Annotated in this window: 60 protein-coding genes, 1 tRNA gene, 3 pseudogenes and 1 other annotated feature (1 of these 65 running past the window's edge); of the genes and pseudogenes, 57 read left to right on the forward strand and 7 right to left on the reverse strand. The window is 37.3% G+C overall.

Features of this window, described 5'->3' with window-relative positions:
• From JCM14932_RS05455 to JCM14932_RS05470, 4 genes are all read left to right on the forward strand, one after another.
• Positions 1–414 (forward strand): DUF177 domain-containing protein (locus tag JCM14932_RS05455; protein WP_025023997.1); only part of this gene is annotated, 414 nt, incomplete at its 5' end.
• 70 nt (positions 415–484) lie between these two features.
• Positions 485–1906 carry an NADP-dependent phosphogluconate dehydrogenase gene (gene gnd, locus JCM14932_RS05460; protein ID WP_025023998.1) on the forward strand — a complete coding sequence of 474 codons (1422 nt, stop codon included), beginning with the start codon at positions 485–487 and terminating at the stop codon, positions 1904–1906.
• 472 nt (positions 1907–2378) lie between these two features.
• Positions 2379–3065 (forward strand): response regulator transcription factor, encoded by a 687-nt coding sequence (locus JCM14932_RS05465; protein WP_025023999.1) that lies wholly within the window; start codon positions 2379–2381, stop codon positions 3063–3065.
• A gap of 29 nt (positions 3066–3094) precedes the next feature.
• Positions 3095–4177 carry a sensor histidine kinase gene (locus tag JCM14932_RS05470; protein WP_235700528.1) on the forward strand — a complete coding sequence of 361 codons (1083 nt, stop codon included), beginning with the start codon at positions 3095–3097 and terminating at the stop codon, positions 4175–4177.
• Between the two features lie 34 nt (positions 4178–4211).
• Here JCM14932_RS05470 and yidC read toward each other — a convergent pair whose 3' ends face one another.
• Both yidC and JCM14932_RS05480 read right to left on the reverse strand, forming a co-directional pair.
• Entirely contained in the window at positions 4212–5222 is a 1011-nt protein-coding gene (yidC, locus tag JCM14932_RS05475) for a membrane protein insertase YidC (RefSeq protein WP_025024001.1), read from the reverse strand.
• Positions 5223–5278: 56 nt separating this feature from the next.
• Entirely contained in the window at positions 5279–5554 is a 276-nt protein-coding gene (locus tag JCM14932_RS05480; protein WP_025024002.1) for an acylphosphatase, read from the reverse strand.
• A 64-nt stretch (positions 5555–5618) separates the two neighbouring features.
• Between JCM14932_RS05480 and JCM14932_RS05485 the strand changes: the two genes are divergently transcribed.
• The 14 genes from JCM14932_RS05485 (at position 5619) to JCM14932_RS05540 (ending at position 17553) form a co-directional block, all read left to right on the forward strand.
• Positions 5619–6380, forward strand: coding sequence for a TrmH family RNA methyltransferase (locus JCM14932_RS05485; RefSeq protein WP_025024003.1), 762 nt, complete (start codon positions 5619–5621; stop codon positions 6378–6380).
• A gap of 288 nt (positions 6381–6668) precedes the next feature.
• On the forward strand, positions 6669–7715 hold the full coding sequence (gene pheS / locus JCM14932_RS05490; RefSeq protein WP_025024004.1) for a phenylalanine--tRNA ligase subunit alpha: 1047 nt from the start codon (positions 6669–6671) through the stop codon (positions 7713–7715).
• Between the two features lie 4 nt (positions 7716–7719).
• Positions 7720–10149: a phenylalanine--tRNA ligase subunit beta gene (gene pheT, locus JCM14932_RS05495; protein ID WP_025024005.1), complete on the forward strand. Its 2430-nt coding sequence runs from the start codon at positions 7720–7722 to the stop codon at positions 10147–10149.
• A gap of 54 nt (positions 10150–10203) precedes the next feature.
• A complete protein-coding gene (gene mltG / locus JCM14932_RS05500; protein ID WP_025024006.1) occupies positions 10204–11352 on the forward strand; it encodes an endolytic transglycosylase MltG in 1149 nt (382 codons plus the stop codon).
• Positions 11353–11452: 100 nt separating this feature from the next.
• A complete protein-coding gene (gene greA / locus JCM14932_RS05505; protein WP_025024007.1) occupies positions 11453–11929 on the forward strand; it encodes a transcription elongation factor GreA in 477 nt (158 codons plus the stop codon).
• A 53-nt stretch (positions 11930–11982) separates the two neighbouring features.
• Entirely contained in the window at positions 11983–12279 is a 297-nt protein-coding gene (locus JCM14932_RS05510) for a HesB/YadR/YfhF family protein (protein ID WP_025024008.1), read from the forward strand.
• Between the two features lie 40 nt (positions 12280–12319).
• Complete coding sequence (locus JCM14932_RS05515) at positions 12320–14419, forward strand: peptidoglycan D,D-transpeptidase FtsI family protein (RefSeq protein ID WP_025024009.1); 2100 nt, start codon at positions 12320–12322, stop codon at positions 14417–14419.
• A gap of 91 nt (positions 14420–14510) precedes the next feature.
• Positions 14511–14660 (forward strand): 50S ribosomal protein L33, encoded by a 150-nt coding sequence (rpmG, locus tag JCM14932_RS16275; protein ID WP_081776111.1) that lies wholly within the window; start codon positions 14511–14513, stop codon positions 14658–14660.
• A gap of 48 nt (positions 14661–14708) precedes the next feature.
• Positions 14709–15266 carry a 5-formyltetrahydrofolate cyclo-ligase gene (locus JCM14932_RS05520; protein ID WP_025024010.1) on the forward strand — a complete coding sequence of 186 codons (558 nt, stop codon included), beginning with the start codon at positions 14709–14711 and terminating at the stop codon, positions 15264–15266.
• The gene (locus tag JCM14932_RS17005; RefSeq protein WP_235700529.1) at positions 15266–15697 is read left to right on the forward strand and encodes a rhomboid family intramembrane serine protease; all 432 of its coding nucleotides are present in this window, start codon (positions 15266–15268) and stop codon (positions 15695–15697) included. The genes JCM14932_RS05520 and JCM14932_RS17005 overlap by 1 nt, the downstream gene beginning before the upstream one ends.
• Positions 15664–15936, forward strand: coding sequence for a rhomboid family intramembrane serine protease (locus tag JCM14932_RS17010; protein WP_235700530.1), 273 nt, complete (start codon positions 15664–15666; stop codon positions 15934–15936). Before JCM14932_RS17005 ends, JCM14932_RS17010 begins: the two co-directional genes overlap by 34 nt.
• Positions 15929–16159, forward strand: coding sequence for a YqgQ family protein (locus JCM14932_RS05530; RefSeq protein ID WP_081776112.1), 231 nt, complete (start codon positions 15929–15931; stop codon positions 16157–16159). Before JCM14932_RS17010 ends, JCM14932_RS05530 begins: the two co-directional genes overlap by 8 nt.
• On the forward strand, positions 16156–17112 hold the full coding sequence (locus JCM14932_RS05535; RefSeq protein WP_025024012.1) for an ROK family glucokinase: 957 nt from the start codon (positions 16156–16158) through the stop codon (positions 17110–17112). Before JCM14932_RS05530 ends, JCM14932_RS05535 begins: the two co-directional genes overlap by 4 nt.
• A 33-nt stretch (positions 17113–17145) precedes the next feature.
• Positions 17146–17553 carry a rhodanese-like domain-containing protein gene (locus tag JCM14932_RS05540; RefSeq protein WP_034542683.1) on the forward strand — a complete coding sequence of 136 codons (408 nt, stop codon included), beginning with the start codon at positions 17146–17148 and terminating at the stop codon, positions 17551–17553.
• A gap of 91 nt (positions 17554–17644) precedes the next feature.
• Here the strand turns inward: JCM14932_RS05540 and JCM14932_RS05545 are convergent, their stop codons facing one another.
• A complete protein-coding gene (locus JCM14932_RS05545) occupies positions 17645–17839 on the reverse strand; it encodes a DUF3042 family protein (RefSeq protein ID WP_025024014.1) in 195 nt (64 codons plus the stop codon).
• An 84-nt stretch (positions 17840–17923) separates the two neighbouring features.
• Between JCM14932_RS05545 and miaA the strand changes: the two genes are divergently transcribed.
• The 4 genes from miaA (at position 17924) to JCM14932_RS05565 (ending at position 20640) form a co-directional block, all read left to right on the forward strand.
• On the forward strand, positions 17924–18850 hold the full coding sequence (gene miaA / locus JCM14932_RS05550; protein ID WP_025024015.1) for a tRNA (adenosine(37)-N6)-dimethylallyltransferase MiaA: 927 nt from the start codon (positions 17924–17926) through the stop codon (positions 18848–18850).
• The gene (locus tag JCM14932_RS05555; RefSeq protein WP_025024016.1) at positions 18843–20096 is read left to right on the forward strand and encodes a methionine gamma-lyase family protein; all 1254 of its coding nucleotides are present in this window, start codon (positions 18843–18845) and stop codon (positions 20094–20096) included. Before miaA ends, JCM14932_RS05555 begins: the two co-directional genes overlap by 8 nt.
• A 54-nt stretch (positions 20097–20150) precedes the next feature.
• On the forward strand, positions 20151–20420 hold the full coding sequence (locus tag JCM14932_RS05560; protein ID WP_025024017.1) for a hypothetical protein: 270 nt from the start codon (positions 20151–20153) through the stop codon (positions 20418–20420).
• A 146-nt stretch (positions 20421–20566) separates the two neighbouring features.
• Positions 20567–20640 (forward strand) — tRNA-Arg (locus JCM14932_RS05565).
• A gap of 46 nt (positions 20641–20686) precedes the next feature.
• Here the strand turns inward: JCM14932_RS05565 and JCM14932_RS17400 are convergent.
• Both JCM14932_RS17400 and JCM14932_RS05575 read right to left on the reverse strand, forming a co-directional pair.
• Positions 20687–20815: a hypothetical protein gene (locus JCM14932_RS17400; RefSeq protein ID WP_268870360.1), complete on the reverse strand. Its 129-nt coding sequence runs from the start codon at positions 20813–20815 to the stop codon at positions 20687–20689.
• A 163-nt stretch (positions 20816–20978) separates the two neighbouring features.
• On the reverse strand, positions 20979–21170 hold the full coding sequence (locus JCM14932_RS05575) for a hypothetical protein (protein ID WP_025024018.1): 192 nt from the start codon (positions 21168–21170) through the stop codon (positions 20979–20981).
• Positions 21171–21368: 198 nt separating this feature from the next.
• Here JCM14932_RS05575 and JCM14932_RS05580 point away from each other — a divergent pair, with 198 nt between their 5' ends.
• From JCM14932_RS05580 to recN, 15 genes and pseudogenes are all read left to right on the forward strand, one after another.
• Positions 21369–22748, forward strand: a complete 1380-nt coding sequence (locus JCM14932_RS05580; protein WP_025024019.1) for a carboxylesterase family protein — start codon at positions 21369–21371, stop codon at positions 22746–22748.
• A gap of 167 nt (positions 22749–22915) precedes the next feature.
• Entirely contained in the window at positions 22916–23179 is a 264-nt protein-coding gene (locus tag JCM14932_RS05585) for a hypothetical protein (protein WP_025024020.1), read from the forward strand.
• Between the two features lie 95 nt (positions 23180–23274).
• A complete protein-coding gene (locus JCM14932_RS05590) occupies positions 23275–24843 on the forward strand; it encodes a glycosyltransferase family protein (RefSeq protein ID WP_025024021.1) in 1569 nt (522 codons plus the stop codon).
• 44 nt (positions 24844–24887) lie between these two features.
• Positions 24888–24954, forward strand: a sequence feature (ribosomal protein L21 leader region).
• Positions 24955–24963: 9 nt separating this feature from the next.
• A complete protein-coding gene (gene rplU, locus JCM14932_RS05595) occupies positions 24964–25275 on the forward strand; it encodes a 50S ribosomal protein L21 (RefSeq protein WP_025024022.1) in 312 nt (103 codons plus the stop codon).
• Between the two features lie 2 nt (positions 25276–25277).
• Complete coding sequence (locus JCM14932_RS05600; protein WP_025024023.1) at positions 25278–25622, forward strand: ribosomal-processing cysteine protease Prp; 345 nt, start codon at positions 25278–25280, stop codon at positions 25620–25622.
• A 13-nt stretch (positions 25623–25635) separates the two neighbouring features.
• On the forward strand, positions 25636–25908 hold the full coding sequence (rpmA, locus tag JCM14932_RS05605) for a 50S ribosomal protein L27 (RefSeq protein ID WP_025024024.1): 273 nt from the start codon (positions 25636–25638) through the stop codon (positions 25906–25908).
• Positions 25909–26049: 141 nt separating this feature from the next.
• On the forward strand, positions 26050–26613 hold the full coding sequence (efp, locus tag JCM14932_RS05610; RefSeq protein ID WP_025024025.1) for an elongation factor P: 564 nt from the start codon (positions 26050–26052) through the stop codon (positions 26611–26613).
• 23 nt (positions 26614–26636) lie between these two features.
• Positions 26637–27056 (forward strand): Asp23/Gls24 family envelope stress response protein, encoded by a 420-nt coding sequence (locus JCM14932_RS05615; RefSeq protein WP_025024026.1) that lies wholly within the window; start codon positions 26637–26639, stop codon positions 27054–27056.
• A gap of 5 nt (positions 27057–27061) precedes the next feature.
• Complete coding sequence (gene nusB / locus JCM14932_RS05620; RefSeq protein WP_025024027.1) at positions 27062–27469, forward strand: transcription antitermination factor NusB; 408 nt, start codon at positions 27062–27064, stop codon at positions 27467–27469.
• A gap of 43 nt (positions 27470–27512) precedes the next feature.
• The gene (locus tag JCM14932_RS05625) at positions 27513–28379 is read left to right on the forward strand and encodes a bifunctional 5,10-methylenetetrahydrofolate dehydrogenase/5,10-methenyltetrahydrofolate cyclohydrolase (RefSeq protein ID WP_025024028.1); all 867 of its coding nucleotides are present in this window, start codon (positions 27513–27515) and stop codon (positions 28377–28379) included.
• Entirely contained in the window at positions 28363–29721 is a 1359-nt protein-coding gene (gene xseA, locus JCM14932_RS05630; protein ID WP_025024029.1) for an exodeoxyribonuclease VII large subunit, read from the forward strand. The genes JCM14932_RS05625 and xseA overlap by 17 nt, the downstream gene beginning before the upstream one ends.
• Complete coding sequence (locus tag JCM14932_RS05635; protein ID WP_025024030.1) at positions 29714–29953, forward strand: exodeoxyribonuclease VII small subunit; 240 nt, start codon at positions 29714–29716, stop codon at positions 29951–29953. The genes xseA and JCM14932_RS05635 overlap by 8 nt, the downstream gene beginning before the upstream one ends.
• A 155-nt stretch (positions 29954–30108) precedes the next feature.
• Positions 30109–30802, forward strand: a pseudogene (locus tag JCM14932_RS14645) (polyprenyl synthetase family protein).
• The gene (locus JCM14932_RS05645) at positions 30803–31636 is read left to right on the forward strand and encodes a TlyA family RNA methyltransferase (RefSeq protein ID WP_025024031.1); all 834 of its coding nucleotides are present in this window, start codon (positions 30803–30805) and stop codon (positions 31634–31636) included.
• A 12-nt stretch (positions 31637–31648) separates the two neighbouring features.
• Positions 31649–33346 carry a DNA repair protein RecN gene (gene recN, locus JCM14932_RS05650; protein WP_025024032.1) on the forward strand — a complete coding sequence of 566 codons (1698 nt, stop codon included), beginning with the start codon at positions 31649–31651 and terminating at the stop codon, positions 33344–33346.
• Here recN and JCM14932_RS05655 read toward each other — a convergent pair.
• Entirely contained in the window at positions 33338–33661 is a 324-nt protein-coding gene (locus tag JCM14932_RS05655) for a hypothetical protein (protein WP_025024033.1), read from the reverse strand. The two genes, recN and JCM14932_RS05655, sit on opposite strands and share 9 nt — an antisense overlap.
• A gap of 177 nt (positions 33662–33838) precedes the next feature.
• Between JCM14932_RS05655 and gmk the strand changes: the two are divergent.
• From gmk to JCM14932_RS05705, 10 genes and pseudogenes are all read left to right on the forward strand, one after another.
• Positions 33839–34449: pseudogene (gene gmk, locus JCM14932_RS14650) on the forward strand (guanylate kinase).
• A gap of 4 nt (positions 34450–34453) precedes the next feature.
• A complete protein-coding gene (gene rpoZ, locus JCM14932_RS05665; RefSeq protein WP_025024034.1) occupies positions 34454–34708 on the forward strand; it encodes a DNA-directed RNA polymerase subunit omega in 255 nt (84 codons plus the stop codon).
• Positions 34709–34796: 88 nt separating this feature from the next.
• Positions 34797–37210, forward strand: a pseudogene (priA, locus tag JCM14932_RS14655) (primosomal protein N').
• Between the two features lie 24 nt (positions 37211–37234).
• Entirely contained in the window at positions 37235–38191 is a 957-nt protein-coding gene (fmt, locus tag JCM14932_RS05675) for a methionyl-tRNA formyltransferase (protein ID WP_025024035.1), read from the forward strand.
• Positions 38181–39506, forward strand: coding sequence for a 16S rRNA (cytosine(967)-C(5))-methyltransferase RsmB (rsmB, locus tag JCM14932_RS05680; protein ID WP_025024036.1), 1326 nt, complete (start codon positions 38181–38183; stop codon positions 39504–39506). Before fmt ends, rsmB begins: the two co-directional genes overlap by 11 nt.
• Positions 39507–39525: 19 nt before the next feature.
• Positions 39526–40269 carry a Stp1/IreP family PP2C-type Ser/Thr phosphatase gene (locus JCM14932_RS05685; RefSeq protein WP_025024037.1) on the forward strand — a complete coding sequence of 248 codons (744 nt, stop codon included), beginning with the start codon at positions 39526–39528 and terminating at the stop codon, positions 40267–40269.
• 62 nt (positions 40270–40331) lie between these two features.
• On the forward strand, positions 40332–42215 hold the full coding sequence (gene pknB, locus JCM14932_RS05690) for a Stk1 family PASTA domain-containing Ser/Thr kinase (RefSeq protein ID WP_025024038.1): 1884 nt from the start codon (positions 40332–40334) through the stop codon (positions 42213–42215).
• A gap of 9 nt (positions 42216–42224) precedes the next feature.
• A complete protein-coding gene (rsgA, locus tag JCM14932_RS05695) occupies positions 42225–43115 on the forward strand; it encodes a ribosome small subunit-dependent GTPase A (protein WP_025024039.1) in 891 nt (296 codons plus the stop codon).
• Between the two features lie 23 nt (positions 43116–43138).
• Positions 43139–43807, forward strand: coding sequence for a ribulose-phosphate 3-epimerase (gene rpe / locus JCM14932_RS05700; protein WP_025024040.1), 669 nt, complete (start codon positions 43139–43141; stop codon positions 43805–43807).
• Position 43808: 1 nt separating this feature from the next.
• Positions 43809–44468 carry a thiamine diphosphokinase gene (locus JCM14932_RS05705; protein WP_025024041.1) on the forward strand — a complete coding sequence of 220 codons (660 nt, stop codon included), beginning with the start codon at positions 43809–43811 and terminating at the stop codon, positions 44466–44468.
• 92 nt (positions 44469–44560) lie between these two features.
• On the opposite strand, the gene rpmB is transcribed toward JCM14932_RS05705, so the two are convergent.
• Positions 44561–44746 (reverse strand): 50S ribosomal protein L28, encoded by a 186-nt coding sequence (gene rpmB / locus JCM14932_RS05710; RefSeq protein ID WP_010019437.1) that lies wholly within the window; start codon positions 44744–44746, stop codon positions 44561–44563.
• A 177-nt stretch (positions 44747–44923) separates the two neighbouring features.
• On the opposite strand from rpmB, the gene JCM14932_RS05715 reads away from it, so the two are divergent.
• The 10 genes from JCM14932_RS05715 to ffh all read left to right on the forward strand — a co-directional run.
• Positions 44924–45292 carry an Asp23/Gls24 family envelope stress response protein gene (locus JCM14932_RS05715; protein ID WP_025024042.1) on the forward strand — a complete coding sequence of 123 codons (369 nt, stop codon included), beginning with the start codon at positions 44924–44926 and terminating at the stop codon, positions 45290–45292.
• Positions 45293–45358: 66 nt separating this feature from the next.
• Positions 45359–46996 (forward strand): DAK2 domain-containing protein, encoded by a 1638-nt coding sequence (locus tag JCM14932_RS05720; protein ID WP_051528069.1) that lies wholly within the window; start codon positions 45359–45361, stop codon positions 46994–46996.
• 69 nt (positions 46997–47065) lie between these two features.
• Entirely contained in the window at positions 47066–49102 is a 2037-nt protein-coding gene (recG, locus tag JCM14932_RS05725) for an ATP-dependent DNA helicase RecG (protein WP_025024044.1), read from the forward strand.
• A gap of 30 nt (positions 49103–49132) precedes the next feature.
• The gene (gene plsX / locus JCM14932_RS05730; protein WP_025024045.1) at positions 49133–50146 is read left to right on the forward strand and encodes a phosphate acyltransferase PlsX; all 1014 of its coding nucleotides are present in this window, start codon (positions 49133–49135) and stop codon (positions 50144–50146) included.
• A gap of 13 nt (positions 50147–50159) precedes the next feature.
• Positions 50160–50402 (forward strand): acyl carrier protein, encoded by a 243-nt coding sequence (gene acpP / locus JCM14932_RS05735; protein ID WP_025024046.1) that lies wholly within the window; start codon positions 50160–50162, stop codon positions 50400–50402.
• A gap of 85 nt (positions 50403–50487) precedes the next feature.
• Positions 50488–51177, forward strand: a complete 690-nt coding sequence (gene rnc, locus JCM14932_RS05740; protein WP_025024047.1) for a ribonuclease III — start codon at positions 50488–50490, stop codon at positions 51175–51177.
• Between the two features lie 13 nt (positions 51178–51190).
• Positions 51191–54751, forward strand: a complete 3561-nt coding sequence (smc, locus tag JCM14932_RS14660; RefSeq protein WP_034542691.1) for a chromosome segregation protein SMC — start codon at positions 51191–51193, stop codon at positions 54749–54751.
• A 14-nt stretch (positions 54752–54765) separates the two neighbouring features.
• Positions 54766–56148, forward strand: coding sequence for a signal recognition particle-docking protein FtsY (gene ftsY, locus JCM14932_RS05750; protein ID WP_025024048.1), 1383 nt, complete (start codon positions 54766–54768; stop codon positions 56146–56148).
• A 2-nt stretch (positions 56149–56150) separates the two neighbouring features.
• Complete coding sequence (ylxM, locus tag JCM14932_RS05755; protein ID WP_025024049.1) at positions 56151–56492, forward strand: YlxM family DNA-binding protein; 342 nt, start codon at positions 56151–56153, stop codon at positions 56490–56492.
• Positions 56493–56504: 12 nt separating this feature from the next.
• Positions 56505–57671, forward strand: the 5' portion of a protein-coding gene (gene ffh, locus JCM14932_RS05760; protein WP_025024050.1) for a signal recognition particle protein. It continues 270 nt past the right edge of the window; only the first 1167 of its 1437 coding nucleotides appear in the window; it begins with the start codon at positions 56505–56507; its stop codon lies off the right edge, out of view.

Raw genomic sequence — 57671 nt, forward strand, 5'->3', positions numbered from 1 at the left:
TTCAACGATAATGGCTTGGTGATTTCTGATATCAAGGTTGAAACAAAAGTTACATTACCTTCAACCAGAAGTTTGACACCAGTAGATCTACCATTAAAAATCAGAATTAACGAAGCTTACAATATTGATGATATTGATACTGAGGAATTAGATGAGAATACTATTATTATTCCTATCGATGATGAGCATCCAACAATTGATGTTTATGAATCAGTTTTGGATAATATTTTGTTAAGTATTCCTAGCCAAGTTTTAACTGAAGACGAAGAAAAAGGTAAAAATATGCCATCAGGTAAGAATTGGGAAGTTATTTCTGAAGAGGACTACCAGAAGCAAAAAGAAGAGGATAAACAAGTTAATCCTGAATTTGCTAAATTAAAAAATTTATTTAAAGATAACGAGGAAAAGGAGTGATATTATATACTCCTTTTTTATTTTTTTGTTATGATTAATATGTTATGTAATAAAAGTTGGAGGTAAAAGTATGGCAAAACCACAAATTGGTGTTATTGGTATGGCTGTTATGGGTAAGAATTTAGCCTTAAATATTGAGAGTCGCGGTTATGATGTTGCAATTTTTAATAGAACAGGTTCAAAGACTGAAGCTGTTGTTAAGGAACATCCTGACAAGAAATTATATCCAAGTTATACAATCGAGGATTTCGTAGATTCATTGGAAAAACCTCGTCGTATTCTTATGATGGTAAAGGCCGGGGCTGGTACTGATGCAGTTATCAACCAACTTATTCCTTTGCTTGATAAGGGTGATGTTTTGATCGATGGTGGTAACACATTCTTTGAGGACACTATTGCAAGAAATAAACGTCTAGACGAATCAGGTATTAACTTCATCGGAATGGGTGTATCTGGTGGTGAACTTGGCGCATTGCAAGGACCTTCATTGATGCCAGGTGGTCAAAAAGAAGCTTATGACTTGGTTGCTCCAATTTTGGAACAAATTTCAGCCAAAGCTGATGAAGATGGCGCACCATGTGTATCATATATCGGACCTAATGGTGCCGGTCACTATGTAAAGATGGTTCACAATGGTATCGAATATGGTGATATGGAATTGATCTCTGAAAGTTTCAACTTGTTGAAGCACTTGTACAACAACGACTTGAATAAAGTTGCTGATGTATTCAAGGACTGGAACAAGGGTGAACTATCAAGTTACTTGATTGAAATTACTGCTGAGATCCTAACTAGAAAAGATGACGAAGGCAGTGATGACTTCATCGTTAATAAGATCATGGATAAAGCTGGTAATAAAGGTACTGGTAAGTGGAGTTCACAAAGTGCTCTAGAACTTGGTGTTCCACAATCACTAATTACTGAAGCTGTTTACTCACGTTATATCTCTGCATACAAAGACGAACGTGTTAAGGCAAGCAAGGTATTAGCTGGTCCAACAAGTAAGCCTGATGTTAATGTTGACGAATTAGTTGAGAAGATTCGTAAGGCATTGTACTTCAGTAAGATCATGAGTTATGCTCAAGGATTTGCTCAAATGAAGGCTGCTTCAGATCACTATGATTGGGACCTACAATACGGTGAAATCGCCCAAATCTGGCGTGCCGGTTGTATCATTCGTGCACAATTCCTACAAAAGATCACTGATGCATATGACAAAGATGCTAAACTTGATAATCTCTTGTTAAATGATTACTTCAAGGATATCGTTGACAAGTATCAAGCCGCTGTTCGTGACGTGGTAAGTTACGCCGTTCAAGCAGGAATCCCAGTTTCAGGATTCATGTCAGCCGTAACATACTACGATCAATATCGTTCAGAAGTATTACCAGCTAACTTAGTACAAGCACAAAGAGACTACTTCGGTGCTCATACATACGAGAGAACTGATAAACCTGGTATTTTCCATTATACTTGGTATAAAGAACAATAGAGAGTGGAAAAAGCCGGTTAGATTTTGAGCACTGCCTAGAATAAATGTTGTGGCACATAGTGACACGTTATTTATTCGTAGCAGGCGCAGAAATCTGGCTTTTGCAACTCGTTTCAAAAGCACAAACAACAAAAGTCAAACTAAGAAAGAAATTTCGATAGTCTGGCTTTTTTATTTTCTAAATTTTTCAATCAAAAAGTTTTTAACAAATGAATCAAGGCAATAAAATAATTAATCTTGCCGTCAACTCGCTGTTATCACCACAATTAAAGAAAGCTTTACTTCGTAAATTATTCTCTAATCTAATCCATTTTTTGGACCAAAATGTATAATTTTTCATCTCAAAATAAAAAACTTGTCTTCTTTTAATTTTTGCTATATGTTAAAATCATTAGTGCATTGCCTTGAGAGGGCACAATCCACTTAATGTATTAAGTGATAATTAAAAAAATTTAATATACGGGAGAATAGTATGGCTAAGATACTTGTTATTGAAGACGAAGAAAATATGGCCAAATTTGTTCAACTAGAACTTCAACATGAAAACTATGATGTTTCTGTTGAACGAGATGGTCGAACAGGTCTTGATGCTGCATTGAGTGAAGAATGGGATCTTATTTTACTTGATCTTATGCTTCCAGAATTAAACGGAATTGAAGTTTGTCGTCGTGTTCGTCAAGAGAAGAACACACCTATTATTATGATGACTGCACGTGATTCAATTATTGATCGTGTATCCGGTTTGGATCACGGTGCTGACGATTATATCGTTAAGCCATTCGCAATTGAAGAATTGCTTGCTCGTATTCGTGCTTTGTTAAGACGTATCGACTTAGATATCGATGTTACTCGTAACAATGACCAAGTTTTGAAATACAAGAATTTGGTGATCGATAAGACTACACAAACTTTGAAGCGTAACGGTGAAGTGATCGACTTGACTAGACGTGAATATGATTTATTGAGTGCCTTGATGGAGAACGTTGGCACTGTCTTGAGTCGTGATGACTTATTGGAACGTGTTTGGGGAAGCGGCAGCAGTACAGAAACAAATGTCGTTGACGTTTATATTAAGTACTTGAGAAATAAGATCGATCGTGGTGGCGCTCCAAGTTATATCTCTACCGTTCGTGGTAAAGGGTACGTGATGCGTCGATGAGGATCTCTATACGATTTAAATGGACCGCAATGATATCGGCAGTTATTTTAGCAGCGTACATTGTTGTAGCAACCATTGCCATGCACACGGTTGACAAGGTCGCTACGCCAGCCGTGATCCGTACGTTTAATACTAGATTGATAATTGCTGGAATCGTTGTATTTGTTGTAGGGGTTGCGGTTAGCTTTTTTGCGGTCAATCAAGTTTTGAATAATATCAAGGTTGTCAATAATACAATTGATGATTTGAATAAGAAACCTGATTCTGATTCGCGTATCAAAATTCGTAAACGCAATGATGAGATTTACGATTTAACAGTTAATATCAACAAGATGCTTGATAGGATGCAAGCCTATACTAACCAACAGAAGGAGTTCGTCGAGGACGTTTCTCACGAGTTGAGAACTCCAGTTGCTGTCCTTGAAGGACATTTAAGTATGTTGCAACGTTGGGGCAAAGATGATCCTGAGGTTTTGAATGATTCGATCAATTCTTCATTGCAAGAATTGAAACGTATGCAATCCTTGATTCAAGAAATGCTTGACCTAACTAGAGTTGAGCAAATTGATAGTGATTATCTTGATCAGACTACTGAGGTTAAGCCACTATTTATTCAAGTCTATAATGATTTTAAGATGCTGCATGATGATTTTGTTATCAATTTTGATGATGATATTAGGGATGGCAGTATTGTTAAGATTTATCGAAATCATCTTGAACAAGTATTGGTTATCCTTCTCGATAATGCCTTCAAGTATTCCGCTGATCGTAAGGAAATAAGTCTGTCAGCATCAACTAATTCTGAAGTACTAGAAATTGCAGTTCAAGACTACGGTCTTGGAATCGCCAAAAATGACGTTAAACGAATTTTTAATCGTTTCTACAGAGTTGACAAGGCACGCTCTAGAAAGCGTGGAGGAAACGGTCTAGGGCTTTCTATCGCCAAAAGATTGATAGAGATCTATCATGGTACATTGGAAGTAGAAAGTGTTGTCGGTTCCGGTACGGTCTTTAGAATTGAATTGCCATTGTTGCAAGATACTGAAGAAGCTAATGATTCAGAAGAAAAAGCTAAGTCACGTTCTAAGAAAAAGAAAACTGAAGCAAAATAAAAAGTACTCCGAAATTTCGGAGTACTTTTTTTCGTTAATCTTTAGGTCTATTTTGTTTACCCTTATTTAATTCACGAATGTTCTTGTGCAATTCATGTGAGTCTTCATCGCCTTCATCAACGATATCCGACGTGTTAGATGAATTGGAACTTGAGGTACTTGATGAACTTGAACCTAGGATCTTGTTCAATGATTCTTCAGTAACAACAACTGTAACAGGATTGTGTTTCAATCTCTCGTCAGCCTCACGTTTGATCTTAGGCATGATGATGTAGTTAGTGATCAATTGTTGGATGACGATGATGATACCACCGACTAAGAAGTACAATGCCAAGGCAGCAGATGAGATCATTGAGATGAAGAATGTCATCATAGGACTCATTAGAAGCATTGTTTGCATTTGCTTTCTTTGTTCTTGTGGAACGATTTGTAGTGACATGAATCCTTGAACAACATAGAACAATGTAGCAATGATCGTGATGACCATACTTGATTTACCAAGTGGAATTGATAAGAAGGTTGCGGCACCAATTTCTTTAGAATATTGCACGGCTTGATAAATACCGATCAAAACGGGCATTTGAAGTAGCAATGGCAAGCATCCTAGTCCACCGGTCAAACTCAAATTGTTCTTCTTGTAAACTTCCATCATTAAGCTACTGATTTTTTGTTGTGTTGCAGGATCTTTAGCTTCTTTTTGCTTTTCTTGAATTAATTTCAATTGAGGTTGAACAGCGCGCATTTTTTCTTGTTGAGCTGTCGACTTGTATTGTTGGTTCAAGGAAAGTGGCAATAGAACTAAACGAACTACGAATGAGATGATGATGATTCCCCATGCGTAAGCATTTTTACCACCAATTGCTTTGGCAGTGGCGAGGATCAAGTTTTGGAACGGTGTACCGATCCATTTATAGATCCATCCGTAAGGTCCGCTCTGTGGAGCGTGTAAGGCAGCACCGGTTCGTTGAGCACAACCAGTGATAACTAACGACAGAACTATCACGAGTGATAGAACTGATATATATTTGACAAATTTTTTATTCACTTATAAACCACCCTTTTAGTCATATAAAAGTAATATACGTTAAGTTAATTGACGTTTCAACCGATGACGGTGAATTTTCTATAAGATTTCACATCATCAGAAAAAGTATAGTCCAATTTATCAACCCTGCCAAAGGGTGAAGGGGAAGCCTTAACTTTACTTAAGAAAATATATAAAATTCTTTCGTCAGCCTCGGCCTCAATTGACACCGATCCATCCATTTCATTTCTAACTGTTCCGACAACGCCCATTTTATCAGCCAGTTGGACGACTGAATAACGGAAGCCAACTCCTTGGACTAATCCCGAAACATTAATGGAAAGATGCTTCATACTTATCACCTCAATCTTTTAATATGGTAACATTATATAATAGAAAGCAAGAGGGATGAATTTAATGAAATATATTGAGTCTAAAAAAAATGATGAAATTAAACAATTAGCAAAGTTGTCTGCAACTAAGAATATCAAAAAAACTGGTACTTACTTGATCGAAGGTTTTCATTTGGTACGTGAAGCTGATGCCAATGATCAAAGAATCGTTAAGTTATATGTGACTGAAAACAACGAAAATGATCGTTTAGCAAAGAAGTATCATGACATCGTTACCGGTGTTTCAGATGATGTTGCACAAGCATTATCTGAAACAAAAACACCACAAGGAATCTTTGCGGTCGTTAAGGTACAAGAGAATGATGACTTAACTGAAATGAAAGGCCAATGGGTGATCTTGGATGACGTTCAAGATCCTGGTAATGTTGGTACGATCGTTCGTACTGCTGACGCTGCCGGCTATACTGGTGTTATCACTAGTTTGAATTCAGCTGACTTCTACCAACCAAAGGTTCAAAGATCAATGCAAGGTAGTCAATTCCATATGCCAATTTATCGCATGGATCTCCAAAAAGCAATTTCAATTGCTAAGAAGTCAGGCTTGAAAGTTTATGGTTCAGAAGTTAATAAAGAGGCCATGCCATACAACAAACTAGAAAAGACCGATGATTTTGCATTAGTTATGGGTAACGAAGCTCACGGATTAGGAGCAGACGTATTGTCAGAAACTGACCAAAATATCTTCATTCCAATCCTTGGTAAAGCCGAATCACTCAATGTAGCAGTCGCTGCCGGTGTCTTGATGTATGGTTTGAAATCAATTTAAAACTTGCGAAACTTTTAAATTTTTGTATAATCGATATATATAATATTTGTAAAAACGATGACGAAAAGTAGTAATCACAGCGTTTATTTCAGAAAAGGCCAGTTGCTGAGAAGGTCGAATGAACAAAATGACGAATTCACTTTCTGAGTTTTGAAGCTTGGTTTACTATATAAAACCCTTGAGTGCATATCTTTTTTGATATGAACTAGGGTGGTACCGCGAGTCCTCGTCCCTTTTTTGGAACGAGGACTTTTTTTGTTTTAGGAATTAATTTAGGAGGAACAACGAATGTCATTAAATGATAAATTAAAAGACTTGCGTGCTAGTGGTATTGATGATGCCAAACGTGCTGAGAGAATCCAAGAATTAAATGACTTAAGAGTTAATTTGTTAGGTAAGAAGGGACCAATTACTAAGGCACTTCGTGGAATGAAAGATGTTCCAGTTGAAGAACGTCCTGAAATCGGTACGCTTGCCAATAATGTTAAGAAGGATATTCAGGCTGCCATTGAAGAAAAAATGGAAGAATTGAACCGCAAGTTGGTTGCTAAGAAGCTTGAAGAAGAAACAATCGATGTCACTCTTCCTGCTCAACCAAGGAAATATGGTACTAGACATATCTTGAATCAAACTATCGAAGACATTGAAGAGTTCTTCATTGGATTAGGTTATCGTGTCGATGCTGGTCACGAGGTTGAAGAAGATCATTACAACTTCGAACGTTTGAACATCCCTCAGAATCACCCTGCACGTGATATGCAAGATACTTTTTATTTGACTGATCAATTACTTATGCGTACACAAACTTCTGCTCAAGAAGGCCGTGACATGGAGTCTCATGACTTCTCCAAGGGTCCTTTGAAGGTTATCTCACCAGGTGTTGTTTACCGTCGTGATGATGATGACGCAACTCACTCACATCAGTTCCATCAAATCGAAGGTTTGGTAGTTGATAAGAATGTTTCGATGGCAGATTTAAAGGGAACACTTGAAGCATTATGCCGTCACGTCTTCGGTGCAGACCGTGAAATTCGTTTCCGTCCTAGTTACTTCCCATTCACTGAGCCCAGTGTTGAAGTTGATGTTTCGTGTTTCAACTGTGGTGGTGAAGGTTGCCGTATTTGTAAGTATACTGGCTGGATCGAAGTTCTAGGGGCTGGCTTAAGTCACCCTAACGTTCTTGAAATGTCAGGTATTGACTCAACTGTTTATAGTGGAATTGCCTTCGGTCTTGGACCTGAGAGATTCGCTATGTTGAAGTACGGGGTCAACGACATTCGTGACTTCTACTTGAACGATGTAAGATTCCTAGAACAATTCAAAGGAGTAAATTAAGATAATGAAAATTTCCGTTAATTGGTTAAAAGAATATATCCCAGTTACTCATACTGTTGAGGAAATGGCTAACAAGATTTCATTGACAGGTATCGAATCAAGTCCTGTTCACAACGCTGAAGGATTAGATAAATTAGTTGTCGGACACATTACAAGTATTGCCCCACATCCAGATTCAGATCACTTGAATATTACAACCGTTGACGTTGGTGAAGATTCAGACATTCAAATCGTCTGTGGTGCTCCCAATGTTGCCAATGACCAATACGTAATCGTTGCCTTACATGGTGCTCATTTACCAGAGGGCAAACGTATCAAAAAAGGTAAGATCCGTGGTCAAGAATCAAACGGTATGATCTGTGGTTTAGATGAGATCGGTGTCCCAACAAAATACGTTCCTGAAGCTTATCACAACGGGATCTATGTTTTCCCAGAAGTAGTTGCACCAGGAACTGATGCATTAACAGCACTTGGACTAGACGATGACATGGTTGATATGGACATCACACCTAATCGTGCTGATACATTAGGTATGCGTGGAGCCGCTTGGGAAATTGGTGCTACATACGATGAGAAGCCTGAATATACTGCCCCTTCAATTGATGAATCAAAAATCATTGACTCAAATGACTTAACTGTAGATATTGAAAACAAAGAACTAGTACCTGATTTTTTGGTTAGAACTTTGAAGGATGTTACTGTTGGTGAAAGTCCATTGTGGATGCAACGTCGTCTTTGGAATCAAAATATCCAACCTGTAAATAATGTTATCGATGCTGCCAATTACGTCATGATTGAATTTGGCCAACCAATTCAAGCCTATGATCTTGATAAACTAGAAGAGAAACACATTACGGTTCGTAACGCCAAATCAGGTGAGAAGTTCTCAACCGAATTGAACAACCAAGACGATGAAGAGAATACTAATACTATTTTGAACAAGAACGACTTAGTAGTCGCTGCTGGAGATCAAATCCTTGGTCTAGCTGGTGTTGCTGGTGGAATCAGTGCTCGTGTTACTAATGAAACTAAGAACGTTGTCTTAGAAAGTGCGGTTTATGATGGCGCGGCTGTTCGTAAAGCTGCTCAAAGACACGATCTTCGTGGGGATGCTTCAAATAGATTTGAAAAAGGTGTCGACAATGGTGCCGTATCAGATGCATTAGTGCGCGCTACTCAATTAGTTGACGAAAATGCTCAAGCCAGTGAGATATCTGATGAATTGGTTGGAATTGCAACAGAAGCTAAGCCAACAGTTATCAAGGGTAAGATTTCACACATCAACCACTTGATGGGACTTGACCTGTCAGCTGAAGAAATCATGAATATCTTTGATCGTCTAGGTTTTACTGCTGAACTCGATAACGATGATGTTACAGTTACGATCCCTACTAGACGCTGGGATATGAGTATTGAAGCTGACCTCGTTGAAGAAGTTATTCGTATCTATGGTTATGAGAACTTGAAGGGAACATTGCCTACTGGTATGGAGACGGCTGGTGGATATTCTCCAAAACGTGAGTTCAGTAATAAGCTTCGTAATATTTTGTTAGGTCAAGGAATGAATGAAGTTACAAACTTCTCATTGATGAACAAAAAAGAAGCTGAAGACTTTAATGTGATCAATACTAACTACACTAAGCTATTGCACCCAATGACTGAAGATCATGAATACTTGAGAACCAGTTTGATTCCTGGATTGGTTAATAATGTAGCCTATAACCAAGCTAGAAATAATAATGACATTAGTGTTTTTGAACAAGCTAGAATATTTGATCGTGCAGATGGTGTCGATCGTCCTAAGGAAATCGAATATATTGCTGGTGCAATTAGTGGTAATATAGCCTTGGATTCATGGAATACTCAATCTAAGCAGGTCGACTTCTATGATGTTAAAGGTATAGTTGAAGAATTATTATCGTTCACAAATATCGATGCAAATTTTGAATATCATGCAACTAATAAAATTTCTAACTTGCATCCTGGTCAAACTGCTGAAATAATAGCAGATGGACAATCCATTGGTTTTATTGGTAAACTACATCCAGACTACCAAAAAGAACATAGTATTGATGAAACATTTGTATTTGAATTGAACGTTGACACACTATTTGGTATGGAGAAGCGCAATGTGCAAGCTAAGACTGCTCCTAAGTACCCAAGTATCAGTCGTGACCTCGCTATCTTGGTTAATAAGGATATCGAAAGTGGCGCAATTGTTAAGGATATTTTTGACAATGGTGGTAAGTATCTGATCGATGTTAACATCTTTGATGTCTATCAAGGTGTAAATATTAAGGCAAACCATAAGTCACTTGGTTATCATTTAGTGTTCCAAAACCCTGAAGATACTTTGACAGATGACACAGTTGAAAAGGCTTTTGACGTTGTTAAAGACAGTTTGGTTCAAAAATTTAATGTAGAAATTAGATAATTGCGTTCAAACTAATGGTATAATTCTAATTAAATTAACTCGGGAGGCTGTGTCTTGAGCCAAAAGGATGAAAAAAAAGAAGCATTAAAACAAGAGTCCAGTGAAAAAATTGAGACTCGTGCTAAGGAACGAACGGTCGCTAATCACATAGCGTATTGGATCGTTGGTGTTATCGCAGTGTTAGCAGTTGTTGTAGCTATTATTGGCTTTAACTATGTAAATAGTTCAATGCAGCCATATGATGCAAACAGCAAGGCAAATATTGCGGTGAAAGTGCCAATTGGTTCCTCAAGCAAAGAAATTGCCAAACAATTGGAACAAGATAAGGTTATTAAGAGTGCCAGTGTCTTTAATTTCTATATCAAAGCTCAGAATTATACTGATTTTCAAGCAGGATATTACACTTTCAAGCAATCAATGCCTTTGAGTGAAGTCGTTAAACAACTTCAAAATGGTAGTAGTGCCGAGCCGACTGGTATTGCTTCAGATACTGTGCTAGTTCGTGAAGGTGTCACTATCGAGCAAATTGGTGATCAGATTCAAAAGAGCACTAATTTCAAGAAGAAGGATTTCTTGAAGTTGATGAAGAATGAAAGTTATCTCAAGTCACTTCAAAAAACCTATCCACAGTTGTTAGATTCAACGATGGCTAAAGATAACGTTCGTTACCATCTTGAAGGATATTTGTTCCCAGCAACTTATGGAGTGTATAAGGGATTGACACTGAAGGAACTCGTTAACCAAATGGTTCAAAAGGAAAATCAAGAGATGGAACCTTACTATGCAACCATTAAGGAAAAGGGTCTGACAGTTCAACAGGTAATGACACTATCGTCACTTGTTGAACGTGAAGGTGTTAAAAACAAGGATCGTAAGAAGATTGCCGGAGTATTCCTTAACCGAATCGATATCGATATGCCTATTCAATCAGATATTTCTGTAATGTATGCATTGAATACGCATAAGACACACTTGACTTATAAGGATATCGCCGTAAAATCACCATATAACTTGTATAAGAATGCTGGCTATGGTCCTGGACCATTTAACCAACCTAGTTTACAATCTATTGAGGCGGTCCTTGAACCGTCAGAAAGAAATCAAAACTACTTGTACTTTGTTGCTGACTTGAAGACCGGAAAAGTTTATTATTCACATACTCGTGAAGAGCATGATAAGATAAGTGCTTCTCTAGGACAATAGTCATGAATTGTATATAATAGCAAATGTCATCTAATCTAACGGTTAGATGACATTTTGAGATTAAAATAATAAAGATAATAAAAAAAGTGAGGATTTAATAATGGCAGAAAAAAGTTACCCAATGACAGCAGAAGGTAAGAAAAAGTTAGAAGAAGAATTGGAAGATTTAAAGAAAGTTAAACGTCCAGAAGTTATCAATCGTATTAAGATTGCTAGAGGCTTCGGTGATCTATCAGAAAACTCAGAATATACTTCAGCAAAGGACGAGCAAAGTGTTGTTGAATCACGTATTTCACAAGTTATCGAAATGCTACAATATGCTAATGTTGTTGATACTGATGATATTGCCCATGATGAAGTTTCTGTTGGTAAAAAAGTTACTGTTCAAGAAGATGGTGAGGAACCTGATGAATATACCATCGTTGGTTCAGCAGAATCAGATCCTGATGCTGGTAAGATCTCAAATGATTCACCTATTGCCAAGGCATTGATGGGTAAACACGTCGGAGATGTTGTTACAGTTGAAACTCCTGTTGGAAGTTATGACATTACTATCAAAGCCGTAGAAGTTGCATAGCGTAACCGTTTTCTGCTATGTTTATCTCATACGTTAAATGAGGTGGACAAATAATGAAAATTGAATTGACAGAAAAAGCACAAAAATGGTTCAAAGATGAAATGGACTTAGTACCCGGTGATGGTGTACATTTCTATGGTAAGGTCTACGGTAAAACAATGGTTCATGAGGGATTTTCAATCGCAATGCGTAAGGAAAAACCAGTAAAGCCGGAATCCAGCACAGTTATTGATGGTATTACTTATTACATCACTGATGCTGATACATGGTTCTTTGCTCGCTATGATCTATTAGTTGAATATGACCCAGATCTAGATGGACCTAAATATATTTTTAAATCTAATGAATAATGCTTTATAGTATTTTGAAGGGAAACCTATGAGAAGAGTACTGGATATAATAAAGAAAAGAACAGGTAGTCAAGCTAAGTCTACTATCCCATTTCGACTTAACCTGCTTTTTTTTATTGTCTTTGCGTTGTTCGCTCTGCTAGTTGGTCAATTAGCTTATTTACAAATCGTTTATGGTGGTAAGTTTGCGGCTGAGGTAGATCGTACAGATAAGACAGTAATGACAGGAAGTGTACCACGTGGGATGATTTATGACTCTAAGGGACGCTTATTAGTAGGTAACTCGACAGAAAGTGCCATTACTTATACAAAAAGTTCTGGAGTAAAATCCAGTGATATTTATACGATCGTTAATCGTTTGACAAAGTATGTTTCAATCGAAAAAGAAACTTTGTCAGATCGTGATAAAGCTGATTATATTTTGTCAGCTCCTGGTAAGGAAGCTAAGGTAGCGAAACAAATGCCTAAGTCATGGAGAAGAGATTCGAATGGTGATGCCCTATCCAATACGACAATTTATAATAATGAGATCAAATATCTTAAGAAGATGGGGATGCATCTGAGTGATGCGGAACTGTCAAAGGCAACTCTGTTCAAAAAAATGAGTGCTGCATATTCACTTTCGACGGTTTTCTTGAAGGATAAGAATTTAACTTCAAAAGAAATTGCTGAAGTAAGTGAACATTTGACTGAATTACCTGGTATTAGTGTTGGTACTAACTGGAATCGTGAGTATCCTCAGGGTAAGTCAATTGCAAGTATTATCGGTGGTGTATCGACGGAACAACAAGGTATTCCAGACGATGAATTAAACACTATGCTGGCGTATGGATATTCACGTAACGACCGTGTCGGTACTAGTTATTTGGAGAAGAGTTATGAAACGATTCTTTCTGGTACTAAGAGTGAACGTGAAGTTCAAATAGGTTCCGGTAACCAAATCAAAAAGAGTAAGTTAGTTTATGGTGGTCAAAAGGGTGGAAACCTAAATTTGACTATTGATTCTAAGTTCCAAAAGAAAGTTCAAAGTGCATTGTCTACGCAGTTTTCTTCAGCTCAGGCTGCAGGAATAACTCAGTATTCTGATGGTGCTTATGTTGTTGTTGAGAATCCTAAGACCGGGGCTATTTTGGCTATGGCCGGTGTTAGAAATGATCCACAAACTGGTAAGACATCTGAAGATGCTCTTGGTGTTATCAATAGAACGTTCGTTATGGGGTCGGCTGTTAAAGGTGCTACGGTTCTAGGTGCATTGATGGATGGAGTAATTACTCCAACTAACAGTGTGCAGGCTGATAATCCAATTTATTTGCCTGGTAGTGCCGTTAAAAAGTCTGTTTACCCAGTTGGTACTTATAGCAGTATGAATGCCGAGAAGGCCCTAGAAGTGTCTTCTAATGAGTACATGATGGCTCTAGCTATGAAAGAAGCTAATGCCAAGTATGTACCTAAGGTATCAATGACTATGAATCCTGACATTTTCTCTAAGTTGAGAGGGTACTTCAATCAATTTGGATTAGGTGTTAAGACTGGGATCGATATTTCCGGTGAAACTGGCGGTATCGAGGGTTCCGTTAGAAATAGTCAGGGACAATTAAAGACTGGTTCAGCACTGGATTTGTCTTATGGTAACTACGATTCATATACATTGATCGAAATGGCACAATATATTTCAACTATCGCCAATGGCGGATACAGAATGAAGCCTTATTTGGTACAATCTATTCAAAAGACTAAGAATGATGGTACTAAAGGTGCGCTTGAATCAGTCACGACTCCAACTGTATTAAACAAAGTTGGTTTCACTCAGGCTGATTTGAATGTGGTCAGAAGAGGTATGTACAATGCTGTTCACGGTTCAGATTACTGGACTACAGCTACAAGATTGAAGGATCTAAGTCCTTCAGTAGCTGCTAAGACAGGTACTGCTCAATCCTTCTACTACAACCCTAATGATCCTGATAATCAGGACCCACCTGAAACAATTACAACTAGTTTGGTATCGTTTGGACCTTATGATGATCCAAATGTTTCTATGGCTATCGTATTCCCTAATCTAACTAGTGAGTCAGGGAACTATCCACAATTAGTTGCAAAACAAATCTATACAGATTACTATAAGATGACGGGTCAAGATTAATCTTAAATTAACACTTTAAAAATGTTGATAATAATGGTATATTTGACTAGTTGAATTTTAGTTAAGGATTTTATGAAAGGATGTTCCAAACATGAGAGTAAATATAACAATGGAATGTACATCATGCCATGAACGTACATATCTAACAAACAAAAGCAAGCGTAACAACCCTGATCGTCTAGAACTTAAAAAATATTGCCCACGTGAGCGTGTTGTTACATTGCATCGCGAAACAAAATAAACAACAGGTTAAAATTCCTGTTGTTTTTTTTTACTAGGGAGGTAACTTTTGGATAAAGTCAGCTTCAGAAAAAAACAAATCGATATCATGGAAGAATTCATGAAATCAGATCAAGCACAAAAAGAAATCAATGAAGTTTATCTTAAATTATTTGATGATAGTGGCTTCAAAGCAGCCAAGAGTATTGGTATTACTTTGAGTATGGGAAGTGAAATTCCAACGTTTCCTATCATCAAAGAGTGTTGGGATTTAGGTAAGGAAGTATATATTCCTAAGACTTTTAAAGATTATTCAATGACTTTCGTTCAATATACTAAAGATACAGAATTAGAAACCAGTTCATTTGGTGTTAGAGAACCCAAAAATTATCAGACTGATGTATTGAATCCACCAGAGCTGATAATTGCTCCTGGATTGGCATTCTCTGAAGATAAAAAAGCTCGTTTGGGCTTCGGTGCGGGATATTATGATCGTTATTTGGCACAATATCCAACTAAGACCGTTGCCTTGGCTTTGTCACGTCAGTATTATTTACAGACACAATGGCCTGTTTTTGTATTGGACAAACCCATCGATCAAATTATCTCAGTAGCAAAGGATGCATAATGAATTATCAACAAGAAAAACCATATGTAACTTGGTTTCTGCTGATTTTTACAATTGGCATTTTTGCTGCAGAAACACTTTCAGGTGGTTCACAAAATATCAATACTTTACTGACCTTCGGTGCTAAGACGAATAATCTTGTACAAGAGGGTCAATGGTGGAGATTGATTACACCAATGTTTATTCATATTGGTGTTTTACACATTATGATGAATGGTTTTACAATTTTTTATGTTGGTCAGATACTTGAGCCAATGGTAGGACATGTTAGATTTCTTTTTATTTACTTTTTAAGTGGGATAACAGGTAATCTTGCTAGTTTTGCGTTTGGTTCATCTAACACAATATCTGCTGGTGCCAGTACTTCTTTATTTGGATTGTTTGCGGCCTTTTTGGCTTGGCAGTCATCTACAAGGAGAATCGCTTCTTAGCAGAGTTAGGTAAGAGTTTCTTAGGACTTATCGTCATCAACTTAATACTTGATCTCACAATGTCAGGAATTGATATTTGGGGTCACATTGGTGGTGCAATTGGTGGGTTCCTAGTTGGACTAGCATTAGGATTACCAGGAATTAAGCGTCCTAAAGTGATTTTTAGGGTACTTGCCATGGTATCGGTTGTTGCTATTTCTTATTTTATGTATACAAAGGGTATGATAGTCTATGGATGAAATGAGCTTTAGAACCCTCTATGACGTACAACAATTACTCAAGAGATTTGGTACCTACGTTCACTTAGGTAAGCGCATGTGGGATATCGAGTTGATGTCAATTGAGGTTAAACGGTTGTACGAAAATGGAATGATTGAAAAAAAAGTTTTTATTAATGCACAATTGGTTTTAAAGGCTGAACATAGAAAAGAAGAAAAAAAAGAAAAGGACAGATCAAAGTGACAGACAAGAAATTAATCGGTGTTGACCTAGGTGGTACAACAATTAAATTCGCCATTTTAACTGCTGCAGGCGACATTCAACAAAAGTGGAGTATTGAAACAAATATTCTATCTGATGGTCAATTAATTATTCCTGATATTATTGATTCAATTAATCATCATCTTAAGATGTATGACATGAAAGCTGATCAATTCAGTGGTATTGGTTTGGGATCACCAGGTACTATCAACTTTAAAGAGGGTACTATCAAAGGTGCTTTCAACTTGAACTGGAAAGATGAAGTTTATCCAGTTAGAGATATTGAAGCTGGCACAGGCATTCCTGTAACTATTGAGAACGACGCTAACGTTGCTGCTCTTGGTGAAAGATGGAAGGGTGCTGGTAATAACGCTGATGACGTTGTCTTTGTAACTCTTGGAACTGGTGTTGGTGGTGGTATCATCGCTAACGGTCAATTATTACATGGTGCCAATGGTGCTGCCGGTGAAATTGGACACGTTACTGTTGATCCTCATGGTTTCATGTGTACTTGTGGTAAGAGAGGTTGTCTTGAAACAATCGCTTCTGCAACTGGTATTGTACATGTAGCCAGAGATCGTGCTGGAGAATACGCTGGAGATTCAGAATTGAAAGCTATGCTTGATGATGGTCAAGATATTTCTGCTAAGGATGTATTTGATCTAGCTAAAACTGGTGATGATCTTGCCTTGATCGTTGCAGACTATGTCTGTGATTCATTAGGATTTGCTTTGGCAAATATTGCTAACTCATTGAATCCTAAGTATGTTGTTATTGGTGGTGGTGTTTCAGCCGCTGGTGATTTCTTGCTAAACAAAGTTGAAAAAGCTATGCGTGCTAATGAGTTCGCAACTATTAAGGATTCAACTGAAGTTAGATTAGCAAGTCTTGGAAATGGTGCCGGTGTTATTGGTGCCGCTTCATTGATTAAGTAAAGTTGATTAAAAGTTAGTTAGGGGTTTTTATTGATGCAAGTTATTAACATTATTTTGTACATCATTGTAATTGGATTCTTGATCTATTGGGTCGGCACATGGGCTTATTACTTGTATAAGGGTAAGCAAATGGGTGGAGCCATTAGTGGTGAAGAATTTGAATCAACAATGAGAAAAGCTCAAATCGTTGATTTAAGAGAAAAGAATAGTTTTGACGCTAAGCATATTTTAGGTGCTCGTAATCTGCCTTATTCTCAGCTCAAGTACAATGAAGGTGAACTAAGACCTGATCTACCGGTATATTTATATGAAGACCGTAAGTCAGTCAGTGTTCGCGCTGCTGTTAAGTTGCAAAAAAAGTGGGGCTTTGAAAACGTTAAATGGTTGGATGAGCGTTTTTCTGATTGGGAAGGTAAAACTAAGAAGACTACTAAACTTTAAAAACAATGATTTGAAAATATTGAAAAAAGGAGGCTGTGACATATTGTCAAGTCTCCTTTTTTTATAGTCTGTGATTGTTATTTGTTGCTAATTAACCTTGGTGTGCTTGTAAGCTTTTACGGTTAGCACGACGACGGTTTGCTTCAATACGATCATTTTCAGCATCTTCTGGTTCGATTACAGTCTTCTTGAATGCGTGAAGTGCGCCATATACAGCAGTTGCTGTAGTGATTGAACCAAATAAGAATCCTTTAACAAAACGTAAATGTTTTTGTTTCTTTGCCATAATAAATACCTCCTAATCTTTAAGTCCCATTATGGCTTATTTCTTGTAAAATATCTATAAAATACGATGCAGAGAGGTGATTTTTTGGAAAAAGTTGTTGCAGTAGTCGGACCAACTGCAGTGGGTAAGAGTGCGCTTGGATTAAAATTAGCACAAAAATTTAATGGTGAAATAATTTCTGGTGATTCGATGCAAATCTATCGTGGATTGGATATTGGGACCGCAAAGGATAGCCCAGAAGAACTGTCTGAGGTTCCACACCACTTGGTTGATATCAGCGACGTGACCGAGAGATATACCGTCAAGGACTTCCAACAAAAAGCGAGAAGAGTTGTTGAGAATCTGGCGGAGAATGAGAAGAATTCATTCGTTGTAGGTGGAACGGGATTCTATTTGAATTCATTGATACAAAATCTGAATCTTGGTGGAAAAGCCGATGGCGATAATGAACTACGCAAAGAATTATTAAAAATTGAGAAAAATTCTGGTATCGATGGGTTAGTTAAGGTTTTGCGTGACGAAGATCCTTTAGCAATGAAGACCATCGATATTTCAAATGCTAGAAGAGTTATCAGGGCAATCGAAGTTCATCGTGAAACTGGTAAATCTATTGTTGATCAAAATAATGGAAATCAGTGGGCAGAGTTCTATTTGATTGGTTTAACCGATGACAGGGACAAATTATATGCCCGTATCAACAGTCGGGTCGATAAAATGGTCGAGATGGGCTTATTAGACGAAGTGAGACCAGTTTATGACAATCGTGACCAAATACCTCAAGCTAAGAACGGAATTGGTTACAAGGAGTTATTTCCTTATTTTGAAGGGACTGCTACACTGGAGTCATGCCTCGATGAGATCAAGAAGAATTCAAGGCATTTTGCTAAACGACAATTAACTTATTTTCGTAATCAGATGGATGTCGATTGGTATAATATTAGTGAGGAACCAGATTATCAAACAAAAATTGAAAACCGAATCAAAGGATTTTTAGGAGGATATAATGGCTAGATGGAATGACAGTTTTCCAGTTGAGTTGAAAGAAGCAATCAAACAAGTGGATAACGAAATAGCAGGGAAGCTTAATGAAATTGATGAACGCGTTTTGGATAATCAGGACAAAGTTCTCAAAGCATTTAGAAAAGAAAACATTGATGAGAGTAGTTTGCTCGGTACAACTGGTTATGGGGATGATGATCGTGGACGTGATCAACTAGAGGCGGTTTATGCTGACGTATTCAAGACTGAAGCAGCCTTAGTTAGACCACAATTTGTATCCGGTACACATACTTTGGCAACTGCGCTGTTTGGTATTTTAAGACCTGGTGATAATTTGTTATACGTTACTGGAGAGCCTTACGATACAATGCAAGAAGTTGTCGGTATTGCTGGTAACAAGCGTGGTTCATTGATCGATTATAAGATTGGTTTTGACTCAGTTGATATGATCGGTGATAAGGTTGATTATGAGACCATGAAAAACAAGATTATAGAGCAAAATCCCAAGGTCGTAGCAATTCAACGTTCACGTGGCTATTCGACTCGTAAGAGCCTGACAGTGGCTGAAATTGCTGAAATCATCAAAGAGGTACGTTCGGTATCTAAGGACGTAATTATTTTTATCGATAACTGTTATGGTGAATTCTCAGAAACAATCGAACCAACTGAAGTTGGAGCTGATTTGATGGCAGGTTCATTGATCAAGAATGTTGGTGGTGGTTTAGCCAAGACTGGTGGATACATTGTCGGCAAGAAGGATCTTGTTGAATTAGCAAGTTATCGTTTAACAGCTCCTGGTATCGGTGCTTCTGAAGGTGCTACGATCGATCGTATGGAAGAAATGTATCAAGGCTTCTTCCTTGCCCCAAGAGTAACTGGAAATGCCATAAAAGGTGCTATCTTTGAAGCTGCCTTGTTTGCTAAAATGGGATTGAATGTTTCTCCAAAGTGGAGTGATGATAGAACTGATTTGATTCAAACAATCATCTTCAATGATCCAGATAAGATGGTTAAGTTTACTAAATTGGTTCAACAATATTCACCAATCGATTCAAATGTTGTTCCAGAACCTAGTGAAATGTCAGGTTATGAGGATGAAGTTGTTATGGCTGCCGGGACTTTTGTTTCTGGTGCTAGTGTAGAATTCTCAGCCGATGGTCCAATGCGTGCGCCATATATTATTTATATTCAAGGTGGATTAACATACGAGCACGTTAAGATTGCCATTTCTAATGCATGTAAGGAATTATTCTACTAAAATCACCTTGCCAAATCGAACACACGTTCGTATAATGGTACTTGAGGTGAGGACATGCAAAGTGTAATTCTCAAGAATTTTATAGGTGAGTTTAATAAAAGATATGATAAAGACACGTATAGAAGTTTAGTCTTGGTAAACAATAGTCTGCTGGATCAATCTTCTATCGTTATGCGTAGTTTTGATGATACCTTGCGTACAACGATCGAGAAACAAATATTTGGGATTTCACCCATGAACTCTGTTTTGATTCAGGGATTAGTTAGGGATGCAGAAAAAACTCTGCCAATTGCTGAAGATGATGTTCAATATAGAAGCGTTTAATGCGCAAATAACGTCCATGAATAAGATATTCGTGGGCGTTGTTTTTGTTTATAAAAGCATATTTGTATTGCAAAATAAAAAAATAAAATTTTTTAATTTTTCCCGTTGCATTTTTTTAAACCATTCTCTATAATAGAACAAGTGATGTCACAGTGGCTCAGTTGGATAGAGCAACGGTCTTCTAAACCGTAGGTCGTGAGTTCGAATCTCACCTGTGACATAAATAAAAATAGACAATATCGTTAACTCGGTATTGTCTATTTTTTTTACTTGCTACCAAATAAAATTAATTTGTTTTCTTCCTGTAATTCAGAAAGAAATTCTTTATCATGTACTGACATTTCTGATTTACCTTGGGGCTTAAAAACTAATTTGATCCAATTAAGTATTTTCATAATCAAAACCTCCAACAGAAACATAGACTTAAAAGATATTTTTATATATGTTTAAACATCTTTTAGCAACTGAAGTATATCAAATTTATGATAAGAAACAAAAATATATGTTTATGATATTAATATTGTTTTAAAGGATAAAAAAATAGACTACTAAAGTAGTCTATAATGCATTGCCATTGAGTTCGATCTTACGTGTTTTGATGATGTGTTCTAGTTCCTCCAAATCATCAGTGGTAGATTTATTGCGAATGAAACTACGCGCTGAAGAGCGCATGGCAATGTAGTTTGCTCGCTCGCGATTATTCTTGTGCCATTTTTTGTTGGCACGTTTCTGTGCATCTGTTAAGACCATAGGTTTCCTTCTCCCTAAAAAATGTGTCGGAAAAATTATATACAAGGTCTGAAAATTAAACAAGTTTATTCTTAAAGTTGATCAAAATAAATAAAAAAATTTAATGGAAACCTATTCTTGTTCAATACTATCTATTAGTCTACAATGTTAGACAATATAAAATGCTTATATGATTCGGTAACAGGGGGTTGATTGTGAATGAAAAAAATTATTAAAACTACAACTGGTATTTATCAGGGATTTGAAGAACACAATCACGTAAACTTTCTTGGAGTACCATTCGGATATGCACGTAGATTTAAACGTGCTGAGGAATATTATGTTGATGATCCACAAAAGATCAATTTAGCAGTCCGACCAGGAATTCAACCAATGCAGGATAATGCATTTCAAAATTCTGATGTCCGCTTCGGGGAGAACTGTCTTAATCTAGATATTTCAACGCCTGACATTAGTGGAAAGTTTCCAATTGTTATTGAATTTTATGGTGGGGGATTCTTGCACGGTGGTAATGCAACCAAAAACATGCCGTGGTTAGATGAACAGCCAATTGTTCACATCATGCCTAATTATCGTCTTGGATTGTTTGGTTGGGGTAAGGTGACTGGCGGCGATACTAATGTTGGGCTATCTGATCAACTGAAGAGCATCGAGTGGGTCATCGATAACGCTACTAAATTTGGTGGTGATGTTGATAATATTAGTCTGGTTGGTTTATCAGCCGGTGCTAAGTCAATTGCGGCGCTGATGGCATCTAATTCTGAGTTGCTTGATAAAATCAGTAAAATTGTTCTTTTCAGTGGTTCGTTTCAAACCATTAGAAATCTCGAAACGGCACAAAATGTGACCGAGAGGTTTTGTAAGACAAATAATATTTCAACTGATAAAGATCTGCTGAACCTGACTGATGATGGCTTGTTAACTGTTCAACGGAATACGATCGGTGAACACATTGCGACTAATTGGTTTGGTCCAATAGTTGACAATGATTTGATCTCTGATAACTGGTTGAGCGTGGTCGCACAGCGTGTACAGAGAACGGACTTTAAGTCGTTGATCGGTGCGGGTAGTAATGAGCAGGCTGCATTAAATAAATTTAACTTGTCTAGATTGAAGAATAACATTGTACCGGATCTGTTCGGTAAAAATGCTGATGCTGTCCTCAAACAATTACCATCTGATGGCGATCAAAAGACTGATTTGGTCAGACTCATCGGTGAGGCCATGTACAGTTATCCGGCATTTAGAAGCCAAAAGTTCTTAGCTGAAAATGAGGCTGAGGTCTATGGTAATTACTTTACAGTGCTAGACGGACGTCATGGTGGCAATATTGAGTATTTGAATACACCAACTCATGAGTTGAATATTGAATATCGTAAAAATAGAAAGTATTATTTCCAATTGATCGTAGATTTTCTGCTGAATGATAAACCATACAACGATGATATTAAGTATGAGTGGCCTTTGTTTGACAAAAATCAGTTGGTGATGGAATTGGATTCAAATGACTTAAGTAGTGTCTCGATGATAAATCATCAGTGGATCGAAAATATGCCTTGGCAAAATTATAAGTTGTAAAAAAGTTACTAGTCAAAACCTTGTTCTGGTGGCTTTTTGAAAGCTCATTGAAAAAATAATATTGCAATGTAAGAATTTTCATTTTACAATAAAACCGTTGTGCTTAAAGTTTAAGAAATATGTCATGTTATTTTGATGTATTTCTTAGGATTTTAGAGGTGGGATGCTTGAAAAGGGAGTATTCATTTTTTATAACAGTAGCATTTATAATCGTAGATTTAATTGTTTCTGTATTGACTCAACTCAATGTCATTAGCAATACTGCTGGTATCGCGATAGGCATTGGCTTGATTGCGTTATTGGTCTTGATAACTAGGATACTTACTAGGCTCAATTGGAAAAAAGGCAAAACCGCCTTTTCCTTTTTAGTCGCAGTATTTGTACTTTTGATTTTTGGCCCTTTGGTAGTTGCATCATCATTGGCCGTTTAAAAACAGAATATTGATTAAGGATTGGGACATGAGTGGTTAGTTCCAATCCTTTTTTAGTATAATCTAGGAAGTATATTTTTATGTGAGGTATCAAAATGTCCAGTTCAACGTGGAAAAAATTGATCTTAAGTTCAACATTTATAATTTTGAGTATTTTATATACATATCTTTTGGCCATTCATGGTAGTTCAAACTGGAATTTGTCATTTGATATCGAGCGAATCAAGAGTTTGGGGAACGTTCTAGTTTCACCGACTAATTTTGATTATTGGAATCATTCCGGTAGTCTAGTTAGTTTGTTTATGCCGTGGTTAACTTCGATATTGTTCTGGCCATTATTTCAGATTGGTAATGATACATTAAGCTATTTGTTATTATTCTTTATCATTAATTTACTAACATTTATTAGTTCGTATTATTTCAGTGAAAGATTTTTTAAAGATACGTTACAATCATTTTTATTTTCAATAATTTATACGTTATCTTTGACAAGATTTAATTTAATCTTCAGTAATCAGATTTTTGATTATCTGTTATTGATTTTTTTGCCGATGGTATTTTTTGGATTGTTTCAGATGATCGAAGGCAGATTCAAATTCTGGCCGGTCTTTAGTTTGGGGATGGTATTAGTCGCACTTACTAGTCCCTGGATGGCAATTAGCATTACCGTAGTATCGCTGTTTATGATTGCACTTGGCGTTTTCTCACGTCAAACTCACAGTTGGAAATACTGGGGGATGATGATCTTAACGGGATTTGAATCCGTCATATTAGCGGTGATTTCAACAGCATGGTACACGTTGCCATTAATTGAACAAAATAATTTTTATCAAAATAAAATAAAATCAACATATATTCAAGTAAGTAAATTTGATTTCAGTAATTATTACAGTAGTGATCAGAATAAATATCTTCTTGTTTCAACTGTTTTCATAATTTTGGCAGTAATTGTGTGGTTCTTCATAAAAAGCAGCCTGTCGATTAAAATATCAGCCGTTGGTGTCATTATCGCTGGTGTACTATCAACGGATTTAATTCCATGGAAAATTGCTGGGATAGATTTTACCAAGTTAACTTATTATTTTTGGATTGTTTGCATTTACTTATTGTGTCAGTTTGTTAGTTATGCATTATCCAGGGTTTTGAATAATAGATCGTCACTTCTGAAATTATTTGTTTTAGTTTTGACAACGTTGGCTAGTTGTTCAGCTGTTTATATAGGGGCGAATAATATCAAACCATTGAATAATGTAAAATCTCAGGCATCATTATTGGTTCATTATCCTAAGGATAGCTTGACTAAGACTGACTTAAACAAATTCCTAGTCAATGGAAAAGAGAATCGAATCACTTCGCAAACTACACCTAATTCCTTTGAATTTAAATATTATGATCCTAAGTCGGTTACGATCGATACGCCAATATTGGCATATCGAGGACATCAGGCACAAATAAATAATGAGAGTGTTGTGACAAAAGTATCAAAACGTGGAACGATTAGAATTCAGACTCAGCCCGGAGCCAATATCGTGCGTATTAGTTACCATTATAGTGATCTTGCAAAGATATCATTGATCATAAGTGTGATTGGATTATTGACATTGTGTTGGCTGATTTTGAATAAAGGTCGTTGGACAATTAGAAAAATTGTTTATAACAGTTGAAAAAGATTGTGATATTTGCTATATTTTATTAGTTGCAATCACTATTGCATCTACAACCGCTCAAAATTAGGTTTAAGCTTCGGCACCTAACTGGCGAGTCTTAGAAAGGAGTGTACACATATGTACGCAATTATTAAAACTGGTGGTAAGCAATATAAGGTTGAAGAAAATGATTCAATCTTTATTGAAAAACTTGATGTTAAAGAAGGGGACGCTGTTACATTTGACGATGTAATTCTTGTTTCTGACGGAGACAGTGTTAAAGTTGGAGATCCTGTAGTAAAGGGTGCTTCAGTTACAGGTAAAGTTGAAAAACAAGGTAAGGACAAGAAAGTTGTTACTTACAAATACAAACCTAAGAAGCATTCACATACTAAGACAGGTCACCGCCAACCATATACTAAGGTACTTATCGACAGTATCAAAGGTTAATTATGATTAAGGCAAGTTTTCACCAGAATGACAAACAACAGATTGATTCGTTTTTAATCACAGGGCATGCTGATTCAGGACCTTATGGTCAAGATTTGGTTTGTGCAGCTGTTTCGGCAGTGACGATTGGAACAATCAACAATCTGGAGAAACTTACTAAGGCCAGTCCTCAGGTTGTACTTGATGAGGTCAACGGCGGTCATCTTGGCTGTCGTTTTGATGAAGCAGTATCTCACGATACGGCTTTACTACTGGATAATTTGTTTTATATCCTCAAGGATATTCAAGACAGTTATCCAGAGAACATTAATGTTCGAATACAAAATAAAACTATAGATCTTGCTTAAGGAGGTAAATCTCATGCTTAAAATGAATTTACAATTTTTCTCTCACCATAAGGGTGGTGGATCAACTTCTAACGGCCGTGACTCAGCTGGTCGTAGATTAGGTGCAAAACGTTCTGATGGTCAATCAGTTCTAACTGGTGGAATCATCTACAGACAACGTGGAACAAAAATTCACCCTGGTGAAGGCGTTGGCCGTGGTGGCGACGATACATTGTTCGCACTTAAAGATGGTGTTGTTAAGTTTGAAAGACTTGGCAAAGACAGAAAGAAAGTTTCTGTATACTAATTCTTATATCTTACTTAAAAAGAGGACATTGTCCTCTTTTTTTTATATAATTAACTAGAAATATTGCCATTAATAGTGAAATATTGGTAAGATAATATGTAAAGTGTTTTTTTAACGTTTAATCAATCGAGGAGAATAAAAATGTCAATTTCAGTAAATGAATTTAAAAACGGTTTGACTATCGAAGTTAAAGATGGAATCTGGCGTGTTATCGAATTCCAACACGTTAAGCCAGGTAAGGGTAGCGCCTTTGTTCGTTCAAAGTTAAAGAACTTGAGAACTGGTGCTGTTCAAGAAATGACTTTTAGATCAACTGCTAAAGTTGAAAAAGCTACAATTGAGAACAAGAAGATGCAATATCTATATGCTGATGGTACAAACCACGTCTTCATGGATACTGCCACTTATGAACAACTTTCACTTCCTCAAGAAGAAATCAAAGAACAATTGAAATTCTTGAAGGAAAATATGGAAGTTAACGTTTTGATGTATGGTGGTGAAACACTTGGTGTCGATCTTCCTAATACAGTTGACTTGAAGGTTGCCTCAACAGAAGCATCGATCAAGGGTGACACACAATCAGGTGGTTCTAAACCAGCTACTATGGAAACAGGTGTTGTTGTACAAGTACCATTCTTCGTTAACGAAGGTGATATGCTAACAATCAACACACAAGATGGTACATATATTTCACGTACCAACTAATTTTTGATTATGGAGATAAGTTTATGGCTGAACAAAAGTATGTTTCTCTACAACAAGATAGTGGAAAAGTAAAAGGTAATGTTGAAATCTCACATCAAGTTATTGAGATCCTCTTAGGCATCGCTACTAATCAAGTAGATGGTGTTTATGAAATGCGTGGTACACTTTCTAACAGAATTGATTCACTTTTCGGTATAATCAATCATGGAAAAGGTGTCGACGTAGTTTTTGATGATGACAAGATTTCTGCAAATGTATTCGTCTATTTAGAATACGGCGTATCAATTCCTAAAGTATCATTAGAAATCCAAAAATCAGCCATTGAACAGCTTGAATTCATGACCGATTTGGCTTTAAAAGAAATCAACGTGCATGTTGTAGGTTTAATCGCTAAGAAAGAATCTGGCGAAGTAGAACGTGTAACAACGGATAAAAAGGAATAATACAAGTGATTATAACTAGACATAATATCAGAGAACTTGCTGTTCAAACTCTTTTTTCCATTGAGACTACTAAAGATGATCCAGACACAGCTATTGCGTCAGTAATGGAACTGTCAGACTTAGCGGAACAAGATGTGCCCGATTATTTGAACTTCTTAGTTTCTGGAACCATTGAAAAGCAAGATGAATTAGATGCAAGTATATCTAAACATTTGAAGAATAAGTGGACTATCGGACGTTTGTCACGAATTGATCGTGCGATTTTACGTGTCGGTTTGTTTGAAATGGAAAATAGTCTTGAAGTTCCAAAAAAGGTTGCGATTAACGAGGCAATTGAATTAGCCGGCGAGTTCGGCGATAAAGATTCAAAGGCTTTCATAAATGGAATTCTATCTAACTTTGTTGAAGGGTAAAGGCTGGTCTTTTTGACCAGTCTTTTTATATGGTGAATTATAAATGAAATTATTAGACGGAAAAGCAGTAGCTAGTGCATTAGACGAATCGATGGGTAAGCGTGTAGCATCATTGAAGGAACAAAATATTACGCCTGGATTAGCGGTAATATTGGTTGGTAACAATGGTGCGAGTTCTGTATACGTAAGAAATAAGAAACGCCGTGCTGAGAAATTAGGCTTCAATTTTCAACTGATTCATTATGAAGAAACTGTAACTGAAACTGAGATCTTAAATAAAATTGATGAATTAAATCATGATGATAATATAGATGGATTTATAGTACAATTACCTTTACCGGATCAAATCGATGAAGAAAAAGTTATTCAAGCGATTGATCCTAAAAAAGATGTTGATGGATTCTCCCCAATCAATGTTGGTAATTTATGGATCGGCGATTCAACTATCAAACCAGCAACAGCTGACGGGATCATTAAAATGTTGGATTATTACAATGTTAGATTAAAGGGTAAGAATGCAGTTGTTATTGGGCGCAGCAATATTGTTGGTAAGCCAGTAGCTGCTTTGTTATTGGAACGTAACGCTACAGTTACTATCGCACATATTTTTACGAAAGATCTCCCTTCTATTGCAAGTAGAGCAGATGTATTAGTTGTTGCCATCGGTGACCCTAAGTTTATTGATAGCAAGTACATCAAAGAAGGTGCAGTCGTGGTCGATGTTGGTATGAATCATGACGAAAATGGCAAGTTGTGTGGTGATGTTGATTTTGAGGATGTAAAAGATAAAGTCAGCATGATCTCACCAGTACCAGGCGGTGTTGGTCCAATGACAATTACTTCATTAATGGATATGACAATTGTATTAGCCGAAGAAAGAGCAAAAAGAATAAATGGATCAAAAGGATAATTCTAAATATTTAACTGTTACAGCATTATCACAATATTTAAAACGAAAATTTGACGTGGACCCTTATTTGGGGCACGTCTATTTAATGGGCGAAATTTCTAATTACCGTCCGCGTCCTAATTCGCATCAATATTTTTCATTAAAAGATAATAAAGCTAAAATATCAGCTATTATGTTCAAGTCTGCTTTTAGTAAAGTGAAGTTTGTACCTGAGGAAGGCATGAAGGTACTTGTTCGTGGCAGAATATCCCTGTATGAGCCTAGTGGCACGTACCAGATATATGTGGACTCGATGGAACCAGATGGTCTTGGAGCGCTTTATTTGGCTTTGGAACAATTGAAGAAGAAACTTGCTCAGCAAGGTATCTTTGACCTGCCCAAAAAGTCAATTCCACAATTCCCTAAGCAAATTGCGGTTGTTACGAGTCAGTCTGGTGCTGTTATACACGATATTATGACGACCGTTGAGCGACGTTATCCGATCGCACAAATTGTTTTGTTCCCGGCACAAGTTCAAGGTGACGGTGCTGCTAAGACGATTGTTGATCAATTGAAGCGCATCAACGAAAAAGGTTATTTCGATACTATTATTATTGGACGTGGTGGGGGATCAATTGAAGATCTGTGGCCATTCAACGAAGAAATAGTTGCTCAGGCGATTGTTTCGAGTAATATTCCAGTTATTTCGTCAGTTGGACATGAGACCGATACGACAATTGCTGATATGGTAGCTGATCTGCGTGCTGCGACACCAACTGCGGCTGCAGAATTGGCAACACCGGTTTTGAGGGATGTTTTGTTGCATCTGCAAGATCTAAATGTACGGATGTATAACGCTCAGAATCAGATAATTCAGAATTATCGTGATCGAGTAACAAATTTTGCCAACAATGTTTATTTACAGCATCCTGAGCGGATCTATGATGATTATCGTCTAAGAGTTGATAAGTCATCTGATAAGCTGTATCAAACTATGTTGGGATTGATCCATAATTCCAAACAAGCGATGTATGACCAAGAAAATCGTCTGGTAAAAAGTTCACCGCGAGATCAATTGCATTATTACGATACAACCGTAAATAATCTGACTCAGCGAATGCTGACGTCAGTTAGACAACTTATTAATAGTAAGAAAAATACATTCGGTAGCAGGGTAGCAGCATTGGATTCACTGAGCCCACTGAAGACGTTGAGTCGTGGATATGCAATTCCAACGAATAATAATAATAAGATATTGGAACGTACTAGTGATTATAAAATTAATGATGAAGTTAATTTGAAAGTTATCGATGGTACTGTTACCTTAGTGACTAAGGATATAAGTGAGGACAATAATGGCTGAGAAAAAAAAGACATTTGAAGATAATTTAGCTGATTTAGAAGAAATAGTTACCAATCTAGAGGCTGGTAATGTTCCTCTGGAAGAAGCAATGGAAAAGTTTAAAAAGGGTGTTGCTTTAAGCAAGAGCCTTGAAAAAACGTTGAATAATGCAGAGAGTACCGTAACTAAGATCATGCAGGCAGATGGTACAGAAGAGAACTTAACCGATGACAAGACTGAGGATAAAGAATAATCATGGATATTAAAGATTTTAAAAAATTTCATGAAACAGTTCTGCCTGAGTTCGATGAATTTTTGACAAATAAAATTAATGCTGAAATAAAACAGCCCACATTAAGGGATGCAATGTTGTATTCGATTAATGCTGGTGGTAAGCGTGTTCGTCCTATGTTGATGTTGGCGGTCGTTTATTCATGTGGTACCAAGCTAGAAGATTTGTATCAATACTATGATATAGCCGGTGCTATTGAGTTGATTCATACATATTCATTGATACATGATGATCTGCCAGAGATGGACAATGATGATTATCGCCGTGGTAAGTTGTCTAATCATAAGAAGTTTGGTGTTGGTCCAGCTGTTTTGGCAGGTGATGGATTATTAACGCAAGCTTTCTATTGGATCGCTAAGTCAAACCTTGATACAAGCAAGCGTATGGCCGCTGTCAGGATATTGGCACACAATGCCGGACCGATGGGTATGGTTGCTGGACAAATGACTGACATTACCAAAGAAGACCGTCAGTTAAATGAAGAAGAATTAACGACATTACACAAACAAAAAACAGCTGATTTGATTACGGCTGCGATTACTATTGGCGCATTTTGTGCGGGTCATGATTTATCAACACTTAGTTGAGTATGCTAACTATGTGGGATTGGCCTTTCAAGTCAAAGACGATTTGGATGATTTCGGCAGTGAAGAAGATGCTGATAAGAACACATTTCCAAATTTGATTGGCAAAGATGCAACTGAAGAGAAATTACGTAATTTAGTTAAAGACGCATTAAATGCAGTATTAAAAGAACAGAAATTCGATAAAAATCTGATGGTAAGTTTTTTGGATTATTTTAAGGACTAGGTGAAAAGATTGGCAAAAAAAAGGGTAGACGTTTTATTAGTCGAACAAAATTTATTTGAATCACGTGAACAAGCAAAGCGTTCAATTATGGCTGGAGAGGTTTATAACCAAGACAATTTGCGTTTTGACAAACCAGGTGAAAAAATTGATCCTGATACTATTTTGCACGTGGTTGAAGTTGCACACAGCAAGTATGTGAGCCGTGGTGGATACAAATTGGAAAAGGCTGTCGAATCGTTCAATATAGATTTGAAAGATAAGATCTGTTTGGATATTGGTTCATCAACTGGCGGTTTTACTGACGTAGCTTTGCAAAATGGAGCTAAGCTAGTATATGCCTTGGATGTTGGCTATAATCAGCTTGCTTGGAAGCTTAGAAGTGACGATAGAGTGGTTGTTATGGAACGTGTTAATTTCCGTTACAGCAAGCCTGACGACTTTCACGAAGGTCTGCCACAATTTGCCATGACTGATGTTTCGTTTATTTCCTTAGAGTTGATCTTGCCACCAATGTTTAATATTATTCTTCCTGGTTCTGAAGCAGCATGTTTGATCAAACCACAATTTGAAGCCGGTCCAGAGAACGTCGGTAAACACGGAATTGTTCGTGATCATAAGGTTCATAAAATGGTCTTAGAGAAGATTCTAGATTTTGCCAAAGAAACAGGGTTCATTGTTAAGGGCTTGGACTTCTCACCGATCAAGGGTGGAGAAGGTAATATTGAATTCTTGATGCACATTCAAAAGCCAGAAACAGAACAAGAAGGCCAAATCTTAGACAATGTTTCAATTAGTGATACCATGGAAGCTGCTTATTCAAGTTTGAACAAATAGGTGAAAATATAAATGCTGAAAGAATTAATAATTAATAATTTTGCTATTATTAACGAATTACAAATTGATTTCAAAAGTGGGATGACTGCCTTGACTGGTGAAACTGGTGCAGGTAAGTCGATCATTATTGACGCATTAGGATTATTAGTCGGAAGCCGATCTTCTGTTGACTTTATACGTACGGGTCAAGATAGTTTAAAAGTCCAAGGATTATTTGAAGTTAGTTCAAGTAGTCCTGTTTTTGGCATTTTGGATAAGTACGGAATTGATCACGCTGACAAGTCGATCATTATCAAGCGTGAAATCAATCGTAAGGGCCGAAATGTTTGTCGGTTGAATGAAGAGTTAGTTAACACTACGACTCTGAAAGAAATCGGTAAGTATCTGGTTGAGATTCACGGTCAAAATCAGCAGCAAGAATTATTGGATGAAGATAATCACATCGACATCCTAGATCGATTTGCGGATGACAAATTAGAAGATTTGTTAAACCAATATCATGAATTATTTGATAATTACCAGAATAAAAGGGCCAGACTTCGTGCAATCCAAAAGGATTCACAAAACCTGGCTCAAAGAATTGACATGTTAAAATTTCAAACCGAAGAAATCGACAGCACGCAGATTAAAAAGGGAGAAGATGATGATCTTGAAGAAGAGAAGAATCATCTAGCTAACTTTGAAAAAATCAGCAGTGCGTTACAAGAAAGTTATCGGACACTGTCAGAGAACAATATCGGTGTGGTTGATGCACTGGGTAATGCTCGTGAACAACTAGATGATATTAGTGGTTACGATAAGGTGTATAAGGAATTATACGATTCGATCAATGGTGCTTATTATCAAATTCAAGATGATATGTCGACGATCTCTGATCAATTGGATGGATTAGACTTCGATGAAGATCGATTGGATGAGATTCAAAAGCGTCTGATAGCATTAGATAATCTGAAGAAAAAGTATGGTCCAACATTAGACGAGGTTATTCAGTTCGGAATCGATGCTCATGATGAATTATCGAAGATCGATGTCGATGACTCTACTGAGGCTAAACTAGTTCAAGATATTAAAGATACCCAAGATCAACTGATGCAGTTAGGTAAGCAATTATCTGATGAACGTCATCAAGTTGCAACTGGGCTGGAAAAGTCGATCAACTACCAATTAAAAGAGCTGTATATGAAGAACTCTAGATTTAATGTCGGTTTCAAAACACTTGATGAGGATTCGATAACCGAAAAGGGGATCGATCAAGTTAGATTTAACCTCAAAACTAATGTCGGTGAAGATTTCAAACCATTGGCAAGAGTTGCATCTGGTGGTGAATTGTCACGTGTGATATTAGCATTCGAAGCTATAATCGCTGAAAAGATGAATGTTGAAACAATCATCTTCGATGAAATTGACACTGGTGTCAGCGGACGAGTTGCTCAGGCCATTGGAGATAAAATTTATCGAGTCGCTCAAGCAGTGCAAGTATTGTGTATCACACATTTACCGCAAGTCGCAGCCATGAGTGACCGTCAATTCCAAATCGAAAAAAAGACCACCAAGAACAAAACCTCAACCTCGGTTTCGTTACTTAGTGATCATGATAGAATTGATGCCATTTCATTGATGTTAGCAGGTACAAAGGTGACTGATCTTACTAAAGAGCACGCTCAAGAGTTGCTTGAGTTAGCTCAAGGAGAACAGAAACGATTAGACTAGATTGATCGATTTGATTTGTTCTAATTGAACGATTTTAAAAAATGAATTATTGATTTTTAGAATATATTTATTTTGATTGATTCGTTTAATCAGCTTGCCATGAAACTGTTCATCGTTTACCATAGTTACAATAATAGAATATTGTTTTTGAAAACTCTGATTGGCAAAGATATCAAGTTGCTTGAGAGGCATTTGCTTGAGGTGGGTATTAACTTCGCCTAGTTTGAAATCAAAATTTCTGTCAATAAATGTGGCAGTATTAGTAATAATGGTTTTGGCTATTGTGTTGTTGAGACGTGATTGTTTTACTTGCATGTTTGGAAACCCCCGAACGCTTGTTTGTGTCTCTATTATACGAACCTCTGTTCGTTTAAGCAACTATATTTTAATTTTTCTTAATTAATTCTTCTGTCTAAAGCCGCAAAGTCTTGAAAACACAACGAATCTATTGCATTATAGATATCATAATAATAGATAAGTAGGGATAGTTAAATGTCAACAAGGGGAATGTTAATCGTATTGTCAGGTCCTTCCGGAGTGGGAAAAGGAACTGTTAGAAAAGCTATGTTAAAGAAGTCATCAATTAGATTTGATTACTCAGTTTCGATGACCACTCGTAATATGCGACCTGGAGAAGTTGATGGGGTCGATTATTATTTCCGAACAAATGAAGAGTTCGAAGAAGAAATTGCAAATGACGGTATGCTTGAATATGCTAAGTATGTCGATCATTACTATGGAACACCATTGAAGTATGTTAATGAGAAGTTAGATGCTGGAATCGATGTTTTATTAGAGATTGAAGTTAATGGTGCTATGCAAGTTCGTGAAAAGATGCCAGATGGTGTATTTATTTTCTTAACACCACCTGATCTTCCTAGCTTACGTCGTCGTATTACACACCGTGGAACAGAGATATTAAGACGATCGATAAGCGAATGGAACAAGCCAAAAAAGAAATTGAAATGATGTCAAACTATGACTATGCCGTAGTTAATGATAAAATACCTAATGCAGTCAAAAAAATTGAAGGTATAATTAGAAGTGAACACTTAAGAGTGCCACGTGTAATTGACAAATACAAAAAAATAATAGGAGAATGATAATATGATTATTTATCCATCAATCGATAAGTTATTAGACAGAGTGGACTCACGTTACTCATTAGCTGTATTGGCAGCTAAGAGAGCTCATGAACTAGAAAATGGTGACATTGAGTTGTTAAGCAAGTACGAATCACCAAGAACCATTGGTAAAGCATTCGAAGAAATTGCTGATGACAAAATTGAAATCGATCCTAACTCAATCCTTCTTGAAAAAGAAGCTGAAAAAGTTGAAGAAGAGAAAAAAGAAGAAGATTAATTAATACTTCCTTCACTGATTGTCGACAAGATAATGGTGGAGGCTTTTTTATTATTAGATATATTAGATATATAGGTGGTGAGAAGTTATGTCAGTCGCAGAAGTAGTTGTAGATGTTCCAACTATGCAAACAAATCGACCATTTGAATATGAAATTCCTGAACAGTTAGCAGATGTCGTAGTCCCTGGGATGCGTGTCGAGGTCTCATTTGGTCGTGGTAAACGAAAGATCCAAGGTTTTGTAATGAAAATCAAGGATACTAGTAACTTCTCAGGTAAATTGAAGCCGATCGATCGTGTAATTGATTTGCGACCAGTGTTGACACCAGAAATGTTGGACTTGTCATATTGGTTGGCAGACCAAACTTACTCATTCCAAATATCATGTTTACAGACGATGTTGCCAAGTGTAATGAGGGCCAAGTACAAGCAATTTGTTGAAGCTGTGCCGGAGTTTGTAGATGATGCAGAAGTTAAGTCTTTGTTAGGTGATGGTGAATCACTAGAAATAACTTCGCAAATGACTGATGAAACCATTCAGTTGATCAATCGTTTGAGACGACAAAATAAAATTGAAATCAATTATGTGGTTGAAAACCAAGCAAGACAATTGAAGCGTCAAGCTGTAACAACTAACCTGAATCCAATTCAATTACGTGAGAAAAGAAATAGTCTACGTAGTAATGCCAAAGCACAATTGAAGTTGGTTAATTATTTGATCGATAACGTAGATCATTTGCCAATTGAAATGAGTGAACTAGAGAATGATCAAGATATTGGCCGTTCAGCAATCAAAACAGCTGAAAAAAATGGTATTTTGGAAATCATCGAAGTAACTAAGCGTCGTAAGCCTGTTGGAATAACGCCTGAGAAAACAACTAAGTTAGCGTTGACGGATGAACAACAACAAGCAGTCGATCAAATAGTTACGGCAATCGATCAGTCTAATCCTGAAACATTCTTGATTGAGGGTGTAACTGGTAGTGGTAAAACTGAAGTTTACTTACAGTCAATTGAACAAGCTTTGAACCAAGGCCGAAGTGCATTGATGCTCGTACCTGAGATATCACTGACACCACAAATGGTTAATCGTGTTACTGGTCGATTTGGTAATAAGGTTGCCGTATTACACAGCGGATTATCCAGTGGTGAACGTTACGATGAATGGACTCGAATCGAAAATGGCAGTGTTAAAGTGGTTGTTGGAGCTCGTAGTGCTGTCTTTGCTCCATTGAAAAATATCGGCTTGATAATTATAGATGAGGAACATGAGGCTAGTTATAAACAAGATGACAATCCACGCTATCATGCTAGAGATGTGGCTTTGTGGCGGGCTAAACAACACAAATGTCCAGTTGTACTTGGGAGTGCAACGCCAAGTCTGGAGTCTCGTGCACGTGCCAAAAGGGTGTTTATCATCTTATCTATATGAAGAAGCGTGTTAATGATCATCCTTTACCGCATGTTCAGATAATTGATATGAGGGATGCCGAGAATTCAGCAGCTAAGGGTGATATATCACCGCTGTTACAAGATAATTTATATCGTGCCGTTAAACGTGGCGAACAAGCTATTGTACTTTTGAATCGTCGCGGATATTCATCATTTATGATGTGTCGTGAGTGCGGGTTTACTTTGAAGTGTCCTAATTGCGATGTTTCGCTGACTTATCACAAGGATCTTTCTAAGATGAAGTGTCACTATTGTGGGCACGAAGAGCCCGTCCCTACGGTATGTCCTAACTGCAAAAGTAAGAAGATCGGTTTTTATGGTACTGGAACTCAAAATATCGAGCGTCAGTTGAATGAACTATTGCCACAAGCACGAGTTCTGCGAATGGATGTTGATACTACTCGTCGCAAGGGTGCACATGCTAAGATCATCAAAGCCTTTGGTGATCACAAAGCTGATATTTTGTTAGGAACTCAGATGATTGCTAAAGGATTGGATTTTCCTGATGTAACGCTAGTTGGAGTTATTAACGCTGATACAACTTTGAGTATCTCTGATTACCGTGCCAGCGAACGGACCTTTCAGTTATTGACACAAGTCAGTGGTCGTGCTGGTCGTGCCGACAAAGAAGGTCATGTTATTATTCAGACCTTCAATCCAGATCACTATGCGATCAAGGATGCGGCCGTTCAAGACTATGAAACATTTTATAAACAAGAAATGTATCTGCGTCATCAGTCGAATTACACGCCTTATTATTTCACGACATTGGTAAGTGTGGCGCATAAGGATGAGGGGCAAGCACTGAAGCAAAGTTATTGGTTAAAACGCCAACTTCAAGCGGCATTATCTGACCATTCTATTTTGTTAGGACCAAGTCCGACGATGATTTCTCGTAAACAAAATAAATATTATTATCAAATTATTGTAAAATATAAGAATGAGCCGCAATTGCATCAAAAGCTCTTAGATATTTTGAATGATACACAAGCGGATACTAAAAAAGGTTTTACGATCGCAATCGATAATGAACCACAGCACATCGATTAATGTATATAAAGTGAGGAATAATAAATGACAAATGTTATCTTCTTGGGAACTCCTGATTTTGCTGCAACAGTTTTAAAGGGGATTCTGAGAGAACAATACAACGTTATTGCTGTTGTAACCCAACCAGACAAACCAGTTGGACGTAAACAAAAGTTACAAAAAAGCCCAGTAAAGTTAATTGCTGAGGATGAAAATATCAAGTTGTATCAACCAGTCAAGTTACCAGGTAGTCCAGAAGTGGAAGAATTAAAATCATTAAATGCTGATTTGATAATCACTGCGGCTTATGGTCAGTTTTTGCCAACTAGTTTTTTGGAATCTGCCAAAGTAGCAGCTATCAATGTTCACGGATCACTACTTCCTAAGTATCGTGGTGGAGCACCGATCCAGTATTCACTATTGAACGGTGATAAAGAGACTGGTGTTACCATCATGTACATGGTTAAAAAGATGGATGCCGGTGACATTATTAGTCAAGAAAAATTACCGATTGAAGCAACAGATGACAATGGATCGTTGTTTGAAAAATTGGCCATTGTTGGACAAGAGTTGCTGTTGGATACTATTCCTAAGATCTTGAGTGGAGATATTCATCCTATCAAGCAAGATGAAGACAAAGTTGTTTTCTCGCCAACGATTTCTAAGGAACAAGAACAATTAGATTTCGGTCAAAGTGCTGAACAGATTTTTGATCATATCCGTGCCTTGAGTCCAGAACCGGGAGCCTGGGCAATGTTTAATGGTCAAAGAACTAAGTTCTACAAGAGTGAAGTCGTTGAAATAGATACTGATCAAGCAGCTGGAACAGTGTATGAAGTTGCGAAGAAAAAATTAGTGGTTGTTGCTGGTGATGGTAAGGGATTATCGATCAAGAGTATTCAACCCGCTGGTAAAAAAATTATGGATATTGCCAATTACATCAATGGAATGGGCAAGAATTTAGAAAAAGGACAAAGAGTGGTCGAAATTAATGAAAAATAATAATCCACGTGATTTAGCTGTAGAAACTCTTAATAGAGTTTTACAAAATAAGGCATATTCAAATATTGAAATTAATAATATTTTGCAACATGCTGAGTTATCAGAACCTGATTCAAGATTGATGACAAATATTGTTTATGGTGTTTTGCAACATAAACTAACATTGGAATATCAACTTAAGCCATATATTGGTGGTAAGGACTTGGATCGCTGGATCAAGATTTTGTTGATGACGGCTATTTATCAACTACAATATTTGGATAAGGTACCTGATCATGCGGTTTTTAATGAATCAGTTGAAATCGCTAAGGGTCGTGGTAGTCAAGGTATTGGTAATTTAGTTACGGCTGTATTGAGAAATTATCAACGTCATGGTGTTCGTCCAATTCCTAAGGATGACAGCGTTGAATCGATGAGTATTCGTTACAGCACTCCTGAGTGGTTAGTAGAGTTATTTATCAAACAACAAGGGCTCAAGAAGACCAAAGAAATGTTGGATACGATCAATGAACCTTCACATATTTCAATCAGAGTGAATACTAACAAGATTACTCCAGAAGAATTAACTGCTAAGTTAGCTGAACAGGACTTTGAAATGAAGCCTAGTACGATTTCACCAGTTGGACTAACTTGCCATAGTGGTAACTTGGTCAATACCGATGAATTCCGTGATGGGTTGTTCACTATCCAAGATGAAAGTTCAATGTTAGTTGCACCAGCGCTGGATGTTCAGCCCGATGATAAGGTACTTGATACTTGTGCTGCTCCTGGTGGAAAGACAACTCACATCGCTAGTTATCTGGAATCCGGTTCAGTTATGGCATTAGATATTCACCAACGAAAGACAAAATTAATTCGTGAAAACGGGCAAAGATTGGGTTACGGCGATATAATACAAACTAGAGCCCTTGATGCAAGAAAAGCTAAAGATGAATTTGATGAAGAATTTGATCGTATTTTAGTTGATGCACCATGTTCAGGGCTAGGACTTATCCGTCGCAAGCCAGAGTTGAAGTATTTCAGAGAACCTGAAGATTTAATGCATCTTCAAGAAATTCAACTTTCAATTTTGAATAGTATTACAGATCTATTAAAAGTCGGTGGACAGTTGGTATTCAGCACTTGTACATTTGACGCAGAAGAGAACGAAGATGTTGTAATGAAGTTCTTGAATGCTCATGAGAATTATGAATTAGTTCCAGTTAAACATGAAAAATCTCTTGATAAAAATGTAAATGACGGTGTTTTGAAGTTGCTACCAAGTGATTATTTCACTGACGGATTTTTTGTAGCCGCATTTAGACGAAAAAAATAATGAGGTAAGGTTTAGAAATATGGACTATGCGTTATTAACTGATGTAGGAAAATTGCGAGAAAACAATCAAGATTATGTCAATGTTTTCAAAAATAAAAAGGGAATCGTCTTCGGCATTGTTGCCGATGGGATGGGCGGTCACCGTGGTGGTGATGTTGCGTCTGACATGGCAGTTTCACATTTGGGGCATAATTTTGAGGAATCAGAGATCACTGATCTGGAAGATCTACGTGAGTGGGTCCTAAAAGAGATCAGCAAGGAAAATGATCGAATTGTTTCTGTATCAAATCAGTTCGATGATTTGAATGGTATGGGAACGACGATGGTCGGTGTTTTCTTTGTTGGAACAAAGATGATGGTCGTCAATGTTGGTGACTCGCGTTGTTATGTTTATCATGACGGTGAGTTGGAACAGTTGAGTGTTGATCATTCATTAGTTCACGAACTCTTAGAAACCGGTCAAATAAGCCCTGAAGAGGCTGAGAATCATCCACAAAAAAATATCATTACACAAACCTTGGGTGTATCGCAGACGGTACAGCCACGGGTTAAAAACTTTGATATCATCGATGATTCGATCATCTTGTTGTGTACTGATGGATTAACAAACATGGTACCAGAAGATGAAATTAAGTCTGTGCTCTCGCAAACAATTGGCTTAGAAGCCAAATGCCATATTTTGATTGACAAGGCCAATCAAGCTGGTGGTCGAGATAACATCACAGCTCTACTTTTTGCCTCAGAGAATGGGGGTCAAAAGTAGATGGACAAAGGTTACCTAGTTGGTGGTCGTTATCAGATCTAGGTACTCTTGGTGAAGGTGGTATGGCTAATGTTTATTTAGCTGATGACACTAAGCTTAATCGTAAAGTTGCAGTAAAAGCTTTAAGATATGATCTTCAAGATGATGAATCTGTCAAAAGGAGATTTGGACGCGAAGCCAAGGCTACTAGCGGTCTCTCAAATCCCAATATTGTTAATGTTTTGGATGTTGGCAATGATAATGGGTTGCAATATATAGTAATTGAATATGTTGACGGTCCTAACTTAAAAAAATATATAAAAACACATTTTCCAATTCCGTATCATGAAGTCGTCGATATCATGGAACAAATATGCTTAGCCGTGGCAGACGCCCATGATCATGGAATTATTCACCGTGATTTGAAGCCAGAGAATATATTGGTCGATACCTCGTCCGATCCAATCCAAGTTAAGGTTTCAGATTTTGGTATTGCGTTAGCTTTGAGTGATCGATCCATAACTAGAACCAATTCACTGTTGGGTTCAGTTCACTATATGTCACCAGAACAAATCCGTGGTAATTCAGCAACGGCTTTGTCTGATATCTATGCGCTCGGGATTATTCTGTTCGAGTTATTAACACAGCACGTTCCATTCACTGGGGATACGGCCGTATCGGTCGCTCTCAAGCACTCTAAGGAAGATATACCTGATTTGCGGGCAATTGATCCTAATATTCCTCAACCGCTTGAGAACGCAGTTTTGAAAGCTACAGCAAAAGATCCAGAGCAACGTTATCAGTCAGTTCGTGAGATGCGGGATGACTTGAGTACTTGTCTATTGCCAGAGCGTGAGCATGAAGCTAAGTTTATTCCTCAACCATTGAATGATTTAGACGAGACAAAAGTTATTCCGTCGATCGGTGCAGATGATGATGAAGTGGCGCCGCAGCACAAGAAGAATAATCGGCGGCGTAACTTGATCCTTGCATCGTTGATCCCATTAGCGCTTGTTTTGTTTTTGATTTTTATGGTAGTTAAAGGTAATGAGGAAACGACCGTACCGGACTTGCAGAATCTGACGGTTAAGCAGGCTGATGTGATGCTGAAAGGTTCAAACTTGCAGGTTGGGACGATATCTAAAGAAAACAACGATGACGTTGAAGCTGGGCATGTAATTAAGTCGATTCCTGCCAAGGGATTGAAACTGAAGAATAATGCCAAGGTTAATCTGATATTAAGCTTAGGTGCGACGTACTATAAGATGCCGAAGTTGATTGGAAAAGATTACGATGATGTTTCTGATAACTTGAAGAAGCGTGGTTTTGATGTAACCATCAAGCACATTTCGACAAATGAGTATGAAGCTGGAGTGATTACTAAGCAGAGTATCAAAGCCGGTAAAAAGGTTGTAACTAAGAATAAAAAATTGATTCTAACGATTGCCAAAACTCCGGCGGTTAAGCGAAAAGTTACCAAAGTTAGAGATCTCTCTGGATATAATTTGAAGAGTATTCAAGATTATGCAAGTGAGATCGGAGCAACATTGAACGTCAGTTATGAGTATTCTGATACAATTGATGAAGGTGTTCTGATCAGTCAGAATCCAGAGGCAGGTAGTGTTATCAATCAAGGTGACACCTTAGCTGTAGTTATTTCAAAGGGCAAAGATCCTGATAGTGATTCTAACGATAATGAGAATGATAAGAACGATGACGATTCATCGTCGTCATCTTCGGCAACTAAGCCAGTTACAAAAGATGTAACGATTCCGTTTGATTCGAGTAACAGCAGTAACACGATCACGATTTATCTATCTGATGCTACACACAATATCAATACTGTATACAAGTCAATGAGTATTACACAAGATACGACACAAACATTAGTATTTAATTTGAAGAGCGGACAGACTGGAACTTACAACATCGAACGTGATGGTAAACAAATCTTGTCTGGTCAGTAAGTGGGTAATATGGAAAAAAAAGGAAGAATTATCAAATCAATCAGTGGCTTTTATGATGTCTTAGACAATGATAGTCATGAATTGATCCGCACCAGAGCTCGAGGAAATTTTCGCAAGCGCGGCATTAAGCCAGTTGTTGGTGATTTTGTCGAGTATGATGCCAGTGGAGATTTAGGTTATATTTTGGAGATCTTGCCACGAACGAATAGTTTGGTTCGTCCACCGATTGCTAATGTCGATCAAGCAATCGTCGTTACTTCGTCGGTTGAGCCTAACTTTTCTAGTAATTTGTTGGATAAAATTCTGGTCAACATTGAGCACAATGGAATTGATCCATTGATTTATTTGACTAAGACTGATTTGTTAGATGATGACAAATATCAAGAATTGAAAAAAATCTTTGACGGTTATAATCGTGCTGGTTATGTGGTCTTCACTGACCGTGATCCTTATAATCAGGAACAAATCGATCGCTTAGAATCACATTTTGCTGACAAGGTAACAGTCTTCACAGGTCAATCCGGTGCCGGTAAATCTACTTTATTGAACCATATCAATCCTGAACTTGGATTAGCTACCGCAGCAATTTCACAGACGCTTAATCGTGGTAAGCATACGACTAGACAGGTTTCACTATTTGAAATTGCTGACGGGTTGGTTGCTGATACGCCAGGCTTTTCTTCACTAGAATTGATTAGTATAGAGAAGGAAGAACTTCCAACACTATATCCTGAATTCGTGGAGTACAGTGGTGAGTGCCAATTCCGTGGTTGTAATCACGTGAATGAACCTGGTTGTATGGTAAAAGAAAAAGTTGCCGACGGAACGATCATGCAGAGTCGCTATGACAATTATCTTTACTTTTTGAATGAAATAAACTCTTATAAAAAGAGATATTAAGAGAGTGTAGAGGAGTGGTTTATATGACAACAAAAAAAATTGCACCATCAATTTTATCAGCTGATGTTATGAATCTTGAACGTGACGTCAAGATGGCTGAGGCAGCAGGAGCAGACTTATTCCATATCGATATTATGGACGGACATTTCGTTCCTAACATGTCATTTAGTCCAAGTATCGTTGAAGGGATGAGACGTGTTACTGACAAGCCATTGGACGTTCATTTGATGATTGATAACCCAGACGAATATATCAGACCAATCGTTGAAGCAGGTGCTGACACGATTATGATTCATACTGAAAGTACCAAGCATATTTATCGTTCGATTGATTTGGCCAAGAGCTTGGGTGTGAAAGCTGGAGTTGTTGTTAATCCAGGTACTCCTTTAGAGAATGTCAAAGAGTTATTCCCAATCATTGATCAAATCTTGGTCATGACAGTTAATCCTGGATTTGGTGGACAAAAGTTCATTCCAGGTATGACTAAGAAGATTCAACGACTCGATCAACTTCGTCAAACATCTGCTGATGATGACTTTGAAATCGAAGTCGACGGTGGTATCAATGATGAAACAATCGTTAAATGTGCTCAAGCAGGTGCAGATATCTTTGTTGCTGGTTCATATCTATATAACGGACAACCCGGATTTGAGGACCGTGTCAATACTCTTAAAAAGCTCGTGGAAGAGTAATATGAAGCGTGTGAACATCTTATTGGGCGGACCAAAGAGTGAGTACCCTGACGAATTGTCAAAGAGTATCAAGGCAATTCCGGGGCCTTGGGTCGGAGCAGATCGAGGGAGTTTATATTTAATTGCTCATGGAGTATTGCCAGAGATTGCTATTGGTGATTTTGATTCGATCAATAAAAAAGAACAAAAGTTATTAAAAGATAATATTCATGATTTTCAAAAGTATCCTCCTGAAAAAGATGATACTGATTCACAGTTATGTATTTTAGCTGCTCAGGAAAAGTTTAATGCGTCAGAATATTATATTTATGGTGGTACTGGTGGTCGGATCGACCATTTCTTAGTTAATTTATTTTTGCCATACGATCAACGATTTTTGAGTTTTTATGACAAGTTATATTTTAAATCTGCCACAAATACGATTCGGTTCTTTAGACCGGGACGATATACTATTTATCACGAAGAGGGTATGAAGTATGTTGGTTTCGTAAACTTGGGACCAGTTACGCATATGAATATTCTTGATGCTAAGTACAAGCTAGATGACTTCACTGCAATGCATCCTGTTAGTTGGGCAAGCAATGAATTTGTCGGAGATACAATTAATTTTGGTTTCGAAAGCGGAATTATCGCTGTTATACAATCTAGAGATAAAAAATAAAAGAAGATTCCATTGCGGAATCTTCTTTTATTTTTAGACACAAAAAAAACTAGCAATAAATTGCTAGTCTTTTTTAGTTAATTATATGATAATTATACTCTAGTAACTTTTCCTGATTTCAAAGCTCTAGCTGAAACCCAAACGCGTTTAGGCTTACCATCAACCATGATACGAACTTTTTGCAAGTTTGGCTTCCAAGAACGTTTTGATTGATTAAGAGCGTGAGAACGTTTGTTACCAAACACTGTCTTACGGCCTGTAATAATGTCTTTTGCCATGGGACCGACCTCCTTTGGCTACATGTTTTCTTTAAAATATCACCTGACTAATTTACCATAAACTAAAAATAAAAACAACACTTGAATAATAATGTGTCATAAATCTTTAATTCAAAAACATGCTATGATAGAATTTTAATGTTTATGATAGTTAGATCCAAGATAGGAGGATCCCAAATGGCAGTTACAATAAAAACAAAACATGGTGAAATTGATGTATCAACTAATACCGTTTCGACGATTGTTGGCGGTGCTGCATTAGATATCTATGGAATCGTAGGTATGGCAAGCAAGAATCAACTACGTGACGGGATGAACACAATTTTAAATCGTGAAGATTTCTCACGCGGAGTAGTCATTCATCAAGAGGATGATAAAATTGCCGTTGATGTCTATATAATCGTGGGATATGGTATTAAGATATCCGAAGTTGCTAAGAATTTAAAAGAAAAAGTAAAATATAACCTAGAAACAATGCTTGGAACACCAGCTGGCACTGTTAATGTATATGTTCAAGGAATTAAAGTTCTAGATGACATTAAATAGGTATTACGCTAGTTGGAGGGGAAACTTTTGAGCAAAGAACTTATTACCAAAAATGAATTTTCCGATATGATCCGTGTGGCAGCACACAGACTTGAAAAGAATGCAAAATTTGTTAATTCACTAAATGTCTTTCCAGTACCAGATGGTGATACTGGAACAAACATGAGCTTGACCGTTCAAAGCGGTTTTAAGGCTGTAAACGAATCAGAGAGTACACATGTAGGAACATTGGGCAAAGCGCTGGCTAAGGGCTTGCTGATGGGTGCACGTGGAAATTCTGGAGTTATTACTTCTCAATTATTCAGAGGTCTTTCTAAGAGTATTGAGGCAAAAGAAACTTTGAACTCAGATGATTTAGCAAAAGCCTTCGATGACGGTGTCAAAACTGCTTATAAGGCAGTTATGAAACCAGTTGAAGGTACAATTTTGACAGTCGCCCGTTTTGGTGCTGAGGCCGGAGTTAAGAAGGCCAAAGAAACTAAAGATACTGTTGAAGTTATGAGAGCCGTTGTTAAGGGTGCTAAGGTCGGACTTGAAAAGACACCATCATTATTGCCAGTTCTAAAAGAAGTTGGCGTGGTTGACTCTGGTGGTCAAGGATTAGTCTTTATTTATGAAGGCTTCCTTGAAGGATTATCTGGAGAGGCCAGTGACGAAGCATATACACCTGATGAGACTGAAATGGGTGAAATGATCAATGCCACTCATCATCAATCAGCACAAGGTCAATTCAATACTGATGAGATCGCCAATGGTTACTGTACTGAAATGATGATCGAATTAGGTGTCGATCCAACTTCAGATGAAAAATTTGATAATGAAAAGTTACGTAATTATCTAAGTGAGATCGGTGATTCACTGATCGTTGTTTCTGACGATGAAGTTGCCAAGGTACACGTTCATACTAATTTCCCAAGAAAGGTTTGGGCTGCTGGTAGAAAATATGGTGCTTTGACTAAGATCAAGATCGATAACATGAAGATTCAACATGAAACAATTGTTGAAGACGATGAAGAAACAACTGCAGCACCTGCAAGTAACAAACCAGTCGACTATGCTGTAATTGCTGTTTCATCTGGTGAAGGCTTGTCAAAACTATTTGAAAGTCTCGGTGTAACTAATATCATCAGTGGTGGGCAAACAATGAATCCATCAACCAATGATATTGTTGATGCGATAAATAATGCTAATGCTAAACGTGCACTTATCTTGCCAAATAATGGAAATATCATTATGGCCGCAAAACAAGCTGCTGAACTAGTTAATATTCCTGTTGCCATTGTGGCATCTAAGACTATTTCTCAAGGTATGACAGCAATGTTGTCCTTCAATCCTGAGGCTGAGTTGGATGAAAACAAAGATAACATGGAAGATTCGCTTGACACTGTTAAGAGTGGTCAGATCACTCAAGCAATCCGTGATACTGAAATCGATGGCTTGAAGATTACTACTGGACATTACATGGGTATCGTTGATGGCAAGATTTTGGTTGATGATCCAGATATTATTTCTGGTACTGAAAAAATGCTTGATAAGATGATCGATGATGATAGTGAAGTTATTACGATTCTTGTTGGACAAGATGGTAATGATGAGGATGCTCAAAAATTTGCTGATTACTTGGACGATAAGTATGATGACTTAGAGACAGAAATTCACCAAGGTGATCAACCAGTATATCCATACATGATCGCTGTTGAATAATAATTAATTTAGTTTAACAAAATGAGACTAGGGTTACTTCTGGTCTCTTTTTTGTATAAGGAGGGGAAAATGAATTTAAGAAAAATATCAGTTGCTGAATTGCCAGGAGTGGGTCCGAAGAGATTGGATGCTATTAAATCTCTTGGTATCAATAGCATCTATGACTTATTATTTTATTTTCCCTTTCGTTATGAGGATATGGAAGTTAAGTCATTAGACGATGCCGTGGATCAAGAGAAGATCCTGCTCAAAGGTATAGTTGCCAGTGAACCAGTCGTAGTCAGGTTTGGATATAAAAAGAACCGTCTGAATGTCAGAGTTTTGGTTGAGAATGAATCAGTAATGGTTACATTCTTTAATCAACCATGGATAAAAGACAAGTTTGAAACTGGTAATGAAGTGGCGGTCTATGGTAAGTGGAATGAGAATCGACGCTCGCTGACTGGCATGAAGGTTATTGGCAGCAGTCAACAGGATACGATCGATTCAGTTTATTCCGTCAACAAAAATATTCATCAAAAAACATTGGTCAACTTGATCAAATTAGCGTTTGATAAGTATCAAGATGAAATTGAATCGATTATTCCTGAATATTTGTTAGAGAAATATCAACTGATGGATGATCGTTCAATGGTTAAAGGAATGCATTTTCCTAACAGTGAAGAAGAAAATGAATCAGCGCGACGAAGTGCGAAGTTTCGTGAGTTTTTCTTATTTGAATGTGGAATTCAAAGTGTTAAGGCTAAGGATGAGCAAGAGAATGATGGTTTGGTTGAGGATTACGACGAGAATTACGTTAACAAATTTATTGAGACGTTGCCGTTCCAATTGACTAACGCACAAAATAAAGTTGTCAACGAAATATTAGCCGATATGAAGTCTGACCATCATATGAATCGATTATTGCAAGGTGATGTTGGTTCGGGTAAAACGATTGTTGCTGTGATTGCAATGTTGGCGGCTGTTACGGCTGGCTTTCAAGCGGCAATTATGGCACCAACTGAAATATTGGCTCAGCAGCATTTTGAAAAAATCGGAAATTTACTTGAGTCATTGCATATTAGGACGTCGATCTTAACCGGATCACAGACGAAAAAAGAACATGATACGATTGCCGAGAATATTCGCGAGGGTCGAACTAATGTTATTGTTGGAACACACGCATTGATTCAAGATAGCGTTGATTTCAAGAATCTTGGTTTGATCGTAATTGATGAGCAGCATCGATTCGGTGTTAATCAACGTAAGGCATTACGTGAGAAAGGAAACAATCCAGATGTGTTGGCTATGACAGCAACTCCAATCCCCAGAACGTTGGCAATTACGACTTATGGTGACATGGAAGTTTCCCGTATTGATGAACTTCCAGCTGGACGTAAAAAAATTGAGACTTATTGGATCAGAAGTCAAAAAGTTGAACAAATGTATAAGTTTGTTTCAAAGCAATTGGCCAATAAAGCACAGGTTTATGTGGTGACGCCGTTGATATCTGAATCTGAGAAGATAGATCTGAAAAATGCCGAATTGATTTATGATAAATTTAATGAATTATATGCTCCAAAATATAAAATCGGTATCTTACATGGTCAAATGTCCAACGATGACAAAGAAGAAATAATGAATAAGTTTAGTCATCAAGAGATTGATGTGCTGGTTTCAACGACTGTTATTGAAGTCGGTGTTGATGTACCAAATGCGTCAGTTATGGTAATATATGATGCCAACCGCTTTGGATTATCACAGTTGCATCAGTTGCGTGGTCGTGTTGGTCGTGGGGAGAAGCAGTCATATTGTATTTTGATTGCTGATCCTAAGAATGATGTTGCCTTAGAACGGATGAAGATCTTAACTTCGACTAATGACGGATTCGTTTTAGCAGAGGAAGATTTGAAGATGCGTGGTTCTGGTGATTTACTGGGTAGTAAACAATCCGGATTGCCAGACTTCAAGGTCGGGAATCCAATTGCGGACTTTAATATTTTACAAACAGCTCAAATTGAGGCTGAACAAATTTTTAAGGATCCACAAGCAATGGAAAATCCAGAAAACAAAGTGTTAAAATCATTCTTGAATGATGAATTTGACCAATTAAATAATTTTGACTAAAAAATAATTAGATTTGTGAGGAATTAGTGAATGAAAATTGCAGTAGACGCCATGGGTGGAGATAATGCGCCTCAAGTAATTGTTGAGGGAATTGAAAAGGCTCGTGACGAGTGGACTGATTTGGAATTTGTACTGTATGGTGATGAAACCAAAATCAAGAAGTATCTGAAGAACAGTGATCGTATATCAATTGTTCATACGGATGAAGAGATACTTGGGACTGACGAGCCAGTTAAGGCAATCCGCTCGAAGAAAAATTCTTCAATGGTCTTAGCTGCCAAGTCTGTCAAAGCTAAAGAAGCAGATGCTATGTTGTCGCTTGGTAATACAGGTGCCTTATTAGCCGCTGGTATCTTCATTGTTGGCCGTATTAAACAGGTTGAACGACCTGCCTTGATGCCAACATTGCCCGTAACCAATTCAGCATTAGGAGTTAACGTGTTGGATGTTGGTGCGAACGCTGAAGCTAAGCCTACATACTTACAGCAATGGGCCGTTATGGGTTCAATTTATGCTCGTGATGTCAAACAGATCAAGGAACCTCGTATCGGATTGTTGAACAATGGTACTGAGGAAGATAAAGGTGATACTCTTCATAAAGAAGCTTTTAAACTGCTGTCAAATACTGAAGGTATCAACTTTATTGGTAATGTGGAATCAAACAATATTTTGAGCGGTGTCGCCGATGTCATCGTTACTGATGGTTTCACTGGTAATGCTGCATTGAAGGCCACAGAAGGTACTGCTACGATCCTTCTCAAAGAAATGAAACATGCCTTGCTAAACAATGGTTTCTTTACTAAAATGGGTGCAGCGATTGTTGCTCCTTCATTGAAGGGGCTTCGTGATATGTTTGATACATCTCATGCTGGTGGTGCGGTCTTACTTGGCTTGAAGTCGCCTGTGATCAAAGCTCATGGTGCTGCAGATAGTAAGACAGTTTTCTATACAGTTAAACAGATTTATGATATGTTGCTAAACGACACGATTAACAAAGCTAATACTTACTTTGAACAAATGAATAAAAAAGATGAAGATAAATAGGGAGATTCGTTAAATGTCAGAACAAGAAGTTTACGATAAAATCGTTGGATTGATCGCCGATAAATTTGAAGTTGATGCAAGTACAATCAAGAAAGAAACATCATTTACCGAAGACTTAGATGCAGATTCAATTGATTTGGTAGAATTCGTTTTGGAACTTGAAGAAGAATTTGATGCAGAGATTCCTGATGAAGATGCTGAGAAGATCAAAACAGTTGGTGACGCAGTAAATTACATCATGAGTCATCAAAAATAAGACCTTTAGGTCTTATTTTTTTCGCCATTTAATTATTTAGTGTAAAAGTTTAGTATAATTAAGGTTATTGGAAAGGGGACGCGTTATGCTAGATCAAAAATTTCTAGATTATTTAGAAAAGAACTATGGTATTACCTTTAACAACAAGAAGTTGATTGAGCGTGCTATGACTCATTCTTCTTTTGACAATGAACACAAAGAATTAGGAATCGGTAACTATGAACGACTAGAGTTCCTTGGGGATGCCGTTTTGGAAATCAACATCTCAAGATACTTGTTTGAAAAATATCCCCAACTACCTGAAGGAAAATTAACGAGATTAAGATCTGACATTGTTAGAACTGATAGTTTTGCCAAATTTGCTAAGCAAATTCAAATCGACAAATATTTGTTGATCGGTAAAGGCGAAGAGAAACAAGGTGCACGTCAGAGACATACTTTACTTGAAGATATTTTTGAGGCATTTAACGGTGCATTGTACTTGGACCAAGGTAACGAGGCTGTTGAAGAATTCCTTGAAAGTGTTGTTTATCCACACATCGATTCAGGTGAATTCTCAGAAGATACTGATTTCAAGACTCACTTGCAAGAGAAATTGCAACAATCAGGTGAAGTTGAGATCGACTACAAAGTAATCGACGAAGAAGGTCCAGATCACGACAAGAAGTTCGAAATCGAATTGATTGTTAATGACAAAATATTGTCTAAGGGATTTGGATATAGTAAGAAGCATGCAGAACAAATGGCTGCTAAACAAGCATTAGAAGAATTATAGGAGTTTTTATTTTATGCCATTAAAATCATTAACGATCAATGGGTTTAAATCTTTTGCTGATAAGACAAAGATTGATTTTACAAGTGGAATCACCGGTATTGTAGGACCCAATGGAAGTGGAAAATCGAATATTACAGAAGCAATTCGTTGGGTAATGGGTGAGCAATCAGCTAAGAGCCTACGTGGTGACAAGATGGTAGATGTTATTTTTGCCGGAAGTGCAACACGAGCACAGATGAATCATGCTGAAGTCACATTGGAGTTTGATAACTCAAATGGAGAGTTAAAGTCAGACCAGACCAATATTACGATTCAGCGTAAGTTGTTCAGAAATGGTGATACTGAATTTTCAATTAACAATAAGGCATGTCGTCTCCGTGATATAACTGAGATGTTCATGGATTCAGGCATGGGAAAACAGTCATTCTCAACTATTTCTCAGGGCCGAGTTGAAGAAATATTCAATAGTAAACCAGTTGAACGTCGTTCGATCATCGAAGAGTCTGCCGGAATTGCCTTGTTTAAGCAGAAAAAGACACAGGCAGAGAATCGTTTGAGTGAAACGACCGATAATTTACATCGTGTATCGGATATTGTTTCGGAACTGTCTAAGCAAGTAGAGCCATTGAAGGAACAGGCTAGTATTGCTCGAGATTACAAAGAACAAAAGAGTAAATATGATAATATTTATCAACAAATATTAACGATAGAAATAAAAGATTTATCAAAAGAGAAGCGTCAGACAGAATCTAAGCTTCGTGAAGTTAAGATGAGTCTGCAAAATATTGAACAACAAGTAAAAATTTCTAATAAAGAAGTTACTGATAATCGTGACCAAATCAGTAAACTAGCCGAGAAAATCGACGCTAGTCAAGCTGACCTTGTTAAAAAAACACAGTCACTTGAAATCTTGAATGGTCAGATTGCTGTTTCTGATGAAAGAAATGGATTCAATACGACTAATCAAACTTCTTTAAATGAACAACTGAAGAGTATCAAGGCTGATAAGAAGTTACATGAGGTCAAATTGTCTGAATGTAATGAAAAGATTTCTGAATATCAATCACAGATCCAAGAACTTGAGGCAAAGCTGAAAGAAATAACACAGCTGCAGAAGAAGACACCTCAACAGATTCAGGATGATATTTCAGAGTTGCGTGATAAGTACGTCAATACATTGCAGGAACAAGTTTCTACTGGAAATGATCAAAAGTACACGCAACGTCAGCTTGATAGGATTCAAGCCTCGAATGAAGATACTGAACATCAAATGGCTGATATTGAAGATGATTTGAAAGAATCAAGCAATAAGGTCACTGAAGTCAGTGCGCAATTACAAAAGTTGATCGATGATAATCAAGATTTAATCAAGAAAAATGATGAAATCGATAATAATATTAAGCGAGTTACTGAAACAGGGACCGCTGAGAATCAAGAATATTTGAAATTTTTGGAGAATCTTCAAGAGACAAAGGCACGTAAGACAGTGCTGGAGAACATGCAACAAGAGCATGTTGGCTTTTTTGAAGGTGCTAAAAATGTTTTAAATAATCAAAACGAAATTGGTGGGATCATTGGTGCTGTAGCCGAACTGATCAAGGTTCCAAGTAAGTATCAGTTGGCAATCGAAACAGTCGTTAGTAATCAATTGCAATCGATCGTTACTAAAGATGAATCATCTGCTAAGCAAGCTATCGCTTATTTACGTAAGAGAAATGGCGGTCGTGCAACATTCTTGCCAATCAATATTATTAAGGCGAGAACTATTTATGCCACGGATTTGAACAATGCTGAACAAGTTGCTGGTTACGTTGGAGTAGCTAGTGACTTAGTGAAGTTTGATGACAAAGTAGCAAATATTGTCAAAAATATTTTGGGTAATTTGTTGATAGCTGAAAATATTGATGCTGCCACAAGGGTTTCTGCTGCTGTAAACCGCAAGTATCGCGTTGTAACTTTGGACGGGAATGTTGTAAATGCTGGTGGTTCAATGACAGGTGGACAACAACGTCGAGTTAACTCAAGTATCTTGACACGTAAGGACGAATTGACATCGTTGAATGCCAAACTTTCTAAACAGGAAATGTTACTTGATCAAAAACAACAGACGGTAGTTGATCTTCGTCAAGAGTTAGTTGATCTGCGTGAAGAGAAGAAAAAAATCGAAAGTAAATTGGCTGATTTTAATCAAGAAAAGGGCCAATTGAGTAGTTCATTATCGACATATACAAACGAGACAAAGCATCTTGAAGAACAAAGGGATGCTTTGCAATATACTGCCAATAAGAACAATTCAGAAAAAACTGAATTACAAAAAGAACTTAATGTACAGATTGAAAATGCTGACAAGCTGAAACAACAGGTTACCGATGTTCAACAAGAAATTGAAGCCAAACAAAAGCTCTTGAAGGACTTCGATTCTGAGCTGAGTCAAATCAATAATAATATTCAAAAGACGCAGACTAACCTCGCAGTTGTTAAGAGTAATTTCGATAATGAAAAAACCCAGCAAGAGCGTTTGATAAGTGAAATATCAGCTTCAGATGAGCATATTAAAGAATTAGGAATTCGTTTGGATCAATTAAATTCAGAACGAGACCAATTAAGCATGTCGAACGCTGAAATCAAGGCCAAGACGACTCAATTTGAAAATGACATTAAGCTGCTTCAAGCCGATCTTGATGATTTGAAATCTCAACGTAGTGAAAAAGATAAACAAGCTGCATCACTTAATGAAAAAGCTCAGCGTAACTTTGATTTACAAAAATCAGCTTCAGATGAACAAGAAAACTTGGCAATCGCTGTTACTAAATTAACTAATAAGATCGATAGTCGTTTAGATACACTGTCAGAGGATTATTCATTGACGTATGAGGCTGCAATGAAGAACCTCAAGCAACAGGATTCTGATCCAGAGACTCTCAAACGAGAAGCTAGATTATTGAAGATGGGAATTGACGAGTTAGGAACAGTTAATTTGTCTGCCATCGAAGAATATGACAAGGTCAAGGATCGTTATGAATTCTTGACGACTCAACAAAATGATTTACTACAAGCTAGACAACAGTTGCTGGATACAATGTCAGAAATGGATAATGAAGTTACAACTCGTTTCAAAAAGACATTTGATGAAGTTAGTGCAGCATTTGAAACTATTTTCCCTGAGATGTTTGCTGGAGGCCGTGCTAAGTTAGTCTTGACTGACCCTAGTAACTTGTTAGAGACGGGAATTGAAATTATCGCACAACCACCTGGGAAGAAGTTTCAGCGCTTGAGCTTGTTATCTGGTGGAGAGAAGGCTTTGACAGCTATCACATTGTTGTTTGCAATTATCAAGGTTCATCCTGTGCCATTCTGTATCCTTGATGAAGTTGAGGCATCATTAGACGATGCAAATGTCTATCGCTTTGCTAATTATTTAAATCGTTATGATGCTAATACTGAATTTATTGTTATTACGCACCGTAAGGGTACAATGATGAATGTAAATCGTTTGTATGGCGTAACGATGGAAGAATCCGGAGTCTCAAGAATGCTCTCGGTTTCGCTACAAGATATCAACAAAGACGCTTAAAAGGAGATTAATTAATGGGACTTTTTGATCGAATAAAAAAAGCTTTTACCGGTAAAGACGAAGAAGAAGATAAAAAAGAACAAGAAACAAAAGAAGCTGTTGAAGGCGAGGAATCCGCTAACGATGCTGAATCAGAAGACTCTGAGTCAGATAAGTCAGAGAATACTGAAACCCCTGCTGAATCGGAAACTGAAAATGAACCAAAAGAAGTTGTGGAAGAACCAGAGCAGGAAGCAAAAGAGGTAAATGAAGAGCCTGCTGAGCCAGTGGAGAAAACGGAAGAGCCAGTTGAAGACAATACTCCAGCTGAATCAACCGAGGAACCAGTGGAAACTCCGTCTGAAGAATCACAACCTGAAGAAACAACAGAACTAGAATCGGAGTCAGAGCAAGCTACTGAAACTACTGAAGAGTCTGAGTCAGAAGTTTCAGAAGAGCCTGAAGAAAAAGATGATATCAAAGAGTACGATGAAGGATTAAAGAAGAGTCGTAATTCATTTGGTGCTCGTTTTAATCGCTTCTTGGCTAACTTTAGAAGTGTTGATGAAGAGTTCTTTGATGATCTTGAAGAGTTGTTGATCGAATCTGATGTTGGTTATGAAACTGCTTTGAAGTTGTCTGATGAACTACGTGAAGAAGTTAAGTTAGAGAATGTTAAGAAACGTTCTGATGTTTCTGATGTCATCGTTCGCAAATTAGTTGATATGTACGATGAGGAGGGCAAAGAAGAAGATAATTCATTGAAGTTTAGTGCTGATAAAACACCAACAGTCTTCTTATTCGTTGGAGTTAATGGTGCTGGTAAGACAACAACTATTGGTAAATTGGCTCACAGATATCAACAAGAAGGTAAAAAAGTTCTTTTGGCGGCTGGTGATACATTTAGAGCTGGTGCTATCGAACAATTACAAGAATGGGGACGTCGTGTAAATGTTCCTGTTGAAGCAAGCAAGCCACAGACTGATCCTGCTTCCGTTGTTTATGACGCTGTTCAACGCGCAGTTAATGATGACTATGATATTTTACTAGTCGATACTGCTGGACGTTTACAGAACAAAGAAGGACTCATGCGTGAGCTTGAAAAAATCAAACGTGTTATTACTCGTGAACTTCCAGATGCTCCACAAGAAGTATTATTAGTTTTGGATGGTTCAACCGGACAAAACGCTTTGAGTCAAGCTAAGCAATTCAATGAAACAACTGATGTTACAGGAATTGTTTTGACTAAGATCGATGGTAGTTCACAAGGTGGTATTGTCTTACCGATCCGTAATGAATTACACATTCCAGTTAAACTGGTGGGATTAGGTGAACAAATGGATGATCTTAGAGACTTTGACCCTGAGAAATTTATTTATGGACTATTTAAGGAACTGATCGTCGGTTCCGGTAAATAATTATGGGCATTGATGAAACAACTAAGATAAATTTGTTGTATAATTTTTATCATTCTTTATTAACCAAAAAACAAAATCAATATATTAATTTATATTATGTTGAAGACTTTTCTTTGAGTGAAATCGCTGAACAACTTGATGTGTCGCGTCAAGCTGTTATGGACAATTTGCATCGTTCAGTCAGTCTGTTAGAATCTTTTGAAGCAGAACTAGGATTAGTACAGAAGACACAAGAAATCGACGATATTGCCAGTCAACTAGATCGGATTGTTTTGAAAAAGTATCCTAAGGATAAAGAATTGGTAGAATTAGTAAGACGTATTTCAAAAATAAATGAAAAATAATAGGAGTAAGAGATGGCTTTTGAAGGATTAAGTGAACGACTACAAAAAGTTTTTTCTTCGCTGAAAGGTAAAGGAAAACTTTCAGAAGATGATGTTCGTGCTGTAATGCGTGAAGTTAGAATGGCTTTACTTGAGGCCGATGTTAACTTCGATGTTGTTAAGGGATTCGTTAAACAAGTTAGAGAACGTGCATTAGGTTCAGAAGTAATGGACAGTTTGACACCTTCACAACAAGTAATCAAAATTGTTGATGACGAATTAACTAAGTTGATGGGTGAGGAAGCTGTTCCGCTAAACAAAGCTCCACATATTCCAACTATCATCATGATGGTTGGTCTTCAAGGTGCTGGTAAAACCACAACTGCTGGTAAGTTAGCTAAGTATTTGATGGCAAACGACAAGGCTCGTCCAATGTTTATTGCAGGGGATGTTTATCGTCCTGCCGCTATTGAACAGTTGAAGGTCGTTGGTGAACAAGTTGGTGCTCCGGTTTATGATGAAGGTACCGACAAGGATCCAGTTGACATTGTTCGTAATGGTTTGAAACAAGCTGAAGAGAACAAGAATGATTATGTAATCATTGATACTGCCGGACGTTTGGAAATCGACGATAAGTTGATGGACGAATTGGCACGTATCAAAGAGTTAGCTCATCCAAATGAAATCTTGTTCGTTGCCGATGCGATGACTGGTCAAGTTGCTGCTAAGGTTGCTCATGGATTCGACGAACAACTTGATATTACTGGTGTTGTACTAACTAAGTTGGATGGTGATACCCGTGGTGGGGCCGCACTTTCAATTCGTTCGGTTACTGGTAAGCCAATCAAGTTCATTGGACAAGGTGAAAAACTCGATCAATTGGATGTTTTCCATCCCGATCGTATGGCTGATCGTATTTTGGGTATGGGTGATATGCTTACGCTTATCGAAAAAGCCCAGACAGACTACGATGCTAAACAAGCTGAAGAAATGGCTGAAAAAATCAGAGAAAACAGTTTTGATTTCAATGATTTTATTGACCAAATGGATCAAGTTCAAAAAATGGGACCACTTGATGAAATTATGAAGATGATCCCTGGAATGGCTAATAATCCGCAATTAGCAAATGTTAGTATCGGTGAAAAAGATATCGATCACTTGAAGGCAATTGTTTATTCAATGACACCTAAGGAACGTGAG

Source organism: Companilactobacillus nodensis DSM 19682 = JCM 14932 = NBRC 107160 (genome assembly GCF_000615905.1).
Classification (GTDB): Bacteria; Bacillota; Bacilli; order Lactobacillales; family Lactobacillaceae; genus Companilactobacillus; species Companilactobacillus nodensis.

Coding starts and splice junctions, on each gene's coding strand:
- ftsY (WP_025024048.1), top strand. CDS start 54,766: ATGGGACTTTTTGATCGAATAAAAAAAGCTTTTACCGGTAAAGACGAA.
- JCM14932_RS05600 (WP_025024023.1), top strand. CDS start 25,278: ATGATTAAGGCAAGTTTTCACCAGAATGACAAACAACAGATTGATTCG.
- JCM14932_RS05560 (WP_025024017.1), top strand. CDS start 20,151: ATGCAAAGTGTAATTCTCAAGAATTTTATAGGTGAGTTTAATAAAAGA.
- smc (WP_034542691.1), top strand. CDS start 51,191: ATGCCATTAAAATCATTAACGATCAATGGGTTTAAATCTTTTGCTGAT.
- plsX (WP_025024045.1), top strand. CDS start 49,133: ATGAAAATTGCAGTAGACGCCATGGGTGGAGATAATGCGCCTCAAGTA.
- JCM14932_RS05510 (WP_025024008.1), top strand. CDS start 11,983: ATGAAAATTGAATTGACAGAAAAAGCACAAAAATGGTTCAAAGATGAA.
- pheT (WP_025024005.1), top strand. CDS start 7,720: ATGAAAATTTCCGTTAATTGGTTAAAAGAATATATCCCAGTTACTCAT.
- JCM14932_RS17400 (WP_268870360.1), bottom strand. CDS start 20,815: ATGAAAATACTTAATTGGATCAAATTAGTTTTTAAGCCCCAAGGTAAA.
- JCM14932_RS05470 (WP_235700528.1), top strand. CDS start 3,095: ATGATATCGGCAGTTATTTTAGCAGCGTACATTGTTGTAGCAACCATT.
- rpmA (WP_025024024.1), top strand. CDS start 25,636: ATGCTTAAAATGAATTTACAATTTTTCTCTCACCATAAGGGTGGTGGA.
- efp (WP_025024025.1), top strand. CDS start 26,050: ATGTCAATTTCAGTAAATGAATTTAAAAACGGTTTGACTATCGAAGTT.
- JCM14932_RS05480 (WP_025024002.1), bottom strand. CDS start 5,554: ATGAAGCATCTTTCCATTAATGTTTCGGGATTAGTCCAAGGAGTTGGC.
- gnd (WP_025023998.1), top strand. CDS start 485: ATGGCAAAACCACAAATTGGTGTTATTGGTATGGCTGTTATGGGTAAG.
- rsmB (WP_025024036.1), top strand. CDS start 38,181: ATGAAAAATAATAATCCACGTGATTTAGCTGTAGAAACTCTTAATAGA.
- greA (WP_025024007.1), top strand. CDS start 11,453: ATGGCAGAAAAAAGTTACCCAATGACAGCAGAAGGTAAGAAAAAGTTA.
- rpmG (WP_081776111.1), top strand. CDS start 14,511: ATGAGAGTAAATATAACAATGGAATGTACATCATGCCATGAACGTACA.
- pheS (WP_025024004.1), top strand. CDS start 6,669: ATGTCATTAAATGATAAATTAAAAGACTTGCGTGCTAGTGGTATTGAT.
- recN (WP_025024032.1), top strand. CDS start 31,649: ATGCTGAAAGAATTAATAATTAATAATTTTGCTATTATTAACGAATTA.
- rnc (WP_025024047.1), top strand. CDS start 50,488: ATGCTAGATCAAAAATTTCTAGATTATTTAGAAAAGAACTATGGTATT.
- JCM14932_RS05555 (WP_025024016.1), top strand. CDS start 18,843: ATGGCTAGATGGAATGACAGTTTTCCAGTTGAGTTGAAAGAAGCAATC.
- JCM14932_RS05685 (WP_025024037.1), top strand. CDS start 39,526: ATGGACTATGCGTTATTAACTGATGTAGGAAAATTGCGAGAAAACAAT.
- JCM14932_RS05530 (WP_081776112.1), top strand. CDS start 15,929: ATGGATGAAATGAGCTTTAGAACCCTCTATGACGTACAACAATTACTC.
- JCM14932_RS05705 (WP_025024041.1), top strand. CDS start 43,809: ATGAAGCGTGTGAACATCTTATTGGGCGGACCAAAGAGTGAGTACCCT.
- JCM14932_RS05575 (WP_025024018.1), bottom strand. CDS start 21,170: ATGGTCTTAACAGATGCACAGAAACGTGCCAACAAAAAATGGCACAAG.
- JCM14932_RS05580 (WP_025024019.1), top strand. CDS start 21,369: ATGAAAAAAATTATTAAAACTACAACTGGTATTTATCAGGGATTTGAA.
- JCM14932_RS05540 (WP_034542683.1), top strand. CDS start 17,146: ATGCAAGTTATTAACATTATTTTGTACATCATTGTAATTGGATTCTTG.
- JCM14932_RS17005 (WP_235700529.1), top strand. CDS start 15,266: ATGAATTATCAACAAGAAAAACCATATGTAACTTGGTTTCTGCTGATT.
- JCM14932_RS05465 (WP_025023999.1), top strand. CDS start 2,379: ATGGCTAAGATACTTGTTATTGAAGACGAAGAAAATATGGCCAAATTT.
- JCM14932_RS05655 (WP_025024033.1), bottom strand. CDS start 33,661: ATGCAAGTAAAACAATCACGTCTCAACAACACAATAGCCAAAACCATT.
- pknB (WP_025024038.1), top strand. CDS start 40,332: ATGGCTAATGTTTATTTAGCTGATGACACTAAGCTTAATCGTAAAGTT.
- JCM14932_RS05590 (WP_025024021.1), top strand. CDS start 23,275: ATGTCCAGTTCAACGTGGAAAAAATTGATCTTAAGTTCAACATTTATA.
- rpmB (WP_010019437.1), bottom strand. CDS start 44,746: ATGGCAAAAGACATTATTACAGGCCGTAAGACAGTGTTTGGTAACAAA.
- acpP (WP_025024046.1), top strand. CDS start 50,160: ATGTCAGAACAAGAAGTTTACGATAAAATCGTTGGATTGATCGCCGAT.
- ylxM (WP_025024049.1), top strand. CDS start 56,151: ATGGGCATTGATGAAACAACTAAGATAAATTTGTTGTATAATTTTTAT.
- JCM14932_RS05715 (WP_025024042.1), top strand. CDS start 44,924: ATGGCAGTTACAATAAAAACAAAACATGGTGAAATTGATGTATCAACT.
- JCM14932_RS05545 (WP_025024014.1), bottom strand. CDS start 17,839: ATGGCAAAGAAACAAAAACATTTACGTTTTGTTAAAGGATTCTTATTT.
- rplU (WP_025024022.1), top strand. CDS start 24,964: ATGTACGCAATTATTAAAACTGGTGGTAAGCAATATAAGGTTGAAGAA.
- fmt (WP_025024035.1), top strand. CDS start 37,235: ATGACAAATGTTATCTTCTTGGGAACTCCTGATTTTGCTGCAACAGTT.
- JCM14932_RS05635 (WP_025024030.1), top strand. CDS start 29,714: ATGGCTGAGAAAAAAAAGACATTTGAAGATAATTTAGCTGATTTAGAA.
- JCM14932_RS05720 (WP_051528069.1), top strand. CDS start 45,359: ATGATCCGTGTGGCAGCACACAGACTTGAAAAGAATGCAAAATTTGTT.
- JCM14932_RS05625 (WP_025024028.1), top strand. CDS start 27,513: ATGAAATTATTAGACGGAAAAGCAGTAGCTAGTGCATTAGACGAATCG.
- JCM14932_RS05485 (WP_025024003.1), top strand. CDS start 5,619: ATGAAATATATTGAGTCTAAAAAAAATGATGAAATTAAACAATTAGCA.
- rsgA (WP_025024039.1), top strand. CDS start 42,225: ATGGAAAAAAAAGGAAGAATTATCAAATCAATCAGTGGCTTTTATGAT.
- JCM14932_RS05615 (WP_025024026.1), top strand. CDS start 26,637: ATGGCTGAACAAAAGTATGTTTCTCTACAACAAGATAGTGGAAAAGTA.
- xseA (WP_025024029.1), top strand. CDS start 28,363: ATGGATCAAAAGGATAATTCTAAATATTTAACTGTTACAGCATTATCA.
- rpoZ (WP_025024034.1), top strand. CDS start 34,454: ATGATTATTTATCCATCAATCGATAAGTTATTAGACAGAGTGGACTCA.
- rpe (WP_025024040.1), top strand. CDS start 43,139: ATGACAACAAAAAAAATTGCACCATCAATTTTATCAGCTGATGTTATG.
- recG (WP_025024044.1), top strand. CDS start 47,066: ATGAATTTAAGAAAAATATCAGTTGCTGAATTGCCAGGAGTGGGTCCG.